59 protein-coding genes are annotated in these 54,979 nt (G+C 73.4%); 41 read left to right on the plus strand and 18 right to left on the minus strand.

What is annotated here, in order from left to right:
• Position 1 precedes the first annotated feature (1 nt).
• Entirely contained in the window at positions 2-613 is a 612-nt protein-coding gene (locus ACWDVG_RS08490) for a TetR family transcriptional regulator (RefSeq protein ID WP_451697435.1), read from the minus strand.
• Between the two features lie 213 nt (positions 614-826).
• Between ACWDVG_RS08490 and ACWDVG_RS08495 the strand changes: the two genes are divergently transcribed.
• From ACWDVG_RS08495 to ACWDVG_RS08520, 6 genes are all read left to right on the plus strand, one after another.
• Entirely contained in the window at positions 827-1,507 is a 681-nt protein-coding gene (locus tag ACWDVG_RS08495) for a DUF6230 family protein (RefSeq protein WP_451697437.1), read from the plus strand.
• A gap of 243 nt (positions 1,508-1,750) precedes the next feature.
• Positions 1,751-2,233 (plus strand): DUF6114 domain-containing protein, encoded by a 483-nt coding sequence (locus ACWDVG_RS08500; RefSeq protein WP_451697439.1) that lies wholly within the window; start codon positions 1,751-1,753, stop codon positions 2,231-2,233.
• A complete protein-coding gene (locus ACWDVG_RS08505; protein WP_451697441.1) occupies positions 2,230-2,997 on the plus strand; it encodes a DUF6230 family protein in 768 nt (255 codons plus the stop codon). The genes ACWDVG_RS08500 and ACWDVG_RS08505 overlap by 4 nt, the downstream gene beginning before the upstream one ends.
• Entirely contained in the window at positions 2,991-3,377 is a 387-nt protein-coding gene (locus tag ACWDVG_RS08510; RefSeq protein ID WP_451697443.1) for a DUF6114 domain-containing protein, read from the plus strand. The genes ACWDVG_RS08505 and ACWDVG_RS08510 overlap by 7 nt, the downstream gene beginning before the upstream one ends.
• Positions 3,374-4,015, plus strand: coding sequence for a hypothetical protein (locus ACWDVG_RS08515; RefSeq protein ID WP_451697445.1), 642 nt, complete (start codon positions 3,374-3,376; stop codon positions 4,013-4,015). Before ACWDVG_RS08510 ends, ACWDVG_RS08515 begins: the two co-directional genes overlap by 4 nt.
• Before the next feature lie 56 nt (positions 4,016-4,071).
• On the plus strand, positions 4,072-4,752 hold the full coding sequence (locus tag ACWDVG_RS08520; protein WP_451697447.1) for a DUF6230 family protein: 681 nt from the start codon (positions 4,072-4,074) through the stop codon (positions 4,750-4,752).
• A 50-nt stretch (positions 4,753-4,802) separates the two neighbouring features.
• On the opposite strand, the gene ACWDVG_RS08525 is transcribed toward ACWDVG_RS08520, so the two are convergent.
• A complete protein-coding gene (locus ACWDVG_RS08525) occupies positions 4,803-6,038 on the minus strand; it encodes an ROK family transcriptional regulator (protein ID WP_451697449.1) in 1,236 nt (411 codons plus the stop codon).
• Between the two features lie 182 nt (positions 6,039-6,220).
• Between ACWDVG_RS08525 and ACWDVG_RS08530 the strand changes: the two genes are divergently transcribed.
• Together ACWDVG_RS08530 and ACWDVG_RS08535 are read left to right on the plus strand one after the other, a co-directional pair.
• Positions 6,221-6,622, plus strand: coding sequence for an ATP-binding protein (locus ACWDVG_RS08530; protein ID WP_451697451.1), 402 nt, complete (start codon positions 6,221-6,223; stop codon positions 6,620-6,622).
• A gap of 157 nt (positions 6,623-6,779) precedes the next feature.
• On the plus strand, positions 6,780-7,208 hold the full coding sequence (locus tag ACWDVG_RS08535; RefSeq protein WP_451697453.1) for an STAS domain-containing protein: 429 nt from the start codon (positions 6,780-6,782) through the stop codon (positions 7,206-7,208).
• Between the two features lie 25 nt (positions 7,209-7,233).
• On the opposite strand, the gene ACWDVG_RS08540 is transcribed toward ACWDVG_RS08535, so the two are convergent.
• Entirely contained in the window at positions 7,234-7,569 is a 336-nt protein-coding gene (locus ACWDVG_RS08540) for a YnfA family protein (RefSeq protein WP_451697455.1), read from the minus strand.
• 138 nt (positions 7,570-7,707) lie between these two features.
• On the opposite strand from ACWDVG_RS08540, the gene ACWDVG_RS08545 reads away from it, so the two are divergent.
• Positions 7,708-8,619 carry an oxygenase MpaB family protein gene (locus ACWDVG_RS08545; RefSeq protein WP_451697457.1) on the plus strand — a complete coding sequence of 304 codons (912 nt, stop codon included), beginning with the start codon at positions 7,708-7,710 and terminating at the stop codon, positions 8,617-8,619.
• Between the two features lie 14 nt (positions 8,620-8,633).
• Here ACWDVG_RS08545 and ACWDVG_RS08550 read toward each other — a convergent pair whose 3' ends face one another.
• Positions 8,634-9,524: a LysR family transcriptional regulator gene (locus tag ACWDVG_RS08550; RefSeq protein ID WP_451697459.1), complete on the minus strand. Its 891-nt coding sequence runs from the start codon at positions 9,522-9,524 to the stop codon at positions 8,634-8,636.
• 184 nt (positions 9,525-9,708) lie between these two features.
• On the opposite strand from ACWDVG_RS08550, the gene mgrA reads away from it, so the two are divergent.
• The 12 genes from mgrA to ACWDVG_RS08610 all read left to right on the plus strand — a co-directional run bounded on the left by mgrA (position 9,709) and on the right by ACWDVG_RS08610 (position 16,984).
• A complete protein-coding gene (mgrA, locus tag ACWDVG_RS08555; protein WP_451697461.1) occupies positions 9,709-10,701 on the plus strand; it encodes an L-glyceraldehyde 3-phosphate reductase in 993 nt (330 codons plus the stop codon).
• Between the two features lie 308 nt (positions 10,702-11,009).
• Entirely contained in the window at positions 11,010-11,264 is a 255-nt protein-coding gene (locus ACWDVG_RS08560) for a gas vesicle protein GvpO (protein WP_451697463.1), read from the plus strand.
• A 41-nt stretch (positions 11,265-11,305) separates the two neighbouring features.
• Positions 11,306-11,758 (plus strand): gas vesicle structural protein GvpA, encoded by a 453-nt coding sequence (locus tag ACWDVG_RS08565; RefSeq protein WP_451697465.1) that lies wholly within the window; start codon positions 11,306-11,308, stop codon positions 11,756-11,758.
• Entirely contained in the window at positions 11,758-12,474 is a 717-nt protein-coding gene (locus tag ACWDVG_RS08570; RefSeq protein WP_451697467.1) for a GvpL/GvpF family gas vesicle protein, read from the plus strand. Before ACWDVG_RS08565 ends, ACWDVG_RS08570 begins: the two co-directional genes overlap by 1 nt.
• Positions 12,475-12,511: 37 nt before the next feature.
• Positions 12,512-12,775: a gas vesicle protein GvpG gene (locus ACWDVG_RS08575; RefSeq protein WP_451697469.1), complete on the plus strand. Its 264-nt coding sequence runs from the start codon at positions 12,512-12,514 to the stop codon at positions 12,773-12,775.
• Positions 12,776-12,847: 72 nt separating this feature from the next.
• Entirely contained in the window at positions 12,848-13,465 is a 618-nt protein-coding gene (locus tag ACWDVG_RS08580; RefSeq protein WP_451697471.1) for a hypothetical protein, read from the plus strand.
• Positions 13,458-14,648: an SRPBCC family protein gene (locus ACWDVG_RS08585; protein ID WP_451697472.1), complete on the plus strand. Its 1,191-nt coding sequence runs from the start codon at positions 13,458-13,460 to the stop codon at positions 14,646-14,648. Before ACWDVG_RS08580 ends, ACWDVG_RS08585 begins: the two co-directional genes overlap by 8 nt.
• Before the next feature lie 27 nt (positions 14,649-14,675).
• Positions 14,676-15,164, plus strand: coding sequence for a gas vesicle protein (locus ACWDVG_RS08590; RefSeq protein ID WP_451697474.1), 489 nt, complete (start codon positions 14,676-14,678; stop codon positions 15,162-15,164).
• A gap of 4 nt (positions 15,165-15,168) precedes the next feature.
• A complete protein-coding gene (locus ACWDVG_RS08595; protein ID WP_451697475.1) occupies positions 15,169-15,987 on the plus strand; it encodes a GvpL/GvpF family gas vesicle protein in 819 nt (272 codons plus the stop codon).
• Positions 15,988-16,085: 98 nt separating this feature from the next.
• Entirely contained in the window at positions 16,086-16,298 is a 213-nt protein-coding gene (locus ACWDVG_RS08600) for a gas vesicle protein (protein WP_451697477.1), read from the plus strand.
• Positions 16,285-16,671, plus strand: coding sequence for a gas vesicle protein K (locus tag ACWDVG_RS08605; RefSeq protein ID WP_451697478.1), 387 nt, complete (start codon positions 16,285-16,287; stop codon positions 16,669-16,671). The genes ACWDVG_RS08600 and ACWDVG_RS08605 overlap by 14 nt, the downstream gene beginning before the upstream one ends.
• Before the next feature lie 43 nt (positions 16,672-16,714).
• Positions 16,715-16,984, plus strand: a complete 270-nt coding sequence (locus ACWDVG_RS08610) for a CsbD family protein (protein ID WP_451697480.1) — start codon at positions 16,715-16,717, stop codon at positions 16,982-16,984.
• Positions 16,985-17,164: 180 nt separating this feature from the next.
• On the opposite strand, the gene ACWDVG_RS08615 is transcribed toward ACWDVG_RS08610, so the two are convergent.
• Both ACWDVG_RS08615 and ACWDVG_RS08620 read right to left on the minus strand, forming a co-directional pair.
• A complete protein-coding gene (locus ACWDVG_RS08615) occupies positions 17,165-17,311 on the minus strand; it encodes a hypothetical protein (protein WP_451697482.1) in 147 nt (48 codons plus the stop codon).
• 85 nt (positions 17,312-17,396) lie between these two features.
• Positions 17,397-18,473: a serine/threonine-protein kinase gene (locus tag ACWDVG_RS08620; RefSeq protein WP_451697484.1), complete on the minus strand. Its 1,077-nt coding sequence runs from the start codon at positions 18,471-18,473 to the stop codon at positions 17,397-17,399.
• A 246-nt stretch (positions 18,474-18,719) separates the two neighbouring features.
• On the opposite strand from ACWDVG_RS08620, the gene ACWDVG_RS08625 reads away from it, so the two are divergent.
• Positions 18,720-19,172 carry an SRPBCC family protein gene (locus ACWDVG_RS08625; RefSeq protein WP_451697486.1) on the plus strand — a complete coding sequence of 151 codons (453 nt, stop codon included), beginning with the start codon at positions 18,720-18,722 and terminating at the stop codon, positions 19,170-19,172.
• Positions 19,173-19,454: 282 nt separating this feature from the next.
• Here ACWDVG_RS08625 and ACWDVG_RS08630 read toward each other — a convergent pair whose 3' ends face one another.
• Positions 19,455-21,185, minus strand: a complete 1,731-nt coding sequence (locus tag ACWDVG_RS08630; protein ID WP_451697488.1) for a thiamine pyrophosphate-dependent enzyme — start codon at positions 21,183-21,185, stop codon at positions 19,455-19,457.
• 58 nt (positions 21,186-21,243) lie between these two features.
• Positions 21,244-21,471 (minus strand): DUF5133 domain-containing protein, encoded by a 228-nt coding sequence (locus ACWDVG_RS08635; RefSeq protein ID WP_451697490.1) that lies wholly within the window; start codon positions 21,469-21,471, stop codon positions 21,244-21,246.
• Positions 21,472-21,797: 326 nt separating this feature from the next.
• Here ACWDVG_RS08635 and ACWDVG_RS08640 point away from each other — a divergent pair, with 326 nt between their 5' ends.
• The 4 genes from ACWDVG_RS08640 (at position 21,798) to ACWDVG_RS08655 (ending at position 30,586) form a co-directional block, all read left to right on the plus strand.
• Positions 21,798-25,826 (plus strand): HAMP domain-containing protein, encoded by a 4,029-nt coding sequence (locus tag ACWDVG_RS08640; RefSeq protein WP_451697492.1) that lies wholly within the window; start codon positions 21,798-21,800, stop codon positions 25,824-25,826.
• Between the two features lie 513 nt (positions 25,827-26,339).
• Positions 26,340-28,874, plus strand: coding sequence for a SpoIIE family protein phosphatase (locus ACWDVG_RS08645; protein ID WP_451697838.1), 2,535 nt, complete (start codon positions 26,340-26,342; stop codon positions 28,872-28,874).
• Between the two features lie 48 nt (positions 28,875-28,922).
• Positions 28,923-29,291: an STAS domain-containing protein gene (locus ACWDVG_RS08650; RefSeq protein ID WP_451697494.1), complete on the plus strand. Its 369-nt coding sequence runs from the start codon at positions 28,923-28,925 to the stop codon at positions 29,289-29,291.
• Positions 29,292-29,353: 62 nt separating this feature from the next.
• On the plus strand, positions 29,354-30,586 hold the full coding sequence (locus ACWDVG_RS08655) for a PP2C family protein-serine/threonine phosphatase (RefSeq protein WP_451697496.1): 1,233 nt from the start codon (positions 29,354-29,356) through the stop codon (positions 30,584-30,586).
• Positions 30,587-30,718: 132 nt separating this feature from the next.
• Here ACWDVG_RS08655 and ACWDVG_RS08660 read toward each other — a convergent pair whose 3' ends face one another.
• Positions 30,719-31,234 carry a MarR family winged helix-turn-helix transcriptional regulator gene (locus ACWDVG_RS08660; RefSeq protein ID WP_451697498.1) on the minus strand — a complete coding sequence of 172 codons (516 nt, stop codon included), beginning with the start codon at positions 31,232-31,234 and terminating at the stop codon, positions 30,719-30,721.
• A 107-nt stretch (positions 31,235-31,341) separates the two neighbouring features.
• Between ACWDVG_RS08660 and ACWDVG_RS08665 the strand changes: the two genes are divergently transcribed.
• Together ACWDVG_RS08665 and ACWDVG_RS08670 are read left to right on the plus strand one after the other, a co-directional pair.
• Positions 31,342-32,571, plus strand: a complete 1,230-nt coding sequence (locus tag ACWDVG_RS08665; RefSeq protein WP_451697500.1) for a PP2C family protein-serine/threonine phosphatase — start codon at positions 31,342-31,344, stop codon at positions 32,569-32,571.
• Positions 32,572-32,668: 97 nt separating this feature from the next.
• Positions 32,669-33,145 carry an ATP-binding protein gene (locus ACWDVG_RS08670; protein ID WP_451697502.1) on the plus strand — a complete coding sequence of 159 codons (477 nt, stop codon included), beginning with the start codon at positions 32,669-32,671 and terminating at the stop codon, positions 33,143-33,145.
• 167 nt (positions 33,146-33,312) lie between these two features.
• Here ACWDVG_RS08670 and ACWDVG_RS08675 read toward each other — a convergent pair whose 3' ends face one another.
• Positions 33,313-33,570, minus strand: a complete 258-nt coding sequence (locus tag ACWDVG_RS08675) for a WhiB family transcriptional regulator (RefSeq protein WP_451697504.1) — start codon at positions 33,568-33,570, stop codon at positions 33,313-33,315.
• A 191-nt stretch (positions 33,571-33,761) separates the two neighbouring features.
• Here ACWDVG_RS08675 and ACWDVG_RS08680 point away from each other — a divergent pair, with 191 nt between their 5' ends.
• From ACWDVG_RS08680 to ACWDVG_RS08695, 4 genes are all read left to right on the plus strand, one after another.
• Entirely contained in the window at positions 33,762-35,462 is a 1,701-nt protein-coding gene (locus ACWDVG_RS08680; protein WP_451697506.1) for a SpoIIE family protein phosphatase, read from the plus strand.
• Positions 35,459-36,580 carry a cobalamin B12-binding domain-containing protein gene (locus ACWDVG_RS08685; RefSeq protein WP_451697508.1) on the plus strand — a complete coding sequence of 374 codons (1,122 nt, stop codon included), beginning with the start codon at positions 35,459-35,461 and terminating at the stop codon, positions 36,578-36,580. The genes ACWDVG_RS08680 and ACWDVG_RS08685 overlap by 4 nt, the downstream gene beginning before the upstream one ends.
• Complete coding sequence (locus ACWDVG_RS08690) at positions 36,577-36,978, plus strand: STAS domain-containing protein (RefSeq protein ID WP_451697510.1); 402 nt, start codon at positions 36,577-36,579, stop codon at positions 36,976-36,978. Before ACWDVG_RS08685 ends, ACWDVG_RS08690 begins: the two co-directional genes overlap by 4 nt.
• 161 nt (positions 36,979-37,139) lie before the next feature.
• Entirely contained in the window at positions 37,140-37,565 is a 426-nt protein-coding gene (locus tag ACWDVG_RS08695; RefSeq protein ID WP_451697512.1) for an SsgA family sporulation/cell division regulator, read from the plus strand.
• A gap of 99 nt (positions 37,566-37,664) precedes the next feature.
• Here the strand turns inward: ACWDVG_RS08695 and ACWDVG_RS08700 are convergent, their stop codons facing one another.
• Positions 37,665-38,087, minus strand: coding sequence for an ATP-binding protein (locus ACWDVG_RS08700; protein WP_451697514.1), 423 nt, complete (start codon positions 38,085-38,087; stop codon positions 37,665-37,667).
• Positions 38,088-38,337: 250 nt separating this feature from the next.
• Here ACWDVG_RS08700 and ACWDVG_RS08705 point away from each other — a divergent pair, with 250 nt between their 5' ends.
• Positions 38,338-39,189, plus strand: a complete 852-nt coding sequence (locus ACWDVG_RS08705) for an RNA polymerase sigma factor SigF (RefSeq protein ID WP_451697516.1) — start codon at positions 38,338-38,340, stop codon at positions 39,187-39,189.
• 57 nt (positions 39,190-39,246) lie between these two features.
• Here ACWDVG_RS08705 and ppk2 read toward each other — a convergent pair whose 3' ends face one another.
• The 5 genes from ppk2 to ACWDVG_RS08730 all read right to left on the minus strand — a co-directional run bounded on the left by ppk2 (position 39,247) and on the right by ACWDVG_RS08730 (position 44,505).
• A complete protein-coding gene (ppk2, locus tag ACWDVG_RS08710) occupies positions 39,247-40,191 on the minus strand; it encodes a polyphosphate kinase 2 (protein ID WP_451697840.1) in 945 nt (314 codons plus the stop codon).
• A gap of 197 nt (positions 40,192-40,388) precedes the next feature.
• Positions 40,389-42,386: a hypothetical protein gene (locus ACWDVG_RS08715; RefSeq protein ID WP_451697518.1), complete on the minus strand. Its 1,998-nt coding sequence runs from the start codon at positions 42,384-42,386 to the stop codon at positions 40,389-40,391.
• An 87-nt stretch (positions 42,387-42,473) separates the two neighbouring features.
• Positions 42,474-43,373: an NAD-dependent protein deacetylase gene (locus tag ACWDVG_RS08720; RefSeq protein ID WP_451697520.1), complete on the minus strand. Its 900-nt coding sequence runs from the start codon at positions 43,371-43,373 to the stop codon at positions 42,474-42,476.
• Positions 43,374-43,433: 60 nt separating this feature from the next.
• Positions 43,434-43,943: a hypothetical protein gene (locus tag ACWDVG_RS08725; RefSeq protein ID WP_451697522.1), complete on the minus strand. Its 510-nt coding sequence runs from the start codon at positions 43,941-43,943 to the stop codon at positions 43,434-43,436.
• A gap of 85 nt (positions 43,944-44,028) precedes the next feature.
• Positions 44,029-44,505, minus strand: coding sequence for an SPW repeat domain-containing protein (locus ACWDVG_RS08730; RefSeq protein ID WP_451697524.1), 477 nt, complete (start codon positions 44,503-44,505; stop codon positions 44,029-44,031).
• Between the two features lie 199 nt (positions 44,506-44,704).
• Here ACWDVG_RS08730 and ACWDVG_RS08735 point away from each other — a divergent pair, with 199 nt between their 5' ends.
• From ACWDVG_RS08735 to ACWDVG_RS08745, 3 genes are read left to right on the plus strand one after another with little or no spacing between them, the layout of a single operon-like run.
• Positions 44,705-45,901, plus strand: a complete 1,197-nt coding sequence (locus ACWDVG_RS08735) for a hypothetical protein (RefSeq protein WP_451697526.1) — start codon at positions 44,705-44,707, stop codon at positions 45,899-45,901.
• A complete protein-coding gene (locus ACWDVG_RS08740) occupies positions 45,901-46,509 on the plus strand; it encodes a hemerythrin domain-containing protein (RefSeq protein ID WP_451697528.1) in 609 nt (202 codons plus the stop codon). Before ACWDVG_RS08735 ends, ACWDVG_RS08740 begins: the two co-directional genes overlap by 1 nt.
• Before the next feature lie 20 nt (positions 46,510-46,529).
• A complete protein-coding gene (locus tag ACWDVG_RS08745; RefSeq protein WP_451697529.1) occupies positions 46,530-47,903 on the plus strand; it encodes a preATP grasp domain-containing protein in 1,374 nt (457 codons plus the stop codon).
• On the opposite strand, the gene ACWDVG_RS08750 is transcribed toward ACWDVG_RS08745, so the two are convergent.
• A complete protein-coding gene (locus ACWDVG_RS08750; RefSeq protein ID WP_451697531.1) occupies positions 47,858-49,357 on the minus strand; it encodes a M20/M25/M40 family metallo-hydrolase in 1,500 nt (499 codons plus the stop codon). The two genes, ACWDVG_RS08745 and ACWDVG_RS08750, sit on opposite strands and share 46 nt — an antisense overlap.
• Before the next feature lie 37 nt (positions 49,358-49,394).
• Entirely contained in the window at positions 49,395-49,838 is a 444-nt protein-coding gene (locus ACWDVG_RS08755; protein WP_451697533.1) for a DUF4383 domain-containing protein, read from the minus strand.
• 305 nt (positions 49,839-50,143) lie between these two features.
• Here ACWDVG_RS08755 and ACWDVG_RS08760 point away from each other — a divergent pair, with 305 nt between their 5' ends.
• The 5 genes from ACWDVG_RS08760 (at position 50,144) to ACWDVG_RS08780 (ending at position 54,843) form a co-directional block, all read left to right on the plus strand.
• Positions 50,144-50,989, plus strand: coding sequence for a HipA family kinase (locus tag ACWDVG_RS08760; protein ID WP_451697534.1), 846 nt, complete (start codon positions 50,144-50,146; stop codon positions 50,987-50,989).
• On the plus strand, positions 50,986-51,369 hold the full coding sequence (locus tag ACWDVG_RS08765) for a DUF3037 domain-containing protein (RefSeq protein WP_451697536.1): 384 nt from the start codon (positions 50,986-50,988) through the stop codon (positions 51,367-51,369). The genes ACWDVG_RS08760 and ACWDVG_RS08765 overlap by 4 nt, the downstream gene beginning before the upstream one ends.
• Before the next feature lie 188 nt (positions 51,370-51,557).
• A complete protein-coding gene (gene fabG / locus ACWDVG_RS08770; protein ID WP_451697537.1) occupies positions 51,558-52,319 on the plus strand; it encodes a 3-oxoacyl-ACP reductase FabG in 762 nt (253 codons plus the stop codon).
• Positions 52,320-52,348: 29 nt separating this feature from the next.
• Positions 52,349-53,116, plus strand: a complete 768-nt coding sequence (locus tag ACWDVG_RS08775) for an SDR family oxidoreductase (RefSeq protein ID WP_451697539.1) — start codon at positions 52,349-52,351, stop codon at positions 53,114-53,116.
• A gap of 149 nt (positions 53,117-53,265) precedes the next feature.
• Positions 53,266-54,843 (plus strand): ABC transporter substrate-binding protein, encoded by a 1,578-nt coding sequence (locus ACWDVG_RS08780; protein WP_451697541.1) that lies wholly within the window; start codon positions 53,266-53,268, stop codon positions 54,841-54,843.
• Positions 54,844-54,979: the final 136 nt, after the last annotated feature.

The following is a 54,979-nucleotide window of genomic DNA, read 5'->3' on the forward strand; positions in this document are numbered from 1 at the left end:
CCTACGGCGTGCGCGGCGGGAGGGGCTCGTGGCCCGTGCTCAGGGCCACCCGGACCACCGTGTCCGCGATGCGCCGGGCGGAGTCCTCGGGCGAGGCCGTGGCCTGGACGATGTGACTGGCGGTCAGCCGGACCGCCGCGTCCACGGCCAGCTCCCGCGCGACCGGATCGATCGCGGGCCAGGCCTCCGTCACGTACGCGTCGGCCATCGCCGTCGCCGTGTCGAAGGCGGCCGTGGAGCGCGTCGTCAGGTATGGCAGGAGCCCGTCCTCGCCGCTGCTGGTCAGCATGGCCCTGATCAGGGGGTTGCGGCCGGCGAGCGTGAGGGTGAAGCAGACGGCAGCCTCGACGGCCGCCCGCAGGTCGTCCCGGTGGGCGTCCAAACCCTCCTGGATGCCGACGAGGCAGCGTTCGAGCTCGCGCCGGAACAGGGCCTCGCCGACCGCCTCCTTCGACGCGAACTCCGAGTACAGGGTCTGCCTGCTCACGCCCACGGCGGCTGCGAGGTGCGCCATCCGCAGCTTGTCGAAGCCGCGTTCGGCGACCGCCTCGTACGCGGCGTCCAGCAGGCGCTCGCGCAGCAGTGTCCGGACCGTCTCCCTGAAGCGTGCCATCGGCCAAGCCTAGTCCAGCGGAATTGTCCGAAGAAGTGTCCGGGGTGTTGACACATCTTCCAATAGTGTCCAATTCTCGAACAAGCAGTCGTCCAGTGTCGCACCGCAGTCGCTTCTCCCGGTCGTCCCGGCGGCCGTGGGGTGGGACACGACGGCTGTCCTCCCTCACATCCCCTCCCGCGCCGAGTGCGCGGGACGACGGTTGGAGATCACATGGAGCAGGAACCCAGAGGGGTCACCCGCTGGCGCAGATCGGCCTTCCTGGCCGTGCCCGCGACCGCCGCCGTGGCCGCCATGGCCACGGCGATGGTCCAGGGCGCGCTCGCCGCCAACCTCTCGCTGACGAGCGTCCCCTTCACCCTCAGCTCGAAGACCGTGGCGGCCCCGCAGGGCATCGGCGCCGTCATGCACACCGTCGACGCGGGCGGGGCGAAGGGCGCGGCCGAGGTCGGCATCGCCAAGGCCGGGCTCGACGGCATCTGCGTCCACGCGGTGCAGTCGGTCAACTTGCCGGTGATCGGCAGCCTCGGCACCTGGTCGCTCACCATCTCGTCACCGGCCGCCGCCACCCCGCTCACCAGCGACCAACTCGTCGCCGGCGCGGGCCTCCAGGCCAACAAGCTCGTCCTGGACGCCCAGGCCCTCAGGGCGGCCACCGCCACGCTCAACGCCAGTGACACCACCCCGAACGTCATCGGCGCCGCCGCCGACGGCGCGGGCATCAAGGGGACGGGCATCACCGACGGCACCCCGGGCCAGTTCGGTCTCGACGCCACCGGCGGCCGCACCGACATCAAGGACCTCAACGCCGACGCCAACGGCGCCACGATCTCCGGCGCGATCACCCTGCCGAACCTCGCCATCGGCATCGCCCACGGCGACAAGGGCTGCTGACCCGGCCGCCCACGGCACGGCACCGGACACCACCGGACACCACCGGGGCCGGGGGGGCACCCGCAACGGAGCGCGGCGCCCCCGGCCCGTACCACCGCCGTTCCCTCCGCGTTCCCCTCCCACGCCCTCCCCGTTCCCTCTCCCCGTCCCTCCCCGCTCCCGACCACCGCTGCGAGGACCACGATGAGCACAGCTCCGCCGCCCGACGAACGCACCGAAGCCCCCGCGACTGCCGTGACCGCCGTGACTGCCGTGACTGCCGAGACCGCCGGGACCGCCGGACAACCCTCCGCCCTGCGGCGCGGTTGGTCGGCCTTCCGGCGCTGGCGCCGCACCCGCCCCTTCTGGGCGGCGGCGTGGACCGGGCTCGGCGGCTTCGTGATCTTCTTCCTGCCGATGGCGCCGCTCGGCAAGATCGTCCAGGTCGGTGTCGGCGGCATCGCCGGCATGGCGGGCGGCGTCGTCCTCATGGCGATGGCCCTGCTCGTCCTGCTGCTGCCGAGCCAGCGGCACACCGCCGGTGTGATCGCCGTCATCGCGGGCGTCGCCTCCTTCCCGCTCTCCAACCTCGGCGGCCTCTTCGTGGGCATGGCGCTGTCCGTGCTCGGCGGCTCGATGGCCTTCGCCTGGCTGCCCGAGAAGCCCGCCAAGCGGCGCCGCGGCCTCCTCCGTCGTACCGCGGCGGCCGTCGACGCCCCCCTCACCGCAGGGAGCGGATCCGCATGACCCCCACCGTCCTCACGACCCTCGCGCGCGTGCGCGCCGACGGCGTCCGCTCCGCCGCCCACTGGAACGCGCGGATGCTCGCCCAGGCGGCCGACGGCACCCGCCGCGGCACCCGCTGGGGGCGAGGGTCGCTCGCCCTCGTCCCCGCCGTCCTCGCCGTCGGCGCCCTCGGCGCCGCGCTGGCGCAGGGCGCCCTCGCGGCCAACTTCAGCGTCACCGGACAGCCCTTCACACTCACCTCCAACGGCGTCCAGGGCTCCGGCTTCGGGGCCATCGTGAACACCCCCGCCGTCGGACGGCCGGACGGCAGCACCACCACCAACACCGCCATGGCGCGCGTCGGTTTCGCCAGCGCCGGGCTCGCCGGACTCTGCGGCATCGTCCACCAGACGATCGCCGGAGTGCCGTACTCGCTGCTCCTGACGGGAGGCCAGAAGGTGACCGCCGCACCGCCCGCCGCCTTCACCACGGACATCGACGCATCGAACCTCTACATCCAGGCGACCGAGCTCCAGGCGTACGGTCCCACGACCCTCCAGAACGCGGTGCTCGGGCAGTCCGCCGACCAGGTCACCGTGGCCGGAAAGCCGCTCACGGGCGCGCTGCCCGGCGGCTTCGGACTCGGCTCCGCGGGCGGCGAGGGCGGCAGCTCCATCAGGCTGCACGGACTGAACGCGACGGCGTACGACGCCGAGATGGCGGGGGCGCTCGTTCTGCCCGACCTGAGGATCAGGGTCGTCGCGGGATCGGCCACCACATGCTGAGCCGGGCGAGGGCCGCGACCGCGTGGTTCCGGGCGTTCCGGCGCACCCGGCCGTTCTGGGGCGGGGTGTGGCTGGTCATCGGCGGGTGGACCGTGCTCAAGTTCTCGCTCAGTTCCCTCCAGTTGATCGTCAGCACGGGCTTCGGGGGAGTGGCCGGCTATCTGGTGGGCGGCGGGATGATCCTCTGCGGGCTCATTCCGATGGCCCTGCCCGCCCAGCGCTACACCTTCGGGCTCATCGGGGTGCTCCTCGCCGTCGTCTCGCTGGTCGTCTCCAACCTCGGCGGCTTCCTGGTCGGCATGGCCCTCGGGGTCCTGGGCGGCTCGATGACGGTCGGCTGGGGTGCGAAGCGCCCGCGCGGCAGGGCGGTGGAGGGATGACCGGGCGGCGGACCACGGGCCGTGCGGGGGCGCGGCGCAAGGTCCTCGCGGTGACGGCCGCCCTGCTCCTCGCCGTGGCCACGGCCGTCGGCGCCGGCCGGCCGAGCAGCGCGGCGGGCGGGCGGCTCGCGGCGGTCGAGCCGATGGGCGTACCGTTCCTGCCCTCGCCCGACCCGCTGCACGTCACCATCGCCAGCATGGTCGCCGTCTCCATGACCGTCGACAAGAACGTCACCATCCGGCTCTCGGACGGCACGACCCGCACGACGACCAAGTACACCTTCACCAAGCTGAAGATCCGTTCCCACATGAACGTGGTCCAGCGGGCGGCCGCCGGACACACGCTCACCATCGACGTGCCGGACGAGGGGTCGCTCGGCGGGTACGACAGCGCCGGGCAGCCCGAGACGACCACCATGTGGGGCACCATCACCAACGTCTGCGTCCGTGTCCTGGTCAAGATCTGCGGGGTGCAGGGCCTGCTCGACTTCTTCGGGTCCCTCATCCCCCTCACCGCGGGGGCCGAGGACTTCGTCGGCGACATCTACGCCATCCGCACGGTCGACGACCACGCCGAACTCAGCTCGACCGACAACCCCGTCCACCTCCCCGGCACGATCACGGTGACCACGCCGTGAGGACGTCTTCGGAACGACCCGGGGAGGGTACGGGGGAAGGACGTGAGGGGCGGCCCGTGGAAGGGCGCACGCACTGGCGCCGCAGCCTCGGCGTCGCCGGGCCCGCGCTCCTCCTCGCCGCCGGGGTCGGCTGGGCCATGGCCAGTGGGGCCCTCGCCGTCGGCCTGCGGATCCAGGACCGGCCCGTCGACTTCGCGACCAGCAGCCTGTACGGGACGCAGTACGGCGCCGCCGTCGTCGACCAGGAGGTCGTACGGCCCGACGGCTCGGCCGGTTCGGTGCGGGTGCTGCGGATGGGCTTCGCGGACGGGGTGATCAACGGGCTCTGCCTCAGCCAGCGGCAGCAGATCGCGGGAGCCACGTACACGCTGCTGCTCACGCTCGGCGACGACAACCCCCGCTCCTGGGAGATCAGGACGCAGAACACCGTCCTCGACCTCAAGAACGCCACCGGGGTGCTCGACATGGACGGCATCGTCGACCTCAACGTCAACGGCGCCGACGTACGGACGGTCAAGGACGCCGCCGGGGCGTACGTCCCCAACCCGCTCGGCAGCCCGCAGCACCGCTTCGGCATCCAGGCGCGCTACGCGAAGTTCGACCGCATCACCGGCACCGCCCAGGACTTCCAGATCCCCGGGCTCCTGACCACCCCGCGGCTGAAGCTCGTCGTGAAGCCGGGGACGGTCGCCTGCCCGGCCCCCGCGGCGCCCGTCGGCACGCCGGGGACGCCCTGACCCCGGCCGGGCTCTGGGCGGGTTCGGCCGCCGCGGACTCCCCGGGGTGGTCAGCCGTCCCCGGCGCCGGCGCCGGCAGGCAGTGTCGAGCCGAAGACCTCGTCGCGCACGGCCGTGAGGGCCAGCTCCAGGGCGCCGTCGAGGACCGCGTCGCCGCCCACGGCGGACAGCCGGATCCTGGCGCGGGAGAGGGAGAGCGCGCGGAGCTCCGTCTCCACGAGCTCGCGCAGGTGGTCGCCGCCCGCCGCGTGCAACCGGCCCGCGAGGACGACGAGCCCGGGGTCGACGACGGTGACGATGGACGCGAGCCCGAGCGCGAGCCGCCGGGCCACCAGCCGCAGCCCGGCCGCGGCGTTGTGGGCCGGGGGACCCGCCGTCTCGGTGGCCAGGCTCACCGCCTCCGCCACGGCCGTGGGGAAGTCGTCCCCGGGGACGCCGTGCGCGGCCAGGAGTTCCCGTACGGCGTCCCCGCCCGCGAGGTCCTGGAAGCCGTGCCGTCCGTACGGCCCGGCGTCCCGCGCGGTGGCCGCGCCCGGCAGGGGCAGGTAGCCGACCTCGCCCGCGCCGCCGAACGTGCCCCGGTGCAGACGGCCGCCGATGACGAGTGCGGCGCCGAGGCCCTCGTCGGCCCAGAGCAGGACGAAGTCGGGGGAGTCCGCCGCGGCGTGGGCCTGCTCGGCCACGGCCGCGAGGTTCACGTCGTTCTCGACGCGGACCGCAGGCAGGCCGAGGCCCTCGCCGAGCACCCGCTCCACGTCGGGGAAGAGCCAGCCGGCCATGTCCTCCACGCTGGCGTAGTGCAGCCGTCCGGTCGTCGGGTCGACCGCACCCTGCACACCGATGACGAGGTGGCGCGGCGGCTCGGGCGTGGGGACGCGGGCGAGCGCCGCGCGCAACGCGTCGAGGACCGGGCCGGGACCGGGCGCCGCGGGGTCGGCGGCGGGGGCGGGCACCTCCGTCTCCCCGACGACCGCTCCCGTGATGTCCGCCGTCCGCACGGCGATCCGCTCCGGAGTGACGTCGACGGCCGCGACGTAACCCGCGGCCGGATTGACCCGGTAGATCTCCGGGACCCGGCCGGGCATGCCGGTCCGCACCCCGTGGCTGACCACGAGCCCCGCCTCCTCGAGCCGGGCCAGCACCTGCGAGGCCGTCGGCTTGGAGAGCCCGGTGATCCTGCTGATCTCCGGACGGCTGAGGGGTCCCCGCTCCAGGAGGAGCCGCAGGGCGGTGCGGTCGTTGATCGCGCGTACGAGCCGCGGCGTTCCGCGGACGAGGCCGGTCACGTGTCCTCCGTACGCGGGTCGTCACACACTTCTGTCACATCTTCAACGTCTTCACCGCGCACCCTACCGCCGGACCCTCCCTCGCGGACGGGAGAAATTCTCGCCCGGATCGTGAATCGGACGCCCGTACCCGGGGAGCAGCAGGGTCAGCGGCCGATCGCGCGGACGAAGGAGGCGGCGCGATGAACCTCACCGTGCGGCGGCACTGCCGGCTCAGCGGACCCGGTGCCCCGGCGCGGGCGCGGGAAGAGGTCCACCGCCTCGTCGACGAGGCGCTCCTGGCGGGCTGGTGCGTGGACCGGACGGCGGAGGACGACACCCTGCTGGTGGTCAGCGAGCTGGTGACCAACGCCGTACGGCACGCCGGCGGAACCTGCGACCTCGACCTCACGCTCGCCCAGGACGACATCGACATCGGCGTCACCGACCCGGCCGTCGACGGGCCGGTGCCCAGGAGCCCGGACCGGACGGGGGAGAGGGGCGGCTTCGGCTGGGGACTCGTCGTCCGCCTCACGCACGACCTCACCATCAGCCGGGACCCCGGCGGCAAGACCATCCACGTCCACGTCGACACCCGTCACTGAAACAGAAGGGGCCGGTGACCGGCCCCGACGGGGTGGCGACGGGCGCTTGACGGGGGCTGGTGACGGGCGCTGACAGGGGCCGGGGGCGGGCGCATACTGGTCAGAGACCGCGGCGCGAGCACGGGCCGTTCCGGCAGCGGGATCGAGGCGTATCGACGTGACGCATTCCCGGAGCCAGGGGGAGCCGGCCTGGGAGGGCGGGGTCCCCCACGTCTTCCTCTCCGAGGGCCGACGCGCCTACCGCGCCCCCACGGGAAGCGCCCTCGTCCGCCGGGAGCGTACGGCCCTGGCGGCGACGTGGCTGCTCTGCGCGAGCGGCGAGTTCGACAGCGAGACGGTGGTCTGTCTCCACGAGGCCCTCTCCGACGCGCGCCACGCCCGTGCCGAACGGGTCCTGCTGGACGTGTCCCAGGTGACCTTCGGCGACTCCTCGTTCCTCGACGAGCTGGTGCGGGCGCACTACGCCCCCGGACGGCTCGTCCTCGTCGGACCGCTCACCCGCCAGGTGCGGCGCCTCCTGGACATGACCGGCACCCGGGACGTCTTCCACGTCGCCATCGACCGCGGCAGCGCCGACCTCGCCTGAGGGGCCGGCGCGTCAACGCTCACCCTCACTGGCCCCGGGGCGCGTACATGATCACTGCCATGCCCGCGAGGCAGACCAGGGCGCCGATCACGTCGAAGCGGTCGGGGCGGTAACCGTCGGCCGCCATGCCCCAGGCGAGGGACCCGGCGACGAAGACCCCGCCGTACGCGGCGAGGACGCGGCCGAAGTTCTCGTCGGACTGGAACGTCGCCACCAGCCCGTACAGACCGAGCGCGACGACACCGGCCCCGATCCACGCCCAGCCCCGGTGCTCCCTGACGCCCTGCCAGACCAGCCAGGCGCCGCCGATCTCGAAGAGGGCGGCGACGGCGAACAGGGCGACGGAGCGGGCGACGGTCACAGGGAGGGACCCTACCCGGCGCCCCTGGCGTGACGACGGTGCCGGGGACGTCACTGCCCGGGCGCTCGCCCCGGCCCCGGAGCAGCGGGCCGCCGACGGCGTTCTGGGCGCCGGGCCGCCGGGCGCATACTGGGCCGCATGGGATGGCCGCCTCCCACCGTGGACGACCTGAGGGCACGGCTCGGCAGCGAGCTGTTCCGGCGCGTCGCCGGCCCCTCGGGCCCGCAGACGCGCGCCCGCATCCACGAGACGCCCGGGCCCCGCTGGTTCGGCCCCGAGCGCCCGATCCGTACGGTCCACGGCGACGCCGCGATGTTCGTCGGCGGCCTGACGGCGCTGCTCCTCCAGTCCCTGCACCCGCTGGCCATGGCGGCGGTCGCGGCGCACTCGGGGTTCCGGGGCGACCCGTGGGGGCGGCTGCAGCGGACCAGTACCTTCCTCGCGGTCACGACGTTCGGCACCGCGGACGACGCCCGGCGGGCCGTGGAGCGCGTCCGGGCGGTCCACGGGACGGTGGCGGGGACGACGCCGGACGGGCGGGCGTACCGCGCGTCGGATCCGCACCTCCTCGCCTGGGTGCACGTGGCCGAGGTCGACAGCTTCCTGCGCGCGCACCGCCGTTACGGGGTGGCCCCGCTCGACCGCGCGGGCTACGACGGCTACGTCGCCGACGCGGCCCGGATCGCCGAGGAGCTCGGCGTGGAGCGTCCGCCCCGCACCCTGGCCGAGCTGGCACGCCGGCTCGACGCGTACCGCGACGAACTCGAAGGGACCCGGGAAGCGCGGGACACCGCCCGGTTCCTGCTGCTGCGCCCTCCGATCCCCTGGCAGGCGAGGGCGCCGTACGTCCTCCTCGCGGCGGGCGCGGTGGAGCTGCTGCCGCCGTGGGCGCGGGGGCAGCTGGGCCTTCCCGCACTGCCCCGCCCGGCGCGGGCGGTGGCGCGCGCGGGCGGACGGCTGGCGACTCGCGGCATCCGCTGGGCGATGAGCCCGCCTCCGCCGCCCCCGTCCCCGCAGCCCCCGCCTCCTACGGGCTCAGGGCCCGGGTGAGCCGGCGGGAGGCGTCAGGGGGTGTCGGCCTCCGTCCGCAGCAGCTCCATCAGCGCGCGGGCGGCCGGGCTGGTGGCCTGCGGGGACGGCAGCAGCGCCACCGTCTCGTAGACCGTCTCGCCGACGCCCTTGAGCGGGATCGCGCGCAGGGACGCGCGCTTGTGGCGGAAGTGCCCGGGGACGGCGGCGACGCCGAGGTTCTCGTCGACCAGGTCGAGCAGGCTGTGCACGTCGTTGACCTCCAGGGCGACCGTCCTGTGCACGCCCGCCGTCTCGAACGCGGCGTCCGTGGCGCGCCGCGGCCCCCAGTCCGGGTGGAAGTCGACGAAGACCTCCCCCGCGAGATCCTCCGGCGCCAGGGCGGGGCCGGCCGCCGCGAGCGGGTGCCCGGGGTGGACCAGCAGGGTCATCGGCTCGGCCGCCAGCGGCACCGACCGCAACAGCTCGTGGTCCGCCCGGGTCCGATAGGCGAAGGCCAGGTCGAGCCGCCCCGAAGCGACCTCGTCGGCGAGGTCCAGCGAACCCGACTGCCGCAGCCGGATCTCCACGTCCTGGTGCCGCCGCCGGAACGCGGCGAGCAGCGCCGCCGTGCGCACCCCCGCGATGCACTGCTCGGTGCCCAGCGCGAGCGTGCCGCGCAGCACCCCCTGCACCGCGGCCACCGCCTCGTGCGCCGCCCGCACCTGCGCGAGGATCCGCTCCGCCTCGGCCAGCAGCGCGCGACCCGCCTCCGTCAGCGTCACCCGCCGGGTCGTCCGTACGAACAGCGGCGCCCGCAGCTCGCGCTCCAGCGCGCGGATCGACGCGGACAGGCCGGACTGGGAGACCATGAGCCGTTCGGCGGCCCGGGTGAAGTGCCGGTCCTCGGCGACGGCGACGAAGTGCTGGAGGTGGCGCAGTTCCATGATTGAGAAGACTAAGCGCTGAATCCCATCGGATTCTTCTGTTGGACGGATGGAGGCGCGTCCGGAGAGATTGGGAACGCCCGACCGCCGGCCACCCGGCCGATCACCGGGCTCCCGCCCCGTCATGGGGCTCCGTCCGACCGCCGGGTTTCCGCCCGCCCCGCCCCCCTCGCCTGGAGACGCCTTGTACACGGCACACCCCGACCGCTACGCCGCCATGCCCTACCGGCGCTCCGGACGCAGCGGTCTGAAGCTGCCCGCGGTGTCGCTGGGACTGTGGCACAACTTCGGCCCGGACCGCCCGGCCGAGACCCAGCGCGCCATCCTGCGCCGCGCCTTCGACCTCGGGATCACCCACTTCGACCTGGCCAACAACTACGGCCCGCCGCCCGGCGCCGCCGAGTCCGCCCTCGGCGACTTCCTCAGGACCGACTTCGCGTCCTACCGCGACGAACTGGTCGTCTCCACCAAGGCCGGCTACCTGATGTGGCCCGGCCCGTACGGCGAATGGGGCTCGCGCAAGTACCTGCTGTCCTCGCTCGACCAGAGCCTGAAGCGGCTGGGCCTCGACCACGTCGACATCTTCTACTCCCACCGCTTCGACCCGGAGACACCCCTGGAGGAGACCATGGGCGCCCTGCACTCCGCGGTCCAGCAGGGCAAGGCGCTGTACGTCGGCGTCTCCAACTACTCCGCGGAGCAGACCCGCGAGGCCGCCCGCATCCTCGGCGAGCTGGGCACCCCGCTCCTGATCCACCAGCCGCGCTACTCGATGCTGGACCGGCGCCCCGAGGACGAGGGTCTCCTCGACGCCCTCGACGAACTGCAGGTCGGCTCCATCGCCTACTCCCCGCTGGAGCAGGGCCTGCTCACCGGCCGCTACCTGGACGGCATCCCCGAGGACTCGCGCGCCGCGGGCGACAGCCCCTTCCTGAACCGCGACGCCGTCACCGAGGACCTGGTCGCCCGCCTGCGCGCCCTGCACGACATCGCCGCGTCGCGCGGCCAGAGCCTGGCCCAGCTCGCACTGGCCTGGGTGCTGCGCGGCGGCCGCGTGACCTCCGCCCTGGTCGGCGCGAGCAGCGCGCGCCAGCTGGAGGACAGCGTGGCGGCGCTCGCGAACCTCGACTTCGCCCCCGACGAACTGTCCCGCATCGACGGCGTGCTCCGCGCCTGAGCGGCGGTCTCCCGCCCGCCCCGGGTCTCCCGTGGCGGGCGACGAGGATCGGGGCTACGGTTGAAAGCCGGATCTTTGATGACGCAGTGCGCATAAGGCGGTGAATCGTCACGAACAGTGACGAGAGGGAGAAGAGGCCCACCGAGGAGGCGCCTCCCGACGCATCCGAGGACGAGGCGGACGAGTACGAGGACGACGCGGACGAATCCGAAGACGAAGACGCGTCCGGTGACGAGGCCGACGAGTACGAGGGCGAGTACGAGGACGAGGACGAGGAAACGTCCGGGGACGAGGAGACGCGGGGCCGGGTGTCGGCCACCGACGCCCTGCGTTCCGCCGTCGAGCAACTGACCGCGTTGCTGGGCCGGAGGCCCGAGTCCGTGTCCTCGCTGAAGCCGACCGAGCAGGGCTGGACGGCCGAGGTCGAGGTCGTGGAGGTCGAGCGGATCCCGGAGACGACCAGCGTCATGGCCAGTTACGAGGTCGCCCTGGGCCCGGACGGGCAGCTGCTGGAGTACAAACGCGGCAGGCGATACACACGTTCCCAGGTCGACAGCGACTGAGGGTGAGCGCGAGACCGCCCCTCCGCTGAAGGGAGGACGAGGTGTCTGTGGTGCAAACGGGCGGCGGGGGAGCGCCGGACCGTGGAGGCGGCTCGGGAAACCTTTACGACGTACTGGAGTTGGTCCTCGACAGGGGACTCGTGATCGACGCGTTCGTGCGGGTGTCCCTGGTCGGGATCGAGATCGCGAAGATCGACGCACGTGTCGTGGTGGCCAGCGTCGACACCTATCTCCGCTTCGCCGAGGCGTGCAACCGTCTCGACCTGGAGAGCGGACGCAAGGCCCCCAACCAGCTCTCCGACGTCATGGAGAAGAGCATGGAGGGCGGCGCCAAGGGCAAGAGCAAGGGCGCCCTGACCGGCGCCGTCGAAGCCTTCACGGAGTCCCTCACCGGAGAGAAGGACCGTGAGAAGCAGCCCCGCCGCGACGAGAGGCGCTCGGACGACCAGGGTCGGCGCGCGGCGCGGCGTTCTGCGGAGGACGGGGGTCAGTGATGGCTCTGTACGTCTACGCCGTCACGAAGTCGTCGCACCCGCTCCGCCTGGACGGCCTGGACGCCGTCGGTGGCGACTCGGGGTCGGCCCCCCGGCCGGTGCGCGGTGACACCGTCTGCGCGGTGGTGAGCGAGGCACCGGAGGAACTCGCCATGGAGAGGCGCGACCTCGAACGGCACCTCGCGGTGCAGGAGCGGCTGTGGGCCGACGGCGCCACGCTGCCCCTGAGCTTCGGGTCGCTCGCACAGGACGAGGAGGCCGTACGCGCCCTCCTCGACCAGCAGGCGGAGCAGTTCGTCGAGCGCCTGGAAGAGCTCGCCGGCCGCGCCGAGTTCAACGTCAAGGGCCTGCTGGACGAAGAGGTCATGCTGCGGCAGATCGTCGAGGAGTCCGAGGACATCCGGGACCTGAACGCCGTGACGCGGGACGGCGGCGGCACGTACGAGGACCGGCTCCAACTCGGTCAGCGCGTGAGCGAGGAGGTCCAGGCGCGGCAGGAGGCGCTGGCCGAATCCGTGCTCGCGGCACTCCGGCCCCACGTACGGGCCGAGCGCATGGCGGAGCCGTCCCAGCAGTACTTCGTGAACGTCTCGTTCCTCGTCGACGACGAGCACGCCGAGGCGTTCAACCGGGCTGTCGAGGAGCTGGCCGAGGGCCGGTCCGACGGAGTCGAGATCAGGATCCGCGGCCCCCTGCCTCCCTACAGCTTCGCCTGAGTCGACGTCCCGCCGCGCTCCCGGGAGGAGGCGCCCCATGGGTTTGGTGTTCGAGATCGCCGCACTGCCCGTCGCTCCCCTCCGAGGAATCGGATGGGTGCTGGACAAGGTGGTGCGGGCCGCTGAACAGGAGTACTACGACCCCGGTCCCGTCCAGGAGCAGCTGATCAGGCTGGAACGGGCGCGGGAAGCGGGCGAGATCGACGACGAGGAGTTCGAGGACCGCGAACAGGCGCTGCTGCGGCGCCTGGAGGAGATCAAGGCGTACCAGCTCGGCAGAGCGGGGTTCGGTGGAAGGTGAGCGGCGGGCGCCTCCCCTCTGCCCCTCACGCGAGGAGGCGGGAGCCGGTCGGCGGGCAAGGAGAGAAGCGGCATGATGAACAACGCCAGGATCGGTACCGCCCTGGTCGGCGGGTATCTGCTGGGTCGCACCAAGAAGGCGAAACTCGCGGTCGGGCTGGCCATGATGCTCGCCGGATCCCGGGTGAAGCCGGCGCAGCTCGCGCGGTCCCTCGCGAACTCGCCCCTGCTGAGCAACGTCAACGAGCAGGTGCGCGGCGAGCTCACCAACGCCGGCAAGGCCGCCGCGACCACGGTGATCAACGCCAAGGCCGAGCACCTCGCGGACGCCCTGCACCAGCGGACGATGGGGCTCCGGGAGAGCGGGCAGCAGGACGCGGAGCAGGACGCGCGCGGCGAGGACCGCCGCGAGGACACGGATGACGGCCGGGAACGCGACGAGGATCGCGACGAGGACCGCCGCGAGGACACGGATGACGGCCGGGACACCGGCGCGGACGCCGACGAGGAGTCCGGGTCCGAGAAGCCCGAGGCGGAGGCGCCCCGTCCGAAGCCCGCACCGAAGAAGTCCGAGACCTCGGCGAAGCGGCGCACGTCGAGCCGTTCGACGAGTTCGGCGGGTTCGGCGGGTTCGGCGGGTTCGAAGAGCGCGCGGGGTTCGAGGAGTTCGAGGAGGCCGGACGATGACTGACGCACGGTCTGCGAAGGAAGGGACCCCCGGCGCCGGTGTGCGTGAGCGGTTGGCGGCGAACCCCGGCGCGAACCGGCTGGCCGAGGAGTTCCAGACGTACCTCGAAGCCCGCCTCCAGAAGGTGCTGACCGGTGTCGGCCACCGGATGGGCGACGCGGCGGAGAAACTGGGCGCGGCGCACATCGGCCCCGGAGCCCTGGTGCACGGCGTGAGCCGTTTGCTGGGCGACAAGGCTCCGGGCAAGGCGGCACTGGCGGCGGCCGCCACGCAGGTCGCGGGGACCGCGGGCCATGCCAAGGACGCCCTCGTCGACACGGCGAAGACGGTCACGGACAAGGTGACCGACAAGGCGACCGAGGGGGGCCGTCCCTCCGGCTCGGGCGGGGGCCGCAAGAGCATGACCGTGATCGAGGACATCGACATCGGTGTGCCGGTGCGCGAGGCGTACAACCAGTGGACGCAGTTCCAGGAGTTCGACCGGTTCGCCAAGGGCGTGGTGAACGTCGACCAGGTGGACGACACCACGACCCAGTGGGAGGTGAAGGTCGCGAAGGCGACCCGTTCCTTCAAGGGCACCATCACCGAGCAGATACCCGACCAGCGCATCGCCTGGACGTCCGAAGGGGCGAAGGGCACCACCCGGGGCGTGGTCACCTTCCACGAGATCGGCGAGAACCTGACGAAGGTCCTGCTCGTCATGGAGTACTTCCCCAAGGGCATGACGGAGAAGGCGGGAAACCTCGTGCGGGCGCAGGGGCGCCGCGTGCGGCTCGACCTCAAGGCGTTCCGCAGGTTCGTCATGATGCAGGGCGGGGCGACGGACGGCTGGCGCGGCGAGATCCGCAAGGGCGAGGTCGTGTCCGAGTCGGACGAGGAGGAGGACGGGGCGGCCGACGAGGGCCGGCCCCGTGCGCAGGACGAGCACGGAGAGCAACGGGACGAGCGGGGAGAGCAGCAGGACGAGCAGGAGGAGGACGGGGACGAGCAGGACGGGGACGAGGACTCCGACGCCCGGTACGCGGACGACGACGCGTACGACGACGACGCGTACGACGACGAGCCGGAAGGCGGGTACGACGACGAGGCGGACGAGGACGGGGCCGAGGAACCGTACGAGGACGACGAGGACGACGAGGGCGAGGAGGACGACGGGTCCGACTCCCGTCGTGACCGGAAGAGCTGACGTCCAGGGAGCGAGGTCGAATCCGCCGTGGCTGCATCAGACCCCCGGGGCCCTGGCCCCTCTCCCACCGCCTCCGCCTCCGGCTCCCTCTACTCGTACGGCCAGCCGCAGGGGGCGAACCTCGCCGACATCCTGGAACGCGTGCTCGACAAGGGCATCGTCATCGTCGGCGACATCCGGATCAACCTGCTCGACATCGAGCTGTTGACCATTCGCCTCCGGCTCCTGGTCGCCTCGGTCGACAAGGCGAAGGAGATCGGGATCGACTGGTGGGAGCACGATCCCGCGCTGTCGTCGCGGGCCGGCCGCCACGAGGAACTGGAGGACGAGAACGAGCGCCTGCGCGCCGAGGTGAAGGCGCTCCGGGCACGCGCCGCATCCCGGGGCGAGCTGTCGAGCGGCGGGGCGCCCCGACGGCGCCGGACCTCCGAAGGGGCGGAGCCGGACCGGCCGCCGGAAGCCGAGCCGAGGCGCAAGCGGGAACGGGAGCGGGAGCGGCGGGAGCCGCGGGAGTGACGTCATGGGCGCGGAGTTGAGTTACGCGTACGCCGTCGTGCGCCCCACCGCCTCCCTGGCGGAGGGCGCGCTGCACGGCGTCGAGGGCGTCGCGCCGGGAGCGGACGCGGGAGCCGTACGGCTGGTACGTGAGGGGGACCTTGCGGCGGTGGTCAGCTCCGTGCCGGAGTCCGACTACTCCGAGGCCGCCCTGAAGGTCCACCTGGAGGACCTGTCCTGGCTGGAGCGGGTGGCCAGGGCCCACCACGACGTCGTGCGACTGCTCGCCTCGCATACCACCGTGCTCCCGCTCCGACTGGCCACGGTGTACGTCGACGACGACCGCGTCCGCGACGTGCTGCGCCGGGGGGAGGCGGCGTTCAGGGGCCTGCTGGACCGGTTCGCCGACCACGAGGAATGGGGGGTGAAGGTCTACGCCGAGGCCCCGGCTCCCACCGCCCCGGTGGAGGACGAGCAGGCGGACCCGCCCGATCCCGGGCGCGCCTATCTGCGCCGCCGACGCCGGCAGCGCGAGGACCGCGGGGCCGCCTGGTCCGCGGCCACCGAGGCGGTGCGCCGGATCGAGTCGGAGGCGGGCGACGTGGCCGTGGAGCGCGCCCGGCACCGGCCGCAGCAAGGCCCGATGGCCGTCGGGACGGGCGAGAACGTCGCCAACGACTCGTACCTCGTGCCGGAAGGCCGCGCCGAGGAGTTCCGGGAACGGGTGGGGCGCGCGGCGCGCGACCTGACGGGCGTGCGGGTCGAGATCACCGGGCCGTGGGCACCGTACTCGTTCGCCGCGCTCGCCGGAGTCGAGACGCCGGAGGAGGAGCACCGGCCATGACGGCGCGCGACCACGAACCACCGGCACCGGCACCGGCACCGGCACCGACGCGGACACCGCCACCGGCACCGCCTCCCCCTCCGCATGCCGAGCGGCAGGTGGCGCTCGTCGACCTCCTGGACCGGATGCTGACCGGGGGAGTGGTGCTCACCGGGGACCTGGTGCTCTCCATCACCGACATCGACCTGGTGAAGATCTCCCTGCGCGCCGTCGTGGTCGCGGCGGAGGCGGACAGCCCGTGGGCCCTCACCTCCCTGGGCGCCCCGGACGCGGGGGAGGATCTGGAGGTGCGGCGCCGTGACCCGGCCTGACCGGAGCCGGGAAGTGGCCGACGCGGCGCGACGGGCCCTCTCCCTGCTCCCGGCCGCCCCCGAGGACCTCGCGCGCGTCGACAGCGAGGCGCACCGCCCCGTGCCGCGCCTGCGCACCGACCCCGAGACGGTGGAACGGGACCTCGTCCGGCTCGTCCTCACCGTCGTCGAGCTGCTGAGGCAGCTCATGGAACGGCAGGCGCTGCGCCGGGTGGACCAGGGCGACCTCACGGAGGACCAGGAGGAGCGGCTCGGACTGACGCTGATGATCCTCCACGACCGCATGACCGAACTCTGCGAGCGGTACGACCTCACGCTGGAGGACCTCAACCTCGACCTCGGCCCGCTCGGCACGCTCCTGCCACCGCCCTGAGAAGGGGCGCCGGGGAGAGGCGGATGGCCGCCGGAAAACCCGCATGGCAGCCCGGTCACGGGGCAGCCGCCCGGGTGACTTCACCGGCGCGGTGCCGCGCGTCCGCGTCGCCGCGGAGAACGTCGAGCAAGGGGTTGTGATGGCTACGGGCAAGAAGGCCAAGAACGTCGGACACAAGGTCAAGGGAAAGGCCAAGGAGACCACCGGCAAGGCCGTCGGCAACGAGAGCATGGAGATGAAGGGGCGGGCGGAGCAGGCCAAGGCCGACGCCAAGCAGGCCGGGGAGAAGGGCAAGGACACGTTCAGGCACTGACCGGCGCGCCGTCGGCCGCCCACGAGGACGCCCCGCGCCCCGCGCCCGTACGGCGAACGCGACGACGCCCCGCGCCGAACTGCGCGCGGGGCGTCGGTCCGTGGCAGCCGCCCCTCCGGGCGGGTCCGCCCATCGGCGGCCTGGTGGCGGACGTTCGGTGGCGGCCTTGCGTCGCGGCCGTCAGTGGCGGCCGCGCAGCTTGCGGAGCAGGCCTTGTGCCTGGGCGCGCTTGCGGGGGTCGGCGGCGGCCCGGCGGACGGACGCCGCCGCGCTGCGCCCCTGGGGGCTGCGGGCGAATCGCTTGATGCGGGCGAGCAGTGCGGTCATGGGATTCTCCTCCGATCGGCAGGGCGGGACGGTCCGCTCCTCGTCGTCGAGGGCGAGTGGCCCCGGGCTCCGAGTCCTCGTCCTGTCACTCCGTGTTGCCCGGTACCGCCGTCTCACACCTCGCCGCCTCCGGCGCCGTGGACTTCGCCGCCACCGGCGCCGAGACATCCGCCGCCATCGGCACCGTCCGCGCCGAGGCGTCCGGCTGCCGGGTCAGGCGGCGCAGCACCCTGGGGCCGACGGGCGTCGCCGCGAGGAGGGAACGGTGCCGGTGGCGTCGTCCGTGACCCTGCACCGGCCGACGGTGTACGTCCGCGCGTGCGACGGTGCGCGGGTCGGCGAGGGCCCGGGCGCACGCGGCCGCGTCGGGACGCACCTCGGCGGGCCGGGCCGTCATGGCGGTCAGCAGACCGGCCAGCCCCGCGGGCAGGGCCGGGGGCAGCACCGGCGGACGGTTCAGGTGCGCGAGCGCCGCCTCCAGGGGCGAGCCCCCGTATTCCGCCTCGCCCTTCAGCGCTTCGAGGAGCACCAGACCGAGGCTGTAGATGTCGGCCCGGGGCCCCGCACTCCGGCCCAGGGCCTGCTCGGGCGCCATGTACGAGGCGGTCCCGACGAGCGCGTCGTCCGGCTCGGGCGCGACGGCGTCCCCGGGACCGTCGAAGCGGCGGGAGATGCCGAAGTCCGACAGATGAGGGGTGTCCGCCTCGTCCAGCAGGATGTTCGACGGCGTGACGTCGCGGTGCACGACCCCGTGGGCGTGGACGTGGGCGAGGGCCGAGGCCAGGGCGGATCCGAGCCGGCAGGCCTCCACGGGCGTGAGGACCGCGCGGGCGATCCTCCGCCGCAGGGTCGCCCCGCGGACGAGCTGCATCACGAGGAACGGACGGCCGTCGTCCTCGCCCGCGTCGTACAGCCTGACCAGTCCGGGATGGTGCATCCGCGCCAGGAGGCGGGCCTCCTCGCCGCACTCGGTGCCGGCCCGGCGGGCGTCCGAGGGGCGGAACACCTTCACGGCCACCGGGCGCCGCAGCCGCAGGTCCAGCCCCTCGTACACGTCGGCCGCGCCGCCGCGGCCCAGCAGACGGCCGAGCCGGTAGCGGTCGGCCATCGCGTGCGCCGTCGGCGCGGGATCCGGAGGGGCGGGCATCGCACGGACCTGCATGGGTAGCTCCCTGAGGGTGGCGTCGGCCTCTGCCGAGGGGCCGATCGACGGGTGTGCCGCCCGCCGGGGCGTGCACGGGCTCGCGGCTGTCGCGTGCCCCGTCCTTCCATGAACATCCGCGCCCGTGCCCCCGAGACGTGACGGGTCGGATTTCCAGGACGCAGGTGTGAGGTCCCGGGGACGGGATACGTGAATCACGGCAATCCCGTCCGGATCGGGCGGGCAACCCCGTCGAAAGGTGTTGGCATGTCGAAGGTCGAGGAGTCCGTCGAGGTCGAGGTTCCGGTCCGCGCCGCGTACGACCAGTGGACCCAGTTCGAGACGTTCCCGCGCTTCATGGACGGCGTGGAGCGGATCGAGCAGCGTACGGACACGCTCACGCACTGGGTCACGGACATCGGCGGTGTGCGCCGGGAGTTCGACGCCGTCGTGACCGAGCAGATCCCGGACGAGCGCATCGCCTGGACGACCGTCGAGGGCGAGGCGCGGCAGGCGGGCGTCGTCACGTTCCACCGTCTCGACGACTCCCGGACGAAGGTCATGCTCCAGATGGACTTCGCCCCGGAGGGGCTGACGGAGCAGGTCGGCGACAAGCTCGGGTTCGTCAAGCGCAAGGTGACCGGCGACCTCAAGCGGTTCAAGTCGTTCATCGAGGAGCGTGGCGGCCACGAGACGGGTGCCTGGCGCGGATCGGTCTGACGGTCCGGCGCGGACAGGCGCCTCCGCGCCCGTACGGGCAACGGCTGAGGGGCGGCCCCCGAGTGGGGGCCGCCCCTGCGTGCCGTACGCACCTCCCGACGCGGTCCGACGCGGTCCGGCTCCGTCCGACTCCGTGCGACGCGGTCCGACGCGGTCCGGCTCCGTCCGGCTCCGTGCGACGCGGTCCGACGGGCACAGGTCCGGGACGCACGAGCGCGGGGACGCACGAGCGCGGGCCCACCGAGCGTGAGCCCGGCGAGCCCGCGAACGCGCGGGTGTCCGTCAGGAGCCGCCCGAGGGCAGGTTCTCCTTGATCTTGGCGATGGCGAAGCCCCAGCCCTGCGCGACCGTCGGCTTGGCCGGCACGGCCACCTCCGCGGGGTTCGTCACGACGTCCAGGAGCACCGGGCCGTCCTCCGCGAGCGCCTCGCGCACGGCCTCGTCCAGGTCACCCGGATCGGTGACGCGGATGCCGGTCAGCCCCATCGCCCGGGCCACCGCGGCGAAGTCGGGGTTGTCGAGGACGGTCCCGAACTCCGGCAGTCCCGCCTGCTCCTGCTCCAGCTTGACCATCCCGAGCCGGCGGTTGTCGAAGACCACGAGTTTCACCGGCAGCCGCTCGGAGCGGATGGTCATCAGATCGCCGAGCAGCATGCCGAGGCCGCCGTCGCCGCAGAAGGCCACCACCTGGCGGTCCGGCGCCCACAGCTGCGCGCCGATGGCCTGTGGCATGGCGTTGGCCATGGAGCCGAGGTTGTACGACCCGATCAGGCGCCGGGCGCCGCGCATCCGCACGTACCGCGAGAGCCACACCGTGGCCATGCCGGTGTCGGAGGTGAAGATCGCGTCGTCGGCGGCGTGCCGGTCGACCGCGGCCGCGAGGGCCTCCGGGCGGATCTCCTCCTCCCGGTTGTCGAGCATGGCCCGCACCCGCCCCAGCAGCCGCTTGTCGTGCGCGGGGTCGGCGAGGCGCGCCTGGCCCTCCTCCCACTCGACGAACCGCTTGCGCGACTCGTCCAGGTGGGACCGCGACGGAACGGGCGTCAGCAGCGGAATCAGGGCCCGCAGCGTCGCGCCCACGTCCCCCGCGAGACCGACGTCGACCGGGACGCGGCGGCCGAGGTGCTCCTCCCGCACGTCGATCTGCACGACCCGGCAGCCCTCCGGGTACCAGTCGCGGTAGGGGAAGTCCGTCCCCAGCATGACCAGCGTGTCGCAGGTGTCCATCGCGTGCGCCGCGGCCGGGTTGCCGATCAGGCCGGTCTGGCCGACCTCGTACGGGTTGTCCTCCTCGAACCCCTCCTTGCCCTTCAGCGTCAGCACCATCGGCGCCGAGAGGAGCTCGGCGGTGGCAAGGACCTCCTCGCGGGCCTCCCGGGCACCGCGGCCCACCAGGAGCGTCACCCGGGAACCCTCGGCGATCACCCCGGCCGCCTCGGTCAGCGCCGGGTCGTCGGGGCGGGTAACGGCCGGGCGCGGCAGCGCGAACCGCGTCGGCCGGTCCTCCTCCACCTGCTGGTCGCCGAGGTCCCCCGGCACGGTCAGCACCGCCACGCCCCGCCGGGTCACGGCCGCCCGGACCGCGGACTCCAGGAGCCGCGGCATCTGGGTGGGGGAGGTCACCGTCGCCCGGTAGACGGCCACGTCCCGGAAGAGGAGGTCGTTGTCGACCTCCTGGAAGTAGTCCCCGCCCACCTCCGACAGCGGCACCTGGCCGCAGATCGCCAGGACCGGCGCACCGCTCTTGGCCGCGTCGTACAAGCCGTTGAGCAGGTGCACCGAGCCCGGCCCGACCGTGCCCATGCAGACCGCGAGCTCGCCCGAGAGCTGGGCCCGCGCCCCGGCGGCGAAGGCCGCCGCCTCCTCGTGGCGGAAGCCGGTCCAGTCGATGCCCTCGGTGGTCCGGACGGCGTCGGTCAGCGGATTGAGGGCGTCGCCGACCACTCCGAAGACGTGGCCGACGCCGAGGTCCGCGAGACCGTCGACGATCACCTGGGCGACGGTACGGGTCATAGGGGGTCTCCCTTTCCAACCAGACGGGGCGGCCGTGCGCCGCGGAGGGTTCGCGCGCTCAGGCGGTCAGCACCGAGTCGTCCTCCGGGCGCGCGCCCGGCAGCCGGTGGCGGGCCGCTATGAGTGCCGCGTCCACGTCACGCGTACCGGTGGAGACGCACAGCGTGTACGCGAGGTCGTCCATGCGCCGGCGGACCTCTTCGCTGCCGTCCTGCGCCTGGAGCACCGCGAGCGTCTCGTACTGCTCGATGAGATTGCGCAGGACCACGGGATGGGCCATCAACACGTACTGCTCCCCTCGTCGTCAGGGCGGGACCGCCCGGTTCGACGCACCGTGTACCCCCGCTCCGGCGTGGCATGCGCGGCGGTACGGGCGGGGCGTCGGCCCGCTGCCCCCCATCGCCGTACGCGACCGGAAACCGGTTCGACGGCGGGTTCCGGCCTCATCACACGGCACCGCCCTCCTCCTGTCGATCACCTGGGGGTAGTGTCGTCACGATTGCCGCACGGCAACGATCGCGGCCGGAGCCGTCCTGGGGGAGCGGGCGACCGGCCGGTGACCGGCGCCGGACGGTCCGTGAGCGCAAGCTTGGTGGCGAACGAGGATGGCGCATGTCTGAGACCACGACCAAGGGCTCCTCGAACCGGGGACGTCCCGGGCCCGGCACGGTGGGCGAGCCCGAGCTCCGACAGCTCCTGGCCGGGCTCACCGCGGTGCGGGACGGTGACTTCGGCACCCGCCTGCCCGACGAGGCGGACGGGCTGATCGGCGAGATCGCCACGGTGTTCAACGGGATGGTCGACCAGCTTTCCCTGTTCACCTCCGAGGTGACGCGGGTGGCCCGCGAGGTCGGCACGGAGGGCACGCTGGGCGGGCAGGCCGCGGTGCCGGGCGTCTCCGGCAGCTGGGCCGACCTCACCGACTCCGTGAACGCCATGGCCGGCAACCTCACCACCCAGGTGCGTGACATCGCGCAGGTCGCCACCGCGGTCGCCAAGGGAGACCTCTCCCAGAAGATCGACGTCGCCGCGCGCGGCGAGATCCTTGAGCTGAAGAACACCATCAACACGATGGTCGACCAGCTGTCGGCCTTCGCCGACGAGGTCACGCGCATGGCCCGTGAGGTCGGCACGGAGGGCATCCTCGGCGGCCAGGCCGACGTCAAGGGCGTCTCCGGCACCTGGCGCGATCTCACGGACTCGGTCAACTCCATGGCGGGGAACCTCACCGCCCAGGTGCGGGCCATCGCCGACGTCGCCAGCGCGGTCGCGGGCGGTGACCTGTCGAAGAAGGTGGACGTCGACGCCCGGGGCGAGATCCTGGAGCTGAAGACGACCATCAACACGATGGTCGACCAGCTGTCCGCGTTCGCGGCCGAGGTGACCCGTGTCGCCCGCGAGGTCGGCACCGAGGGCAACCTCGGCGGCCAGGCCACCGTCCGGGGCGCCTCCGGCACGTGGAAGGACCTCACGGACAACGTCAACGTGATGGCGTCCAACCTCACCGGGCAGGTACGTTCGATCGCCCAGGTCGCGACCGCCGTGGCCCGGGGTGACCTCTCCCGCCGGATCACCGTGGAGGCCAAGGGCGAGGTCGCCGCCCTCGCCGACACCATCAACACCATGGTGGACACCCTCTCGGCCTTCGCCGACGAGGTGACCCGGGTGGCGCGCGAGGTCGGAACCGAGGGCCGGCTCGGCGGCCAGGCCCGGGTGCCGAACGTCGCCGGCACCTGGAAGGACCTCACCGACAACGTCAACTCCATGGCGAACAACCTGACCGGCCAGGTCCGGAACATCGCCCAGGTCACCACCGCCGTCGCCAACGGCGACCTGTCGAAGAAGATCGACGTCGACGCCCGGGGCGAGATCCTGGAGCTGAAGACGACCATCAACACGATGGTCGACCAGCTCTCCTCGTTCGCGGCCGAGGTCACCCGCGTGGCCCGCGAGGTCGGCAGCGAGGGCCGGCTCGGCGGCCAGGCCGAGGTCGAGGGTGTCTCCGGCACGTGGAAGCGGCTGACCGAGAACGTCAACGAGCTGGCCGGCAACCTCACCCGCCAGGTTCGCGCCATCGCCGAGGTCGCCAGCGCCGTCGCCGAGGGCGACCTGACCCGCTCGATCACCGTCGAGGCGTCGGGCGAGGTGGCGGAACTGAAGGACAACATCAACGCGATGGTCGGCTCGCTCCGCGAGACGACACGCGCCAACCAGGAGCAGGACTGGCTCAAGTCGAGCCTGGCCCGCATCTCCGCCCTGATGCAGGGCCACCGCGACCTGGCCGTCGTCGCCGAACTGGTCATGGACGAGCTGACCCCGCTCGTCGGGGCCCAGTACGGCGCCTTCTACCTGGCCGAGGAAGGGGCCGACGGCGTTGAGCTCGGCCTCGTCGGCTCCTACGGCCGACCCGCCGGGGACCAGGGCCGGAGCCGCTTCCGGCTCGGCGAGTCGCTCGTCGGACAGGCCGCCCGCAGCCGCCGCACCATCGCCGCCGAGAACGTGCCCGCCGACTACGTCACGATCTCCTCGGGACTCGGCAGCACGGCCCGGGGCAGCCTCGTGGTGCTGCCGGTCGTCGTCGAGGACCAGGTGCTCGGCGTCATCGAGCTCATGTCCTTCAGCCCCTTCACCGCCGTGCACCGGGACTTCCTGGAGCAGTTGATGGAGACGGTGGGCGTCAACCTCAGCACCATCGTCGCCAACGCCCGCACCGACGAACTGCTCGACGAGTCCCAGCGCCTCGCCGGGGAGCTGCGCTCGCGCACCGAGGAACTCCAGGTGCGGCAGGAGGAACTCCAGCGCTCCAACGCCGAACTGGAGGAGAAGGCGGCCCTGCTCGCCACGCAGAACCGCGACATCGAGGCGAAGAACCTCCAGATCGAGCAGGCCCGGCAGGAGCTGGAGGATCGCGCCCAGCAGCTCGCGCTGGCCTCCACCTACAAGTCGGAGTTCCTGGCCAACATGAGCCACGAGCTGCGCACCCCGCTCAACAGCCTGCTGATCCTCGCCCAGTTGCTGGCCCAGAACCCGACCCGCAACCTCACCGCCAAGCAGGTCGAGTACGCCGGCATCATCCACTCGGCCGGATCCGACCTGCTGCAGCTGATCAACGACATCCTCGACCTGTCCAAGGTGGAGGCCGGGAAGATGGACCTCAACCCGGAACGCGTGTCCCTGCGCAGGCTGCTCGACTACGTCGAGGCCACCTTCCGCCCCCTCACCTCACAGAAGAGCCTCACCTTCACGGTCTCCACGGCCGCCGGCGTCCCCGTCGACCTGGTCACCGACGACACCCGCCTCCGGCAGGTGCTGCGCAACCTGATCTCCAACGCCGTCAAGTTCACCGAGCAGGGCAGCGTCGAACTCCGCATCGAACCGGCGTCGGACGACGAACTCCCCGTGGCGGTCCTCCGGGGCGGCCCCGTCGTCGCCTTCCGCGTCGCCGACACCGGCATCGGCATCGCCGCCGAGAACCTGGAGGCCATCTTCGGCGCCTTCCAGCAGGCCGACGGCACGACCAACCGGAAGTACGGCGGCACCGGCCTCGGCCTCTCCATCAGCCGGGAGATCGCCTACCTGCTCGGCGGCGCCCTCACGGTCACGAGCACGCCCGGAGAGGGCAGCACCTTCACCCTCTACCTGCCCGTCACCCGCAACGACTTCACGGAACGGCCCGGCGGCGGTGCCGAGGCGGAGACCTCCCCGGCCCCCGCGGTCCCCGCGCCGGCCGGGGAGGCCCTGCCGGCCCTGCCCGCCGCCAGGCAGAGCGTGCCGACGGCCCGGCCGACGCGGCGCCTCCTCGTGATCGAGGAGCGCCCGCGCGGGCTCCTCGCGGTCGTCGCCGAGAACGCGGTGACCCAGCTCGCCGCCGACGGCGGGCCCTCCGAGCGGGCGGCCATCGAACTGATCGCCGTCGCCGGACCCCAGGAGGCCGCCAGCGCGCTCGCCACACAGCCGTTCCACTGCGTGGTGCTCGACGTCGACATGGCGGACGGCGACGCCCTGCGCTTCCTGGAGGCCATGGACGGCGACGAGGCGCTGCGCACCGTCCCCGTCCTCGCCCACAACAACCGCCGGCTCCCCGCAGAGGAGGAGAGCGCCCTCCAGGAACTGGCCCGCCGCCGTCCGCTGGAGCTCCTCTCCAGCCTCGACGAGCTGCGCGAGCGGATCGCCCTGCACCTGTCCGCCGAGCAGCCCGGCGACGTCGTGCCCCTGGTGCGCGGCGACCACCGGGCCCCGGCGCCCCGGGCCATCGACACCACGCTGCACGGCCGGACGGTCCTCGTCGTGGACGACGACGCCCGCAACGTCTACGCCCTCAGCGGCATCCTGGAGCTGCACGGCATCACGGTGCTGCACGCCGAGAACGGCCGCAAGGGCATCGAGACGCTCCTGGCGAACCCCGCCGTCGCGCTCGTCCTGATGGACGTGATGATGCCGGAGATGGACGGCTACACGGCGACGGCACGGATCAGGGAGCTGCCGCAGTTCGCGGACCTGCCCGTGATCGCGGTCACCGCCAAGGCCATGCCCGGCGACCGCGAGAAGAGCCTCGCGTCGGGGGCCAGCGACTACGTGACCAAGCCCGTCGACGCCGACGAGCTGATCGCCTGCGTGAGCCGGTGGCTGAACGATGCGTAGTCCGGTTACCGTCCTCACCGGTCCGCCCCGGGCTCCGCGGAGCCCGGGCGCACCGTGTCCCCGCCCGTACGGCGGCCCCGAGGCCGCCCCGACCGAGGAGCCAGCGACGTGAGCGGCCCCCGCTTCCGGGGCGGAGACCCCTCCGCGGACCTCCCCGGCGAAGACAACCCGACCTCTGAGACGCCTGAGGCACCCGAGCCGTCGGTGCTGCCCGAGCCGTCTGCGCTGCCCGATGCGCCGGGAGCGCCCGTGACGCCCGGGACGACTGAGGCGTCCGGGACGGCCGGTCTTCCCGGGACGCCCGGGCTGCCCGATGCGCCGGGAGCGCCCGTGACGCCCGTGACGCCCGGGGCGTCCAAGGCATCCGTGGCGCTGGAGGCGCCGGAGGCACCAGTAGTGCCCGAGGTGCCCGGTGCGTCCGAGGCGCCCGGAGCCCCCGAGCTGTCCGAGGCCCCCGGGACTCCCGGTGCGTCCGAGCTGGCCGAGGCCCCCGGGACCCCCGGTGTAGACGAGCTGCCTGAGGCGCCCGCGCACCCGGGGGCGTCCGGAGCCTCCGAGGCGTCCGAGTCGCCGGAGGCCGCCGGTGCGGCCGAGCCCCCCGTCGCACCCCGTGCGTTCGACACCCCCGGCCTGCCCCACGCCTCCTGGGCGGCCGACGCCGTACCGCTCCCGGCTTCCGCCGAGGCCGGGGAGTGGGCGGCCGCCCGGGACGAGTTCGCCGACGGGCGGCTGGCCGCCACGGTGGAGCGGCTGCGCGGCGAGGTGCGTGCCGCGCACGCCGCGGCCGAGGGGCGGGCCCTGATCGAACTCGCCAAGGGCGTCATCGTCGAGCGCCTCGGCTGCGGCCCCGCCCAGGCGGCGCGGCAGCTCGCGGAACTCGCCGACCGGGCCGGGCTGTCCCGGCTGGAGTTCGCCGCGGAGATCATCAACCAGGCGGCCCGCGACCGGGTCGCCGAGGTCACGGACGAGTTCGTGCGGACCGCCGTCTCGGAGCCCGGCGCCACCGGGCCCACCGACTCGGTCGCCGTGCGGCTGCGCACCGCGGAGAGCGCGGTGCTGAGCGCGGGCGACACCCAGGCCGTCGCCGAGTCGCTCCTCACCCATGCCCTCGAACCCCTCGGCGCCGTCGCCGTGGCGATCTGGACCACCGGCCCTGACGCCTCGCTGAGCCTGCGCGGCCACGCCGGGTTCGGTCTCGACGAGGCGGCCCGCTGGCACTACGTACCCCCGGGCGTGACCACCGCGGCCCGCCAGGCCCTGACCGGCCGCCGCACCATCTGGTACTCCTCCCTCGCGGACGCCGGCATGCCGTCGATCGGCCGCGGGCGCCATCCCGAGGGCGGCCGCGTCGTCGTCCCCGCCGGGACCGGCGGCCGCATCCACGGCGTCCTGGAGATCTGCTGGCCCCGGCCGCTCGACCCCCAGCCGCAGGCCGTGGAGCGCCAGATCGAGGCCCTCGCGGAGCTCTGCGCGCACACCCTGGAGGCGCTGCCCGAGCACGCCTTCCCGGCGAGTTCCCTCGCCCCCGTCGGCGACGGGGCGCCGGAGCTGGCCGAACTCGCCGACGGGCTGTACGACCCCGCCCTCGTCCTGACCCCACACCTGGACGAGTCCGGAAGGCTCGCCGACTTCCGCATCCGGCACGCCAACGCGCAGTTCCGCGACCCGGCGGGCCGGCCGCGCGGCGCCGTCGTGGGAGCGCTGCTCCTGGAGGCGTACCCGGCGACGGCCGGCGAGAGCGAACTCTTCGACCGGATCGAGCGGGTCTACGCCACGGGCGAGCCGTTCCGCGCCAGCCGCACCCGGCTCACCGCCCTGGTGGACCAGGTGCCGCTCACCTCGCTCGCCGACATCAGCATCAGCCGGTGCGGCGCGAGCGTCCTGCTCATCTGGCGCGTCGAGGACGAGTCGGCCCGCCTCGCCAGCCTGCTCCAGCACGCCCAGCGGCTCGGCCGGGTCGGCGCCTTCGAGGAGGACCTCGTCACCGGGGAGATCACCTGGCACGGCCAGCTCTTCGAGTTGTTCGGCCTCCGGTCGACGGAGCCGCCGGTCGCCCTGCGCGACCTGGCCGCCCACGCCCATCCCGACGACGCCGACACCATCCGGCGCTTCCTCCAGACGGTGCTGCACCAGCGGCGGGTGAGCTCCACGGCCTTCCGCATGCTGCGCCACGACGGGGTCACGCGCCACATCCGGGTGACCGCCGAACCCGCCCTCGGCACCGACGGCGGCCTCCTGGCCGTCCGGGGCGCCTACCAGGACATCTCGGCGCAGCACTGGACGGAGGTCGCCCTCACCGCCACCCGCGACCGGCTGGCCGCCACGGAGGAGGAGGCCGAGGAACGCAACCGGCTCACCCTCCAGCTCCAGCACGCGATCATGCCGCCGGCCAAGCCGCCGCTCGACGCGCCCGGGCTCGACGTCGGCGTGCGCTACCGCCCGGCCGAGTCCGATTCCCTGGTCGGCGGTGACTGGTACGACGCCGTCGTGCTGCCGTCCAAGAAGGTGCTCGTGTGCGTCGGAGACGTCGCCGGGCACGGCGTGGAGGCCGCCACCGGGATGGTGGTCCTGCGCAACGCGCTGCGCGGCCTCGCCGTCACGGGCGCGGGGCCGGGACAGCTGCTGTCCTGGCTCAACAGCGTGGCCCACCACCTCACCGCCCACGTCACGGCCACCGCGGTCTGCGGCGTCTACGACCCCGAGAACCGCACGCTGCGCTGGGCCCGTGCGGGGCACCTCCCGCCGGTGCTCGTCCGGGGGGAAGAGGCCGTCGACCAGCCCCTCCTGCGCGGGCTGTTGCTGGGAGCGCTCGCCGAGGCCGAGTACGAGGAGGCCGAGCTCCGGCTCGAACCCGGCGACACCGTGCTGATGTACACCGACGGCCTGGTCGAGCGGCGGGACACCGCGGTCCACGACTCCGTCGCCCAACTGCTCACCGTCGCCCGGTTGCCGGCCGAGAGCCTCGAACGACGGCTGGACCAGCTGCTGGCGCGCAGCAAGTCGGACACGGACGACGACACCTGTGTGGTCGGCGTCCAGGTGTTCTGAGCCCGATCGTCCGTTCCACGACCCCCTCACCCCCCGAAAGCAGGGAACATGTCCGAGCAGGAACCGAACCTGGATGTCGACGTCGAGATCCGCGACGCCCGCACGGCGGTGCTGTCCGTCGGGGGCGAGCTCGACATGGAGACGGTCGGCCGTCTCGAAGACCACCTGAGGCAGCAGCTCGGTCAGGGGAGGCCCCACCTCGTCCTCGACCTGTCCGCCGTCGGCTTCATGGACTCCTCGGGTCTGAACGTTCTGATCAGGGCGGTCCACATGGCGCGGGAGAACGGCGGCGACCTCTATCTCGCCGCGCCGACCTCGGCGGTGCGACGCATCCTGGAGATCACCGGAGTGACGACGACGATGCCGCCGCACGACGGCGTGGCGGAGGCGCTGGCCGCGGCCGGCGGCGCGAGATAGCGACAGGGCCGGGCGGTCCCGGAGTACGGGACCGGGTCCAGGAAGGAAGGAAGAGCGAGACCGTGCACGAGATCGCCGACATCGAGCAGACGCTCCGGCGGGCGGCGCCCCACCAGCTGGTGAGCGTCGCGGAGGACGCCCTGCGCAGGCACTTCGGCGTCCTGCGGGTGGAACTCCGCCTGGCCGACTACGGTTTGCGGACGCTCCAGCTGGTCGAGCGTGCCTCCGGGGCGGAGCCGTCGGTCCCGATCCACGCCAGCCCGCAGGGACGTGCCTTCGGAGCCCAGGAGCCGTACGTCGCCCACGAGCCGCACGTCGCCAGGGAACCGCACGCCGCCCCCCAGTCGTCCACCGCCGACGGCTCCGAGGGCGCCGACGACTCCGAGCCGCTCCTGGTCCACCTTCCCGTCACCGTCCGCGGAGACCGGCTGGGCGTCCTGACGGTCGTGCTCGCTCCCGGGGCCGACCTCGGGTCCCTGCTGCCCGCGCTCGCCCAGGTCTGCGAGGCCCTCGGCCACGAGATCCTGGTGGCCGAGCGCGACACGGACCTGTACGTCCTCGCCCGGCGGGCGACCCGGCTCACGCTCGCGGCGGAGATGCAGTGGCAGCTGCTGCCCGGCCGTTCGTGCACGCGCCCCGAGTTCGCGCTCGCCGCCCATCTGGAGCCCGCGTACGCCATCTTCGGCGACAACTACGACTGGTCGGTCTCCGACGGCCGGCTGACCCTGACCGTCACCAACGGGATGGGGGAGGGCATCGAGGCCGCCCTCCTGACGAACCTCGCGATCAACGCGCTCCGCAACGCCCGCCGGGCCGGACTGGCCCTCGCCGACCAGGCCGCGCTGGCCGACCAGGCCGTGTACGCGCAGTACCGGGGCACGTCCTACGTGTCGGTGCTCCTGCTCAGCTTCGACCTGGCCACCGGCGAGGTGGAGGCCGTGGACGCCGGGTCGCCCCGCCTGTGGCGGCTGCGGGGCCACGAGGTGGAGCCCATGGGCTTCGACGCGCAGCTGCCGCTCGGCATGTTCGAGGACACCGTCTACGAACCCGAGCGGTTCACCGTGCGGCCGGGGGACCGGCTGCTGTTCGGCAGTGACGGCGTGTACGCGGCGGTCTCGCCGACCGGGGAGAGCTACGGGGACCGGGCGCTCGCCCGCGCGCTCCGGGGAACGCGCCTGCTGCCTCCCACGCTCGTACCGGAGGCGGTGCTGCGGGAACTCGCCGTCCACCACGGCAGCAGCCCGCTGGAGGACGACGCGCTCGTCGTCTGCCTCGACTGGCACGGAGCCGTGTGAACGCTTGCCGCGCGACAACTGTATCCTTGGGGCAACACCTGGCGAGTGCCCGGTACAAGGCGTCGACGTCGGCGAGAGGTGGCAATGAGGATTTGGGGTGGGCGCCCGGCGGCAGTCGGCGCCGCGGCGGGATCAGGCCGAGCTGACGTCCTTCAGTGGCGGCGTGTCGGGGCGTGACGCACCGGTCGGTCCGCTCCTCCCCACGGACTCGTGGAAGCCGGTGAGCCCCCGCAGCAGGGCTTTGCGGCTCGTCGGCGTCATGTCGGCGATGACCGCGAGCAGCGCCTCCTCGCGCTGGGCGCGCAGCTCCCGCAGGTACGCCTTGCCGTGGACCGTCAGGTGCAGCTCCAGCTGCCGCCTGCTCACGGGGCTCGGCAGGCGCTGGACGAAGCCCAGCGCCTCCAGCCGGTCGCACATGCGGCTCACCGACGGCGGCGCGGAGCCGAGCAGCTCACCGAGGGAGCGCAGGCTGATGCCCTCCTCGCGGTCCAGGCTGTACAGCACGCGCAGCTGACTCGCCGAGACCGGTGTCGCCGACACCATGTCCCGGCCGTGCTCCCACAGCACCTCCAGGAGCTCGATGAGTTCCCGGGCGGCCTCGGCCGTCCGCTGCGGTTCCCGCGGGGAAGGGGCGGGGTTGCTCTTCATGCCTGCCGACACTCCTCGGGCGTCCGGGGCCGAAGGCGTCGTCCTTGCGACGGACCGGTCATCTCCACATCTCTCCAGAAGGCGGTACGAATCCGGTGAATCGACACGTGACAGTGGATGGGGCACTGCGCGGGGCGGCACCACACCTTCTTCTGGACTCCCTCCGTACCAGCCTGGCGGACCTGTACGCCGCGGCCTCCGCCGACCTGCTGCTCATCGACTACGGATTCACGTCCCTACGCGCCGTGGAGCCCGTGCAGACACCTGCCGGGACGCCGTACGTGCCCGTGGACGCGGGCCCCGCCGGCCGCGTCTTCCGTACGCAGCAACCATATCTTTTCCGCGATGTCGGGCCCACGGCGACCGTTTACCTTCCCGTCACGGTCCGCGGCGAGCGCTTCGGCGTCCTCGTGGTCGTCCTGCCCGCGGACCGCGGAACGCCGGAGACCACCGCGAACCTCGCCCGGGTCGGCGAGACGGTCGGACACGCCCTGCGCGTCGCCGACCGCCACACGGACCTCTACCGCGTCACCCGCAGGGCGCACGCCCTCAGCCTCGCCGGGGAGATGCAGTGGGACACCCTGCGCGGCCGGGCCTGCGCCGGGCCGGCGTTCGACCTCCACGCCCACTGGGAGCCCGCGTACTCGTCGGGCGGGCACCTGCTCGACTGGAGCGTCACCGAGGACGAACTGCAGCTCGTCGTCGCCGACGGCGCGGGCCCCGGCACCCCGGCCGCCCTGGTGAGCACCCTCGCGCTGAACGCCCTGCGCAACGCCCGCCGGGCCGGACTGGACCTGGTGGGACAGGCCAGCCTCACCGACCAGGCGCTCTACGGGCAGTACCGGGGGAGCAGCCCGCTCTCCGCGCTGCTGCTCCGGATCGGCCTGCGCACCGGTGCGGTCGAGGTGGTCGACGCCGGGTCGCCGACGCTCTGGCGGACCCGTGACGCGGTGACCGAGCGCGTCGAACTGGACCGCCAGCTGCCCCTGGGCATGTTCGAGGACACCGTCTACGCCACCCAGCGCCTGCGCCTCCGGCGCGGCGACCGGCTGGTCTTCGTCGCCTCCGGCGCCGGAGAGCCGTCGGCCACCGCGGAACACGAGCGGGCCGACGGCCTTGTCGCCCGCGCCGTGGCCCGGGCCGGAGGCGTGAGCGGACCGGACGCCCCCGCGGCCGTCGTCCGGGCACTGCGGGGGACACCCCGTGACGCACCGGACGCCGTTCTCGTACTCTGTGTCGACTGGCGCGGCCACGAGAACCGGACGCCCGGTCCCGGGTGCGACCGAGAACCCGTTCCGCACCGCCGACGCTCCCCGGAGGGGCCGTCGGGGGTGTGATCCGTGGTGCGGACGGTGTGGGAACCCGGAAGAGGGGAAAGGCGGAGGGTGAGGTGCCCAGCCGTGCCGCCATCCGGACGAGGGGAGTACGAGCGCCATGACGGACGCGACCACCGTGGAGCGTGCCACACCGGACCCCCTGCTGTTCGCGAGTGCCGTGTACGACACCGCCCAGCACGGCGGCGCGGTCGGCGCTGCCCGCGCCTTCACGGCCGACTTCCTCGCGGCCGCCCCTTCCGTACGGGGACCGGTGGCCGACGAGCGCGTCGAACTGGCGCAGCTGGTGGTCAGCGAGCTGGTGACCAACGCGGTCCGGCACGCGGCCGGCTCCTGTCGACTGCTCCTGGAACTGCGGCGGGACACCCTGGACATCTCCGTCTTCGACGGCGAGGCCTCGGCCCCCGTACCCCGCGGGCACGACCCCCGCCGCATCGGGCAGCACGGCGTCGAGATCGTCCTCGCCGTCTGCGAGAGCCTGACCGTGGAGCCCGCCCCGGAGGGGAAGCGGGTCCGCGCGTCCCTCTCCCTCCTCCCGGAGCGCGCGGCGCAGCCGGGCGACCGGCGGCCGCGCTGACCCGCCGGGACGCGCCGAGCCGCCGGCCCACCGTGAGACACCGGAACGTCGTGAGCCACCGGCCCGCCGTGAGACACCAGCCCCCCGCACGACCCCGGGACGCGCGTCCGCCGGAGTCCGCCGGCCCGTCGGCGTACCGAGGACCGGGGAAGCGGCCCGGCAGGCCCTCACCGCCGTTCGTCGGCCGCGCGGCGCCGACGACGCCGCAGCGCACTCCGCTCCGCCTCCGTGAGACCGCCCCACACCCCCATCGGAGGATGGGACTCCGCCATGGCCCAGCCCAGGCACCTCTCCCGCACCGGGCACCTCCGGCACACCTTCTTCGCCTCCTCGGCCTGGGCCAGGGCCGGGGATCCGACCCCGACCGGAAAGAACAGTTCGGGATCGACCTCCCGGCAAGCCGCCGCCGCGCGCCAGTCGTCCATGTGAGCCTCCTGTCAGGCGAGTTGGGATTCGCGTACCTGTTCGCCTCACCGCTCGACCGGGCTCGAAACCCGGCTGGCCGACCCGGCTCCGGCGGATCCTCGCTTGATGTGTGGCGCGCCTTGAGGAAGGGTGGACGGACGAGCTGTCGTCGACCGGGAAGGTGGCGGTCCACGAAGAGCGGGCCACGCATATGACTGCTTTCGAAGACGAGTCCGGCTTCGGCCGGGCCACCGCACGGGCCACCGGCACCTCCTGGCTCCGCTCACCCCATCCCGCGCTCGTGGCCGACCGCGAGGGCGGCGTGGTGGAGTTCAACGCCGCCGCCGCCGCACTCTTTCCCGGCATGCGCGTCGGCAGGTGGCTGGACGAGGTCGTCCCGCGATGGCTGGCCGACGCACACCGACACCTGGCCCGACCGGCCCACCCGGCCCGCACGCCGTCCGTCGCGTCCGTCCCGGCCGCCGCGCCGGCAGGGCCGCCCCCGCTGCGGGGACGTCACGACGGCCGCCTCCTGCGGGCCCACCCCACCGAGTCCGGCGCGGGGGACGTGGCCTGGTGGCTCGTCGACGACTCCGAGCTGACCGCCGCCGAGGACGCCCTGCGGACCGAGCAGGAGCGCACCGCCCTCCTGGCGGAAGCGTCCACGCAACTGCTGGCCTCGCTGAACCCGGACCGGTGCCTGGAGAAGGCGGCCCTGCTCGCCGCGGCCCACCTCGGCGACGCGGCGCTCGTGATCTCCCCGCCCGTACGGAACCGCTATCCCGTGGTCACCGCCGTCGGGGACGGCTTCGTCCGGAGCCAGGTCGCGATGGACCCGGCGACCGTGCCCGGCCTGTCCGAGGCCCTCCAGGGCTTCCCGCCGGTGCCCGCCCGCTGGATCGACCCGGCCGACCTGCCCGACTGGGCCGTCCCCGAGGACTTCGAGGGAACCCCCGGGTCCGTCGCCATCACCCCGCTGCCCGGACACGGTGTGCCCGCCGGGGTCCTGATCCTGCTCCGGCGGAGCGGGCGGCGGGCCTTCGACGCCTCGGAGGAGCTCTTCGCCCGGCTGTTCGCCGCCCGCGCCGGGGCCGCCCTGTCGGCCGCGCGCCTCTACGCGGAACAGGCGCGCATCACCCGCGCGCTGATCGCCGAACTCCTCCCGCCGCAGCTCCACCACGTGCGGGGGGTCGACTTCGCGGGCGGCTACCGGACCGCCCAGGACACGGAGCGGATCGGCGGCGACTTCTACGACGTGCACCCGGGCACCGACGCCGACCAGGAGACGCTGGCCGTCCTCGGCGACGTGTGCGGCAAGGGCCTCGACGCCGCCGTCCTCACGGGCCGGATCCGCAGCACCGTACAGGCACTGCTGCCCCTCGCCGCCGACCACCAGCACGTCCTGAAGATGCTCAACGGAGCCCTCCTGACCACCCGTCACACCCGCTTCGCGACCCTCGTCCTGGCCTCCGTACGACGGTCGGGCGGCCAGGTGCGGCTGCGTCTGACCAGCGCCGGCCACCCGCCCCCGCTGATCCTGCGCGCCACGGGAGAGGTGACCGCGGCGGACACCAGGGGAACCCTGGTGGGCGCGCTCCCCGACGTGACCTCCCGGACCGCGACCGTGCACCTGGCGCCCGGTGAGACGTGCCTGCTCTACACGGACGGGATCACGGAGGCCAGGGGCGGGCCGCTCGGCTCGTCCATGTTCGGCGAGGACCGGCTCCGGGCCGCACTCGCCGAGTGCGTCGGCCTCCCGGCCGAAGCCGTCGTCGAGCGCATGCAGATGATCGCCGGCAACTGGGTGGGCGACGGCGCGCACGACGACATGGCGGTCGTCGCCATCACCGCGCCGCACGGCACCCATCTGTCGGCGGTGAACGGCCACACCCGGGGCAGGTACACCGCATGAGCACCCGGACCACGACGCCCGCCGTCGACCTCGCCCCCGTCCGCAGCCGGCTGTGGGCGGCGCTCGGCGAGAGGGACGAGGCGGCGGCGGCCGCGGCGGTCCTCGACGCCCACGCCGCGGGCGCCCCGACCGAGGACCTCCTGCTCGACGTGATCGGTGCCGTGCAGGCCAGGGTCGGCGCGGAATGGGCCGCCGGCCGCCTCGGGGTCGCCCAGGAGCACGCCGCGACGGCCATCCAGGACCGCGTCGTCGCCGCCCTCGCCCGCCAGGCCCCGGGGCGGCGGACCTCCGGCCGGCCGGGCGCGGACCCGGAGGGCGGGACGGCCCCCCGGCGCGTCACCGTGGCCTGCGTCGACGGCGAGTGGCACGCCCTGCCGGCCCGGCTCCTCGCCGAGGTCCTGCGCGGCCGCGGCTTCCACGTCGACTACCTCGGCGCGAACGTCCCCACCCCGCACCTCGTCGCGCATCTGCACCAGACCGGCACGGACGTCCTCGCCCTGTCGTCCTCGCTGCCGGTCCGGCTCCCGACGGCCCACGCCGCCGTCACCGCCGTCCAGGCCATCGGACTCCCGGTCCTCGTCGGCGGAGCCGCGTTCGGCCCCGAAGGCAGATACGCCCGCCTGCTCGGCGCCGACGGGTGGGCACCCGACGCCCGCGCCGCCGCCTCCCTCCTCGTGGAGGGCCCACGGCGCCCGGACGAGCCCCTGCCGGCGCCCACCGGCGACCTGCCCCATCTCGCCGACCAGGAGTACACCCTGGTCACCCGCGCCAGAACCCGGCTCGTCCGCCAGGTCCTCGCGGGTCTTGAGGACGAGGTCCCGGCCATGGCCGCGTACACCGACCGGCAGCGGGAACGCACCGCCGAGGACATCGCCCACATCGTCGACTTCCTCGCCGCCTCCCTCTACGTCGACGACGCCGAGCTGTTCACCGGCTTCGTCACCTGGACCGCCGGAATCCTCCGGGCCCGCGGTGTCGCGGACGACGCCCTGGCCACCGCGCTCGGCCTCCTGGCAGACGTGCAGCACGACTTCCCCCGCGCACGGGCCCACCTCGCCGCCGGCCGCCGCGCCCTCACCCCCGTACCAGCCCCACCGGCCCCCGGACCCCACTCATGAGCACATCCGACAGCACCTTCGCGTGCCGGGCCGTCGCCCTGATGGACGGCGTCCTGCGCGTCGACCTCGCGGGCGACCTCGCCTGGGACACCACCGACGAACTCCTGGACGTGGTCCGCGACCACCTCGACCCGGGGTCCGGACCCTCCGAGATCCGCCTCGACCTCGCCCGCCTGACCCTGTGCGACTCCACGGGCCTCTCCGCCCTGCTGGCCCTCCACCGGCTCGCCGCGGCGGCAGGAGCACGGCTGCACCTCGACCGCAGGCCGCCCTTCCTCGACCGGCTGCTCACGCTCACCGGCACGCACGAGCACCTGACGGGCCGTTCCGAGACGGCCGGGCCCGACGGCGACACCCCGAGCGGCGCGGCGGAGAACCCCTGGCACCCCACGCCCTGACGGGCCCGGCACCCCGCCCCGTTGACGACCTCCCCACGATCTTCGCGAAACCGTGGCACCATCCCCGCATCCGACTGGCGGACGAGAGGTGTAACAGGGACGGGACGGGTCAAGCGGACACCGCACCCGCTCGCCGTACGTCCCCTCAGCCGGAGGACCTCATGCCCCAGCAGCCCGTCGCGCCGCTCCCCGCCCCGCGCGCCCTCACCCAGCCCCTGGCCATGGAACTGCTCGCCCCGGACGTGGTGGTCCCGATGGACACCACCGTCGGCTACAACTCCCGCGACCCGCACGCCCTGAGCTTCGCCTTCCACCTTCCGGGCGACGAGCCCGTCGTGTGGCGCGTCGACCGGGAGATGGTCATCACCGGATCACTGCACCCCACCGGCGACGGAGACGTCCAGGTGCGGCCCGCCCCCGGCGGCAAGCTCCTCCTCCGGCTCGGGCTGACCGGGAACTGCGCCACCATCCGCTGCGAGCAGGAGGCCCTCACCCGCTTCGTCCGCGACACCTTCGTCCTCGTCCCGCAGGGGACGGAGGAGCGCCACATCGACTGGCGGCCGCTGCTCGCCTCCCTGCGGCGTTGAGGAGCGGCGCGCGAGCAGTGGTACGGGGGGTCCGCGACGCGCGCGCCCCCCGTACGGGTCACCCGCCCCGGGCCGCTCGTCCCTCAGCTCGTACGTCCCTCAGCTCGTTGCTCCGGGGCAGGACGGCCGGAAGCAGGCGGTGACGTCCTTGCCCCGCGGGCAGGGACGGGTCCGCACGTCGTCGGCGAGGGCGTCGATCAGGAAGAGGCCGCGTCCGCCCGTCGAGCTCTCGTCGGGGCTTCGTTGCTCGGGAATCCGCCGCGACGCGTCGTGCACGGTGACGTGCAGGCACTCCTCGTCCCAGGTGAGGATGAGCTGTGCGTCGCTGTGGGCGTGGACGTGGGCGTTGGTGACCATCTCGGACACGGCCAGCACCACGGAGTCCGCCGTGCTCGGCGCGGTACGGTCCCAGCCGAGCGCCGCGAGGTGCTCGCGCGTCCAGTCCCTGGCCGTCTTCACACTGCTGCCGAGGGGCAGCGACCGTGCCCAGCCGACGGCCTTCATCGAGGGATCCCGTGCCATGACTCTCCTTCGGACGACCACGTGGTCGTCTTCCTTCTGCCCGGAGACGCCAGGGCAAACCGGGCGATTCTCAGTCTAATCATCCCGATATGCGGGCTATGGAGGACTGCTGACCGTCCCTCAGACCGACCCGCTCGACCGCTCGCGAGAAATTCTCGAAATTCATCGGTGTGGACAGGAGAACTCCGGGTACGCGGGCTCTCAAGGGGCCAAGCAGGTCGGCCCGGGAGCCACGTGAAAGGGGAATGGTGTGACCGTCACCACGATGTCGGACACGGGAGTCGAGGCCGGAACGGTGACCCTGCCGGCGATCCCGGACACGCTGGCGGTCGCGCCGAAGGACGCGAGGGCGCTGTCCAAGGTCTTCTTCCAGAAGCTCGCGGAGCTGGAGGAGGGGACGCACGAGTACCAGTACGCGCGCAACACCCTCATCGAGATGAACATGAGCCTGGTCCGCTACGCGGCCGGGCGGTTCCGCCACCGCGCCGACGAGATGGAGGACATCGTCCAGGTCGGCATGATCGGCCTGATCAAGGCGATCGACCGGTTCGAGCTCTCGCGTGAGGTCGAGTTCACCACCTTCGCCGTCCCGTACATCGTCGGCGAGATCAAGAGGTTCTTCCGGGACACCTCGTGGGCGGTGCACGTGCCCCGCCGACTCCAGGAGGCCCGGGTGGAACTGGCCAAGGCGACCGAGGAGCTGAGCACGCGCCTCGGCCGGATGCCGACGGTCAAGGAGCTCGCCGAGCTGATGAGCCTCACCGAGGAGGAGGTCGTCGAGGCGCGACTCGCCTCCAACGGCTACAACTCCTCCTCGCTGGACGCCGCGCTCGGCGGTGACGACGACGACAGCGAGGCCTCGCTCGCGGACTTCATCGGCCACGAGGACCCCGCCATGGCACTGGTCGACGACTTCCACTCCCTGGCCCCGCTCATCGCCGACCTCGACGAGCGCGACCGGACGATCATCCACCTCCGGTTCGTCGAGGAACTCACCCAGGCCCAGATCGGGGAGCGCCTCGGCTGCTCCCAGATGCACGTGTCCCGGCTGCTCGCGCGCACCATGAAGCGCCTGCGCGCCGGTCTCGTCGAGACCGACTGAACCGCCCCCGCACGAGAGCACCGAGCCCCCCGCCCCGTAGCCGGCCCGACGGCCCCGCTACGAGACGGGGGGCTCGGGCTTGGGGTGAAGACCGGGGCCCAGCGAGGGGCCGGCCAGCGGGGTGGGCGAGAGGGCGGCGGGCTCCTCCCCGTACTCCAGCAGGGTGTCGGCGGCGCCCACGATCAGCGGGTCGGGACGGCCGACGGCCTCCCCGTCCTTGCGGTCGTAGTCGATCCGCCACAGCAGGCTGCGGATGGCCTCCAGGCGGCCGCGCCGCTTGTCGTTGCTCTTGACCACCGTCCACGGGGCGTGGTCGGTGTCGGTGGCCCGGAACATCTCGACCTTCGCCGCCGTGTACGCGTCCCACAGGTCCAGCGAGGCCAGGTCGGTGGGCGAGAGCTTCCACTGCCGCACCGGGTCGACCTGGCGGATCGCGAAGCGGGTGCGCTGCTCGGCCCTGGAGACCGAGAACCAGAACTTGACCAGCAGGATCCCGTCCTCCACGAGCATGGCCTCGAAGGCCGGGCACTGCCGCAGGAACAGCTCGTACTGCTCCGGGGTGCAGAACCCCATGACCTTCTCCACGCCGGCCCGGTTGTACCAGGAGCGGTCGAAGAAGACGATCTCGCCGGCGGCCGGCAGGTGGGCGACGTACCGCTGGAAGTACCACTGCCCCGTCTCGCGCTCGGTCGGCTTGTCCAGCGCGACGATCCGCGCCCCACGCGGGTTGAGCCGCTCGGTGAACCGCTGGATGGTGCCGCCCTTGCCCGCCGCGTCGCGTCCCTCGCAGATCACCACCAGCCGGGCGCCGCTCTCCTTCACCCAGCGCTGGAGCTTGAGCAGCTCTATCTGCAGGATCCGTTTGGTCCGCTCGTACTCCGCGCGGCGGATCTTGCGCTGGTACGGATAGTTCTCCTGCCACGTCCGGATCGGCGCGCCGGAGGCGTCGAGCAGCACGGGCTGCTCGGGCCGTCGGGCGTCCACGCTGAGCCCCGTCAGCAGGTCCTCGGGTTCTGTCCGCGGCGATTCCCGCGCGTCCGCGTCCTGCGCGTTCGCGTTCTCCGCGTCCTTCTCCGCGTTCCCGTCCTGCGTCGCGTTCACGTCCTGCTCGTTCACGCCCCGCGCCTACCCCACCGGACCGCCCTCATGACTCGACCGGGCGCACACCTTCCGCGGCCGTCGCCCGATCAACCGCCCGATCAGCCGCCGCCCGCCGCCGAGCGGGCCGTCCACGCGGTCGCGGACGAGCCGTCCGCCAGCCGTCCCGTGAGCGTCACCGGCCCCGGCGCCGTCACCTTCGCGGCGAGCAGGCGGCCCCGCGCAGACGCGGTCACGGCGCCGTCGGCGGTGACGCCCACGACGCGCCGACTGCCCGCCGCCAGGAAGTAGCGCGTCCCACCGGGCGCGGACCACGTGGTCCCGGCGAGGACGTCCTGACCGAACCGGCCACAGGCGGCCGTGGAGCGCACGGACGCGACCGGCAGGACCCGCCCGGCCGCCTCCAGGGTGACGTCCGCCCGCCCCCGGCCGTCCCAGGTGTCGGCCCGGGAGCAGACCCACAGCCCGCGTCCCGTGCGCTCGGGCAGCGGCTGCGCGGCGAACTCCCAGCGGTTGACCGAGCGGACACCGCCGTCCCGGAGCCCCGCAAGGGAGCAGGCCGAGGCGGACCAGGCCGCGAGGCCCGCGGGGCCGGTGGCCTCGCGCGGACCGCGGGCCGGGACCCCGGGGGCGGGCAGGGGCGTCCAGGTCAGATGGGCGGGGACGAGCCCGCCCAGATCGACGACGAGGAAGGCGTGGTCCTCCACGATCCGCGTGGACGAGCGCAGCTGGAGGACCCGCACCCCGCCGCAGGACCCGGCGGCCTCGGCCCCGGAGCCGACGCCGACGCCGGGGCCCGGGCCGCCGGACGCCGTGGCGGACGTCGGCCCCGGGTCCGCCACCGGATCGGTCGTCCCGTCCGGCGCGACCCGGAGGGAACGTACGGCCGCGGCCGGAGCACGGAGGTCCCGCACCCCGGCCTCCGCGATCCACGGCGCCAGCAGATAGCGGGTCCGGTCGCCCGCGCGCGCGAGGACGACGGCCGCCGCGGTCGTGACGTCGCCGTCGTCGGCCCGGGTCTCCACGAGGGACGGCCGCCCCCGCCCCCCGCCCGGCTCGGTGTAGCGGACGAGCGTCCGGCCGGTGTGCAGCAGGACGACGGCGGAGCCGTCCACCGTGCCCGCGTACAGCAGCGCCGGGGGCCCGGACGCGGCCACCCGGGGCGCGCCACCGGCCCACCTGGTCAGCGCCCGCCGCAGCAGTGCCCCGTCGGAGGTGCGGTCGCCCCGGGCGGGCCAGGCCGTGAAGTCGACGCGCGAGGTGTCGGCCCACTGGTCGGCGGGGACGCGCACGGGCACCACGTCCTCCTGGATCCCGGACGACGCGGGACGCGCGGCCGGGGCGAGCGCCCGGTCCAGGCCGAGGCCGCCCACGACGGTTCCGGCGAGGAGCACCGCGGCACCGGAGAGCGCGGCGGTCCGGACGCGGCGGCGACGGCGCAGCAGGTCGGTGGGACGCAGGTGCACGGTGCAGGGATCGAACTCCGGCCGCCGCAGCAGCTCGGCGACATCGGGCCCGGCGGCAGCCCGGAGCCGTTCGGCCTCGGCCAGCACCTGTTCGGGAGCCGCGACGCCGACGGCGTCGAGCAGGGCGAGGACGCGCGTTCGCGCGAGGCCCTCCAGGGCCGTCAGCGCGAGGGCCGCACGGGTCGCGGGGGCCGCCGCCGCGAGCACGCGGTCCAGCGCGAGCTCGTCCGTGCCACCGGCCCGGGGGAAGACGCGCAGGCCGAGCGCCTTGGGCAGGGCCGCTCCCCATGACACGCGGAGCGGCGGCCGCAGCGCGGCGCGTACGACGCGGAAGCGCAGCCAGTCGTGGGCCGACGGTTCCGCCTCCCGCAGCGGCGGCTCCGCCGGGCCGGACCGCCGCGGGCTCCCGACGACGCCACCGCCGGTACGGGAGAGGCCGCGCTGGACGACGGCGTGGGCGGCGAGGACCCGCCGGTGGCGGCCGAGCTCCGGCGGCAGGACCAGGTGCGCCAGCCGTACGAGGGCGGGATAGTGCTCGACGAGGGCCGCCTCGGCCGCGTCACGGGAGGGCGTCCGCGGGGAGGGTATGGAGGCCGTGGGGTCGAGCGGAGGATTCGTCCGAGGCAACTGCATACAAGGGAAACGACCCTGCCCGGGACGGCGTCACCTCGCAACCCTGACCGAAGCCGCCCCCTCCGGGGGGGCGGTCGGGCCCAGGGCTCAAGGGGTGCCGAGGTCCTCGTCGAGGATGCCCAGCTGCCGGGAGAGCGCCGAGAGGGCCTGGCCCAGGGGGAGGGCGATGCGGGCCCGTGCGTACGGGTCGCCGCGGGTGGGGTCGCGGTTCACGATGACGACGGGCGTCCCCTTTGCGGCGGCCTGGCGGACGAACCGGAGTCCGGACATCACGGTCAGCGAGGAGCCGAGGACCAGCAGCGCGGAGGCCTCCCGGACGAGGGCGCGGCAGTGCGCGACCCGGGGCGGCGGCACGGCCTCGCCGAAGAAGACCACATCGGGCTTGAGGACGCCGCCGCACACGGCGCAGGGCAGGACGCGGAAGTCGGCGACCTGGTCGTCGGTGAGGTCGGCGTCGCCGTCGGGGTTGAGCGCCGATGCGACCGGCGCGAAGCCCGGATTGGCCTGTTCGAGGCGCTCCGCGAGCGCACGGCGCGGGGTGGAGTCACCGCAGCCGAGGCAGACGACGCGGGCCAGGCTGCCGTGGAGCTCCACGACGTCGGCGCTGCCGGCGGCCTGGTGCAGACCGTCCACGTTCTGCGTGATCACTCCCGCGAGGAGCCCCTGCCGTTGGAACGCGGCGACGGACCGGTGCCCCGCGTTGGGGCGGGCCCGCCCGAAGGTGCGCCAGCCGAGGTGGGAACGGGCCCAGTAGCGGCGGCGGGCCCGGGCGCTGCCGACGAACTCCTGGTAAGTCATCGGCGTGTGCCGGCTGAGGCTGCCGCCCTCGCCCCGGTAGTCGGGGATGCCGGACTCCGTGGAGATGCCGGCGCCGCTGAGCACCGCCACGCCTCCGGCGCGCAGCACCGCGGCGGCCGGCTCCAGGTCGGTGGTGCCCGGCGGGAGGTCCGCGGGCGGGGTCCAGCTCAAGGTCGGGCGCATGCGCATGACGCCAGGGTACGGAACGGGACCCCGCTCCCGGGTTCTCCGCCGCAGGCGCCGCGGCGGTTAGGGTCGCGCGGCGGTGGTCGCCTCGGGCGGGGCCGCGCGGGGGATCGCGCCCGGGGTGCGCGCGGGCGCGGAAGGAGAGCGCGTCCGGGGTGCGCGCCGGAGCGTGCTCCGCCGTGTCCGGCCGAGCGCTGAGGGTGCCGCCGCGCGCCCGCCGACAGGGGCGGCGGCCACCGGGCGGGGCCGCACCGCCTCGTCGAACTCAGCGACGAGGACGTCGACGTCGTCGCGGGCCTGCGCCCCCACCGCGTGGAGAACGTCTGCGTCGAGAAGGAGTACGGCTTCAACATCGTCCACGACTTCGGCCACGGCGGCAGCGGCTTCAGCCTCTCCTGCAACGGCTGTGCCCGCGAGGCCGTCGGCCTCCTCGACAGCATGGAAGGCGCCTCCTTCAGGGTCGTCGACCTCAAGCCCGCGGCACTGCACCACCACGCCGACACCTTCGCCACGCTCGGAACTCCCGACTTCGCCACCGTCCACATCGACGGCCAGGAGGGCCCGGCCGAGCACCCCTGTACGCCTGACGCCCCGCCCCCCGGGTGCGCGCGCCGCACCCGGGGCCCGACCGCGGCGGCCCGAAGGGCAGGAAGCGGCGTCAGGCGTCGGACGGTTTCGGAGCCGTGCCGTCCGTCGTGCCGTCCGTCGTCGACCGACGGGTGCGCCCGCGGTCCAGCCGCCACAGCAGCGCGGACGCCACGCTCAGGATGATCAGCACACTGCCGGCCACGATGGCGAGCATGCGGTCGGCCGTGTGCACGGCGGTGTTCTGCGCGTCGAGGACGAACGGCGAGACGAGGAGCCAGACGCCCGCGACGCCCACGATGGCGTCGGACCGCAGGCTTCCGCCGCGGTAGATGCGCCACCCCGCGGTGAACCCCACGACCAGCCCCACGAGCATCTCGTTGATCTGAGCGTCCTTGGGACCGACCTGCGTGGCCATCGGCATCAGCAGGAGCAGCACCGCGACCGCCAGCATGAGCAGGCCGAGGAGCTGGTCGTGCGCCCCCTGGCGCAGCACGTGCGGCGGGTCCGACACCCGCGGCTTCAGCCCCCGGTCGATGTGCACCACCATGGCCCCTCATCTCCTCCCGATCGTGCGGCGCCCGGCGGCTACCCCCGGGGACCGGCGTCATGCGCCGGGCGGCGACGGCGGCCGGGAACGGCCATTGAGGTGAGAATCGCCCGGCCGAGCGTGTACGGGGAGGGGAGGGGCAGGCGGGAGGAGCAAGATGCCGACGGTCCCCGCCCTCCACCGAGAGCCAGGTGCCCGCATGACCTTCAACCCGCTGGAACAACGCGGTATCCCGCTGGACAAGCAGGTCCGCAGTTGGCGCGAGCTGAACGTCTCGCCCATCGACCCGGACGCCACCGACCCGTACACCCGCTGCCGGATCATCACCATGAACGGCATCGAGGTCGAGGCGATCGTCTTCAGCCACAACCTCGCCCGCAACACGGTCGACCCCGACGTGAAGCGGGGCCTGGCCGAGGTCCGGTACGTCGAGGCGCAGCAGCAGAAGGCGGTCAACTGGCTGCTGCCCGGGGTGTCATCGGTGCTGGAGACGACGATCGCGTACGAGCAGGTCGCCGTCGACCTCACCTCCTGGATCGCCCGGATGGAACCGGACCCCTACCTCCGGCAGGCGTACCAGTTCGGCGTCCTGGAGGACTTCGACCACCTGTACCGGTACGCCAACCTGTACGAGATGATCGAGCACCGCAAGGCCGAGGCGATCGTCGACGGCCTCACGGAGGTCATGCCGGGCCGCCCCACGCGAGCGCACCACCGCCACGCCTTCGACAACGTGCGCGACCCCTACGACAAGGCCGCCACCGACCCCCTGTCCAAGCTGCACGCGCTGACCGTCCTGTCGGCGGAGCAGCAGACGATGAACTTCTACATGAACACCGGGCCCACCTACATGGAGCCGATCGCCCGCCAGCTCTACCAGGAGATCGGGCTCATCGAGGAGGAGCACGTCACCCACTACGAGTCCCTCGTGGACCCGGGGGAGACCTGGTGGGAGCAGCTGGTCAACCACGAGTACAACGAGTGCTACCTCTACTACTCCTTCATGGAGCAGGAGAGCCACCCCAAGGTGAAGGCGCTGTGGGAGCTGCACCTCAACATGGAGCTGGAGCACCTGCGCATCGCCTGCGACCTCATGCGCCGACACGACGGCCGCGACCCCGAGGAGATCCTCGCGCCGCAGCTGCCGAAGGTGCTGACCTTCGAGCCGAACAAGGACTACCTGCGCGAGCTGCTCGCCACCCAGATCGACCTGACCACCCTCGGGGCGGGCTACGTGCGCGAGGCGCACGAGCGGTTCGAGCAGATGCAGCAGCGCCTGCACGACGGGGAGAAGCCGCCCAGCGACCGGGTCGTGGAGCAGCACCGCGAGATGTTCGACCGGGACTACCGCCTGGAGACCGAAGGACCCCACCCCGTCGAGTCGGAGCGCGCGTGATGGCCCGGGAGGGAGACACCGCGAAGGACGAGCAGGCCCAGGTGGGTGACCCGGCGGCCGGCGAGGACGTGGTGGCGCTCCTGGTGCGGCAGCACGGCCGGATCCACACCCTCTTCGAGGAGGTCCGCACCGCGGAGGGCGAGGAGCGCACGGAGGCGTTCCGCCGCCTGGTGCACCTGCTGGCCGTGCACGAGACCGCGGAGGAGGAGGTCGTGCACCCCCACGCCCGTACCGCCTTCGACGGAGGTACGGACGTGGTCGAGGAGCGGCTCGCCGAGGAGAAGGCGGCGAAGGAGAAGCTGTCCGCGCTGGAGGACATGGACACGTCCGACCCCCGGTTCATGCCCGCGCTGCTGTCCCTGCGCAACGCCGTCCTCGTCCACGCCCGCTCGGAGGAGCGCTACGAGTTCGCGCAGCTGCGCCGCACCACCTCGCCGGCCCGCCTCGCCCTGATGGCCAAGGCCGTCCGGGCGGCGGAGGCTACGGCGCCCACCCACCCCCACCCCGGGGTGGAGAGCGCCACCGCGAACCTCGCCCTGGGGCCCGTGGCCGCCGTCGCGGACCGTACGCGCGACGCCGTCCGCCGGGTCATGGGGGAGGGGGACTGAGCCACGGAGGGGTGGAGGACATGGACGGCGCACACGACGTCCGACCGGAGCCGGCCGGTCTCCGGGTCGTCTACGCGAACCTGGTCTCCGACCTCGCGGTGGACCTGGAGGAGCGGGACGTCCTGGGGGCCTGGGCGGAACAGGCCCGGCGGGAGGTCTGGCTGCTGCGGGCGGGCGACGTGCTGGTCACGCCGGTGCCGGTCGACGAGGCGTTCCTCCGTTACTCCTCCGCGCTGACCGGCGTCCCCCCGGACTCCGTCACCGTGCTCACCCTGCCGGAGGCGTTCGCGGCGGCAGGCCGGCCGGTTCCCCTCCGTACGGCCGTCGAGGCGGTGCGCACGGCCTGCGCGGGCCGCCCCGTGGACGCGGTCCTGCCGACGGCCCTCGACACCGCGGCGGTCGGCATGGCACGGGCCCTCGGCGTACCCGTCCACCCGTACGCCTCGGTGGAGGCGGCCGAGGCCGCCCTGGAGGTGACCCGGCTCCTGAACACCAAGGCCGGGTTCCGGCAGGTGGCGCTCGGGCTGGCGATGAGGGTGCCGGACGGGCGCGTCCGCCGTCGCGCCGGGGTGGCGGACGCCGTGGCGGAGCTCCTGGCGTCGCACGGGGAGGTGGTGGTCAAGCCGGACCGGTCCGCCGGCGGACACGGTCTGCGCTTCCTCGCGGCTCCGGGCGGGGCGCGGGAGCCGTCGCCCGGGGCCGGTCTCGCCGCGTGGACCGGGGCCGATCTCGCCGCCGTGGGCGGCCCCGACGGACTGTGGGTCGTCGAGGAACGGATCGACGTCGCCGGCTCGGTGAGCGTCCAGATGGAGACCGGTCCCGACGGCCCCGCCGTGCTGTTCGACGGCGAGATGCGGACCGTGGCCGGCTGCTTCGCCGGCTATCTGTCCCCGCTGCCGCCCTCGTGGGCGGGGCTCGGGCCGACTCTGGAGGAGTGGGGGCGCTCGCTGGGCACCTTCCTGGCCGGGCACGGGTACGCGGGGCCGTTCAGCATCGACGCCATGGTGACGGGCGGAGGCGAACTGGTCGCGGGGGAGAGCAACGTCCGACGCACCGCCACGACCACCCCCCGAGCCATGGTGGCCCGTCTGACGGCCACGGCCACGGCCGCGGCGAGTGCCGGGACTGGTGCTCCGCCACCGCCCGGGCCCGGCCCGACGTGGGCGACGGGCCGGGTCCGGGCGGCGAAGGAATGGGCCTTCGACGAGGCCGTGGAGCGACTCGGCTCGGTCGGCGTCGCCTACGAGCCCTCGCCCGGCCAAGGGGTCGTGCTCTACGCGGGGCCGCCGGCGGACGGTCTGACCTGGCGTTACGCGGTGATCGCCCCCGACCACGCGGCGGTGGCCCGCTACGAGGCGCTGCTGCTGTCCTCCTGGGCCGACGCCGCCCGCTGATCGGGCCGCTGACCGGGCCCCGGATCGGTCCCCTGATCCGGCCAGCACCCGAGGGCCTCCGGCAGTTCCTCCAGGAACGCCGCGAGCGTACGGACACCGAGGCGGAGGGCCTCGATCTCGGCCCGCTCGTCGGGACCGTGCCAGCCGTCGTCGGGCAGGCCCGTGCCGAAGAAGACCACCGGCGCGTCGCACGCACGCGCCAGCTGCGCCGCGGGCGCGGCGCCGCCGTTGCCGATCAGGCGGGCCGATGCCCCGTTCGCGTACGCGCGGCCGACGGCGCGGCCGAGGGCGGCGAGCGCGGGATGGTCCTCCGGGGTGCGGTAGGGATCCGAGATGGTGGAGGAGATCTCCAGGTCGTAGCGGAAGCCCGGGCGGCGGTGGCCGGCCAGCCAGGCCCGCAGCTGCTCCGCGACCTCGTCGGCCCGCTGGTCCGGTACGAGCCTGAGCAGCAGGTCCGCGTCCGCCTTCGCGGGGATGAGCCCCAGCGACGGCGAGTCCGCGCGGCCGGCCGTGAGGCGGGCGACCTCCACGGCGGGGCGCGTCCACAGCCGCTCGGGCGCGGAGAAGCCGTCCTCCCCCTCGGCGCGGAAGGTGCCGGTGTCGGCCAGCCACGTCGGCAGCTCGAAGGGCAGGGAGTCCAGGGACGCGCGCAGGCGTCGGCCGGGGCCGGCCACCGCGTCGTAGAAGCCCGGCAGGGTGATCCGGCCGGAGCCGTCGGTCAGCAGCCCCACGAGCCGGGCGAGTTCGAGGGCCGCGTTGGCGGCGGCCCCGGACACGGCGCCGCTGTGCAGGTCCCGTTCCGCGCCGCGGACGGTGAGGGTCGCCGTGACCGAGCCGCGGACCGTGGCGCACACGGTCGGTTCCCGCACGGACCACAGCATCGTGTCGGACACCATGACCACGTCGGCGGTCAGGTCCTCGGCGTGCGCGGAGAGCAGGTCGGCCAGGTGGACCGAGCCGATCTCCTCCTCGCCCTCGATCAGGTACTTCACCGTCACCGCCGGGGCGGTGCGCCGCGCGAGGTGGGTGCGGACGGCCCCCAGGTGGGCCATGATCTGCCCCTTCGCGTCGGACGCCCCGCGCCCGTACAACCGCCCGTCACGCCGGAGCGGGGAGAACGGCGCCGTCACCCGCCACTCGGAGGGATCCGCCGCGTGCACGTCGTGGTGGCTGTAGACGAGGAGGACGGGCGCGTCGGGGTCGGCCGACGGCAGGCAGCCGTACACGGCCGGCAGACCCTCCGTCTCCCAGACCTCGGCGCGGCCGAACCCGCTGCGCCGCATGCGGTCCGCGAGCCACTGGGCGGACCGCCGCACGTCACCGGCACGGTCGGGATCGGAGGACACCGACGGGATGCCCACCCACTCCGTCAGGGCGTCCAGGGCCAGGACGTCGCCCGGCGCCGGAACATCGGTCGAGGTGTCCCGCGGCGTGGCGGGCCCGGAGGCGTTCATGGGGGGCGGCTGCCCCGGCCGTCCGGTTCGAACCGCGTCAGGTGCGCGCCGTCCGGCCGCGCCCGAGCAGGACGCCGAGGGCGACCATGCCGAGGCCGAGGACGAAGTGGAGCCAGTTGTCCGCCGTGTTCACGGGGACGAAGTTGGCGGAGCTGTCGTGGTCGATGAGCAGGCCGTAGAGCCACAGGACGAGGTAGATCACGCCCCCGCCGATGAGGTAGGCACGAGCGGACGCGGCGGCGCGGGACATGGCGACACCGGCGACACCGAACAGGAGGTGGACGATGTTGTGCAGGACGGAGACCTGGAAGACGCCGAGCAGCTTGGCCTCCGAGTGGTGCTCGGCGAACGTCAGGGTGTCGTAGTCGGTCGTGACACCGGGGATGAACCCGAGGACGCCGACCAGGAGGAAGACCACTCCCACGACGAGTGCGGCGAGCTGCACGGGCGTCCGGGAGGTGGCTCGGGTGTGGGTGGTCATGACGCTTCTCCTTCCCGCCGGGGCGGGTCGGGGGACGGTTCACGTCCCGGGTCGGCTGACGGTGACTCATGTCGCTCCGGCGCCTGCCCGGGCGCGGGGCGCGCAAACGACGGACGAACCTCCACCGGGCCCGGCGCTCGCGATCACGCTCGGTTACGCTGGTTCCTTCGTGCCGGGGGCGACGGCGGTCGTTCGTCCGTGGTGCGCGGGCCGCCGGGTGCGCGGGAGGAGCGAGCCCGTCGGCCGTAGCCCCCGGGCTGGTCGTCCGTGGATCGCAAGGCTGAAGAGATGGGTGGCCTGGGAAAGTGTTGGAAGAGGTCGTAGCGACCCGCTACGTCACGCCGTTGCGTGAGGGCGGCTCGCTCCCCGGGATCGTCGAGGCCGACGATCTCGGCACGTACGTCATGAAGTTCACCGGCGCCGGGCAGGGGCGCAAGACCCTCGTGGCCGAGGTCATCTGCGGGGAGCTCGGGCGGCGGCTCGGGCTGCGGGTGCCGCGGCTCGTCGCCCTGGAGCTCGACCCCGTCATCGGGCTCTCCGAGCCCGACCAGGAGGTGCAGGAGCTGCTCAAGGCGAGCGGCGGGCTGAACCTGGGGATGGACTTCCTGCCCGGGTCGCTGGGCTTCGACCCGCTGGCGTACGAGGTGGACTCCCGGGAGGCCGGGAAGGTCGTCTGGTTCGACGCGGTCATCAACAACGTCGACCGCTCGTGGCGCAACCCCAACATGCTCGTCTGGCACGGCGACCTGTGGCTCATCGACCACGGCGCGACCATGATCTGGCACCACAACTGGGCCGGCGCGCAGGCGTCCGCCGCGAAGCCGTACGACGCGTCCGACCACGCGCTCGCGCCCTTCGCGCCCGACGTCGCCGCCGCGGCCGCCGAGCTGGCGCCGCTCGTCACGGAGGAGCTGCTCACCGAGGTCGCCGCCGAGGTGCCGGACGAGTGGCTGGTCGACGAGCCGGGCTTCGACGGCACCGACGCGCTGCGCCGCGCCTACGTCGAGGCGCTGCTGCCGCGCGCCGCCACCATCCACGAGCGGATCACGCTCGGACCGCGCACCGAGCGGCGGCCGCAGCAGCCGCCCGGCTGGCTCGCCGACCGCCTCGCACCCCGGCCGCACGCCACCGAGAAGGACAGCACCCCGTGACCGACCGCGATGTCTTCGAGTACGCGCTCCTGCGCGTCGTGCCCCGCGTCGAGCGCGGGGAGTGCTTCAACGCGGGTGTGGTCGTCTACTGCCGCGCCCGGTCGTACGTGGCCGCCCGCACCCATCTGGACGAGGGCAAGCTGACGGCGCTCGACCCGGCGGCCGACGTCACCGGCGTACGGGCGGCGCTGCGGGCCGTGGAGGGGGTCTGCCTGGGCGGTGACGCCGCGGGGCAGGCGGCGCGCGACGACGCGGGGCGCCGTTTCCGCTGGCTGATCGCACCGCGTTCCACCGTCGTACAGCCGGGGCCCGTGCACACCGGTCTCACCGCCGACCCCGAGGCGGAGGTGGAACGCCTGCTCGAGCTCCTCGTCCGCTGAGGGACCGTCCGGGGCGCGCCGCGCACGCCGAGTGACCGGGTGCACGCGGTGGGCCGTTGACACCGGGTGCCAGGGCTTCTAGCGTCGCGTCTGCGGTCGTACTAAGCGGTCGCTCATGCGCGGGACGCAGGAGCGGCCGTGCGGCGCGACCGCATCCAGGGACGACCCAAGGGCGAGGAGAACCAAGCATGTCCACCACCGAGCAGCGCGTAGCCGTCGTCACCGGTGCCGCACGGGGCATCGGCGCCGCCACCGCGATCCGCCTCGCGGCCGAGGGCCGCGCCGTCGCCGTGCTCGACCTCGACGAGGCGGCCTGCAAGGACACCGTCGAGAAGATCACGGCGGCGGGCGGCACCGCCCTCGCCGTCGGCTGCGACGTCTCCGACGCCGCGCAGGTCGAGGCCGCGGTGGCCCGGGTCGCCGACGAGCTCGGCGCGCCGACCATCCTCGTGAACAACGCCGGCGTGCTCCGTGACAACCTGCTCTTCAAGATGTCCGAGGCCGACTGGGACCTCGTCATGAACGTGCACCTCAAGGGCGCCTTCCTGATGGCGAAGGCCTGCCAGAAGCACATGGTCGACGCGGGCTTCGGCCGGATCGTCTCGCTCTCCTCCTCGTCGGCGCTCGGCAACCGCGGCCAGGCCAACTACGCGGCCGTCAAGGCGGGCCTCCAGGGCTTCACCAAGACCCTCGCCAAGGAGCTCGGCAAGTTCGGCATCACCGCCAACGCCGTCGCCCCCGGCTTCATCGTCACCGAGATGACCGCGCAGACCGCCGAGCGCGTCGGCATGGGCTTCGAGGACTTCCAGGCCGCCGCCGCCTCCGTGATCCCGGTCCAGCGCGTCGGCCGCCCCGAGGACGTCGCCAACGCCATCGCCTTCTTCACGGGCGACGACGCGGGATTCGTCTCCGGCCAGGTCATGTACGTGGCCGGCGGCCCGCTCAACTGACGTATCGGCAGCGAGAGAAGGAGGCGGGCATGACCGTACGGGAGAAGCCGGAGCTGTCCGGCAAAGTCGCCCTCGTCACCGGCGCGAGCCGGGGCATCGGGTACGGGATCGCCGAGGCGCTCGTCGCCCGCGGCGACCGGGTCGTCATCACCGGCCGTGGCGAGGAGGCCCTCAAGGAGGCCGTGGAGCGCCTCGGCGCCGACCGGGCGATCGCCGTCCCCGGCAAGGCCCACGACGAGGCCCACCAGGCCGCCGCCGTCGAGGCGGCGATGGACGGTTTCGGCCGGGTGGACTTCCTGGTGAACAACGCCGGCACGAATCCGGTCTTCGGGCCCATCGCGGACCTGGACCTCGGCGTGGCGCGCAAGGTCTTCGAGACGAACGTGATCTCCGCGCTCGGCTTCGCGCAGCGGACCTGGCACGCCTGGCAGAAGGAGAACGGCGGGGCGATCGTGAACATCGCGTCCGTCGCCGGAATCTCCGCGTCGCCCTTCATCGGCGCATACGGAATGAGCAAGGCCGCCATGGTCAATCTCACCCTCCAGCTGGCCCATGAATTCGCTCCGGTCGTGCGGGTGAACGCCATCGCGCCGGCCGTGGTGAAGACGAAATTCGCGCAGGCGCTCTACGAGGGGCGGGAGGCCGAGGCGGCCGCCGCGTACCCGATGGGCAGGCTCGGCGTCCCGGAGGACATCGGGGGTGCGGCGGCCTTCCTGACCTCCTCGCAGTCGGAGTGGATCACCGGGCAGACCCTCGTCGTCGACGGCGGCATTTTCCTGAACGCCGGAGTCGGGTGACCGATTATCGGACACTTTCCGGATTCTCCTGTCCGGATTGGCCCCGATTCTGCGTCGAATGACGTAAGTGCCCCGCCGGGCTCGCTCATTGACCTGGCGGGGCGCTGCGGTATCGTCTGCCGACCCCTGGCTGAACGAGGAGCGTGCACGTGTTCGACCGGACCAGCCTGCAGGCCGCTGCAGCCCTTGTGTCCATATCCCTGCTGTCCGGATGCGGTGTGTTCTCGGACAGCGAATCCGCCGGGGACCAGAGAATCGTCGTCGGTACGACGAGCTCTCCTTCCACTCTCGATCCGGCGGCTTCCTGGGACAATTCCTGGGAGCTCTTCCGGAATGTCTTCCAGACCCTGGTCAGTTTCCCGACGGGAAGCACCGCGCCGCAGTCGGACGCGGCCGACTGCAAGTTCACGGACACGTCCAGCCGGGTCTTCGAATGCACGCTCCTGGAGGGCCTGAAGTTCTCCAACGGACACGCCCTGGACGCCAAGGCCGTGCAGCACTCGATCGAGCGGATCCGCACGATCGACCACGAGGGCGGACCGAACGGCATGCTCGGCTCCCTCGACAAGATCGAGACCGTCGGGTCCCGGACGGTCGTCTTCCGGCTGAACAAGCCGGACGCCACCTTCCCGTTCGTCCTGGCCACCCCCGCCATGTCGCTGGTGGACCCGGCCGAGTACCCGGCGGACAAGCTCCGCAAGGACGGCAAGATCATGGGCTCGGGGCCGTACGTCCTCGACTCCTACGCCGAGCGCAAGTCGGCCGAGCTGACGAAGAACCCCACCTACAAGGGCTTCGCCGAGCGCAAGAACGGCGGCGTGACGATCCGCTACTTCGACGAGTCCGAAGCGATGGTGAAGGCGCTCAAGGCGAAGGAGATCGACGCCACCTACCGCGGCCTCACCGCCGAGGAGATCGTCGAGATGCAGGAGGACAAGCCGGAGAACGAGCGCCTCCAGCTGGTCGAGTCCACCGGCGCGGACATCCGCTACCTGGTCTTCAACACCCAGGACCCGACCGTCGCCAAGCCGGCCGTCCGCAAGGCCATCGCCCAGCTCGTCGACCGCGACGCGCTCGTCAGCCGGGTCTACCAGGGCACCGCCGAGCCGCTGTACTCGATGGTTCCCAAGGGCATCGCCGCCCACACCACCAAGTTCTTCGACCGCTACGGCATGCCGAACGCCAAGAAGGCCGAGGACATCCTCCGCGACGCCGGCATCGACGAGCCCGTCGAGCTGACCTTCGCCTTCACCACGGACCGGTACGGCTCCGCGACGGCGGCCGAGTTCGCCGAGCTCAAGCGGCAGCTGGAGGCCTCCGGCCTCTTCAAGGTCACCCTGCAGGGCAAGCCGTGGACCGAGTTCCAGGCCGACTACCAGAAGGGGAAGTACGCGGTCTTCGGCCGAGGCTGGTTCCCCGACTTCCCGGACCCGGACAACTTCGTCGCCCCGTTCGTCGGGCAGAAGAACGTCCTCGGCACCCCGTACGTGAGCCCCCGCATCACCAACGAGCTCATCCCGCAGTCCCGCCGCGAGAGCGACCGGGCCGGCGTCACGGACGAGTTCGAGGAGGCCCAGGAGATCATGGTCCAGGACGTCCGGCTGTTGCCGCTGTGGCAGGGCAAGCTCTACATCGCGGCCGGTGACGACATCGGCGGCGGCGAGCGCGCCCTCGACCCGCAGACCGTCATGCAGATGTGGGAGCTGAGCCGCCGGGCCAGCTGGTAGGACCACCCGGGCGGCGAGCGGTCGGTGATCGGTGGTCGGTGATGGGCGATCGGTGATCGGCGGGAGGTGCCGGGGGCGTTGTCAGTGGCCCCCGGTAGGTTCCGTACCGAGAGACAGGAACGTTCACCGGAGGTTG

The organism is Streptomyces sp. NPDC003327 (genome assembly GCF_053589515.1).

Coding starts and splice junctions, on each gene's coding strand:
- ACWDVG_RS08490 (WP_451697435.1), bottom strand. CDS start 613: ATGGCACGCTTCAGGGAGACGGTCCGGACACTGCTGCGCGAGCGCCTG.
- ACWDVG_RS08495 (WP_451697437.1), top strand. CDS start 827: ATGGAGCAGGAACCCAGAGGGGTCACCCGCTGGCGCAGATCGGCCTTC.
- ACWDVG_RS08505 (WP_451697441.1), top strand. CDS start 2,230: ATGACCCCCACCGTCCTCACGACCCTCGCGCGCGTGCGCGCCGACGGC.
- ACWDVG_RS08510 (WP_451697443.1), top strand. CDS start 2,991: ATGCTGAGCCGGGCGAGGGCCGCGACCGCGTGGTTCCGGGCGTTCCGG.
- ACWDVG_RS08515 (WP_451697445.1), top strand. CDS start 3,374: ATGACCGGGCGGCGGACCACGGGCCGTGCGGGGGCGCGGCGCAAGGTC.
- ACWDVG_RS08530 (WP_451697451.1), top strand. CDS start 6,221: ATGAACCTCACCGTGCGGCGGCACTGCCGGCTCAGCGGACCCGGTGCC.
- ACWDVG_RS08545 (WP_451697457.1), top strand. CDS start 7,708: ATGGGATGGCCGCCTCCCACCGTGGACGACCTGAGGGCACGGCTCGGC.
- ACWDVG_RS08550 (WP_451697459.1), bottom strand. CDS start 9,524: ATGGAACTGCGCCACCTCCAGCACTTCGTCGCCGTCGCCGAGGACCGG.
- ACWDVG_RS08570 (WP_451697467.1), top strand. CDS start 11,758: ATGGCTCTGTACGTCTACGCCGTCACGAAGTCGTCGCACCCGCTCCGC.
- ACWDVG_RS08575 (WP_451697469.1), top strand. CDS start 12,512: ATGGGTTTGGTGTTCGAGATCGCCGCACTGCCCGTCGCTCCCCTCCGA.
- ACWDVG_RS08580 (WP_451697471.1), top strand. CDS start 12,848: ATGATGAACAACGCCAGGATCGGTACCGCCCTGGTCGGCGGGTATCTG.
- ACWDVG_RS08585 (WP_451697472.1), top strand. CDS start 13,458: ATGACTGACGCACGGTCTGCGAAGGAAGGGACCCCCGGCGCCGGTGTG.
- ACWDVG_RS08595 (WP_451697475.1), top strand. CDS start 15,169: ATGGGCGCGGAGTTGAGTTACGCGTACGCCGTCGTGCGCCCCACCGCC.
- ACWDVG_RS08610 (WP_451697480.1), top strand. CDS start 16,715: ATGGCAGCCCGGTCACGGGGCAGCCGCCCGGGTGACTTCACCGGCGCG.
- ACWDVG_RS08615 (WP_451697482.1), bottom strand. CDS start 17,311: ATGACCGCACTGCTCGCCCGCATCAAGCGATTCGCCCGCAGCCCCCAG.
- ACWDVG_RS08620 (WP_451697484.1), bottom strand. CDS start 18,473: ATGCAGGTCCGTGCGATGCCCGCCCCTCCGGATCCCGCGCCGACGGCG.
- ACWDVG_RS08625 (WP_451697486.1), top strand. CDS start 18,720: ATGTCGAAGGTCGAGGAGTCCGTCGAGGTCGAGGTTCCGGTCCGCGCC.
- ACWDVG_RS08630 (WP_451697488.1), bottom strand. CDS start 21,185: ATGACCCGTACCGTCGCCCAGGTGATCGTCGACGGTCTCGCGGACCTC.
- ACWDVG_RS08640 (WP_451697492.1), top strand. CDS start 21,798: ATGTCTGAGACCACGACCAAGGGCTCCTCGAACCGGGGACGTCCCGGG.
- ACWDVG_RS08650 (WP_451697494.1), top strand. CDS start 28,923: ATGTCCGAGCAGGAACCGAACCTGGATGTCGACGTCGAGATCCGCGAC.
- ACWDVG_RS08660 (WP_451697498.1), bottom strand. CDS start 31,234: ATGAAGAGCAACCCCGCCCCTTCCCCGCGGGAACCGCAGCGGACGGCC.
- ACWDVG_RS08670 (WP_451697502.1), top strand. CDS start 32,669: ATGACGGACGCGACCACCGTGGAGCGTGCCACACCGGACCCCCTGCTG.
- ACWDVG_RS08675 (WP_451697504.1), bottom strand. CDS start 33,570: ATGGACGACTGGCGCGCGGCGGCGGCTTGCCGGGAGGTCGATCCCGAA.
- ACWDVG_RS08680 (WP_451697506.1), top strand. CDS start 33,762: ATGACTGCTTTCGAAGACGAGTCCGGCTTCGGCCGGGCCACCGCACGG.
- ACWDVG_RS08685 (WP_451697508.1), top strand. CDS start 35,459: ATGAGCACCCGGACCACGACGCCCGCCGTCGACCTCGCCCCCGTCCGC.
- ACWDVG_RS08690 (WP_451697510.1), top strand. CDS start 36,577: ATGAGCACATCCGACAGCACCTTCGCGTGCCGGGCCGTCGCCCTGATG.
- ACWDVG_RS08695 (WP_451697512.1), top strand. CDS start 37,140: ATGCCCCAGCAGCCCGTCGCGCCGCTCCCCGCCCCGCGCGCCCTCACC.
- ACWDVG_RS08700 (WP_451697514.1), bottom strand. CDS start 38,087: ATGGCACGGGATCCCTCGATGAAGGCCGTCGGCTGGGCACGGTCGCTG.
- ACWDVG_RS08715 (WP_451697518.1), bottom strand. CDS start 42,386: ATGCAGTTGCCTCGGACGAATCCTCCGCTCGACCCCACGGCCTCCATA.
- ACWDVG_RS08720 (WP_451697520.1), bottom strand. CDS start 43,373: ATGCGCATGCGCCCGACCTTGAGCTGGACCCCGCCCGCGGACCTCCCG.
- ACWDVG_RS08730 (WP_451697524.1), bottom strand. CDS start 44,505: ATGGTGGTGCACATCGACCGGGGGCTGAAGCCGCGGGTGTCGGACCCG.
- ACWDVG_RS08735 (WP_451697526.1), top strand. CDS start 44,705: ATGACCTTCAACCCGCTGGAACAACGCGGTATCCCGCTGGACAAGCAG.
- ACWDVG_RS08740 (WP_451697528.1), top strand. CDS start 45,901: ATGGCCCGGGAGGGAGACACCGCGAAGGACGAGCAGGCCCAGGTGGGT.
- ACWDVG_RS08745 (WP_451697529.1), top strand. CDS start 46,530: ATGGACGGCGCACACGACGTCCGACCGGAGCCGGCCGGTCTCCGGGTC.
- ACWDVG_RS08750 (WP_451697531.1), bottom strand. CDS start 49,357: ATGAACGCCTCCGGGCCCGCCACGCCGCGGGACACCTCGACCGATGTT.
- ACWDVG_RS08755 (WP_451697533.1), bottom strand. CDS start 49,838: ATGACCACCCACACCCGAGCCACCTCCCGGACGCCCGTGCAGCTCGCC.
- fabG (WP_451697537.1), top strand. CDS start 51,558: ATGTCCACCACCGAGCAGCGCGTAGCCGTCGTCACCGGTGCCGCACGG.
- ACWDVG_RS08775 (WP_451697539.1), top strand. CDS start 52,349: ATGACCGTACGGGAGAAGCCGGAGCTGTCCGGCAAAGTCGCCCTCGTC.